At 68.3% G+C, this 50,034-nt stretch carries 43 protein-coding genes and 2 pseudogenes; 20 read left to right on the forward strand and 25 right to left on the reverse strand.

Features of this window, described 5'->3' with window-relative positions; genetic code table 11:
* Positions 1–15 precede the first annotated feature (15 nt).
* The 10 genes from ACFQS9_RS17000 to ACFQS9_RS17045 form a co-directional block, all read right to left on the reverse strand.
* A complete protein-coding gene (locus ACFQS9_RS17000; protein WP_378406757.1) occupies positions 16–996 on the reverse strand; it encodes an NAD(P)H-dependent flavin oxidoreductase in 981 nt (326 codons plus the stop codon).
* The gene (locus ACFQS9_RS17005) at positions 986–2,377 is read right to left on the reverse strand and encodes a flavin monoamine oxidase family protein (RefSeq protein WP_378406759.1); all 1,392 of its coding nucleotides are present in this window, start codon (positions 2,375–2,377) and stop codon (positions 986–988) included. The genes ACFQS9_RS17000 and ACFQS9_RS17005 overlap by 11 nt, the downstream gene beginning before the upstream one ends.
* A gap of 95 nt (positions 2,378–2,472) precedes the next feature.
* Entirely contained in the window at positions 2,473–3,168 is a 696-nt protein-coding gene (locus tag ACFQS9_RS17010; protein ID WP_378406761.1) for a transporter, read from the reverse strand.
* 75 nt (positions 3,169–3,243) lie between these two features.
* A complete protein-coding gene (locus ACFQS9_RS17015) occupies positions 3,244–4,542 on the reverse strand; it encodes an NAD(P)/FAD-dependent oxidoreductase (protein WP_378406763.1) in 1,299 nt (432 codons plus the stop codon).
* A 5-nt stretch (positions 4,543–4,547) separates the two neighbouring features.
* On the reverse strand, positions 4,548–4,916 hold the full coding sequence (locus ACFQS9_RS17020) for a hotdog fold domain-containing protein (protein WP_378406765.1): 369 nt from the start codon (positions 4,914–4,916) through the stop codon (positions 4,548–4,550).
* A complete protein-coding gene (locus ACFQS9_RS17025) occupies positions 4,913–6,577 on the reverse strand; it encodes a flavin-containing monooxygenase (RefSeq protein WP_378406767.1) in 1,665 nt (554 codons plus the stop codon). The genes ACFQS9_RS17020 and ACFQS9_RS17025 overlap by 4 nt, the downstream gene beginning before the upstream one ends.
* Positions 6,578–6,684: 107 nt before the next feature.
* Positions 6,685–8,142, reverse strand: coding sequence for an aldehyde dehydrogenase family protein (locus ACFQS9_RS17030; RefSeq protein ID WP_378406769.1), 1,458 nt, complete (start codon positions 8,140–8,142; stop codon positions 6,685–6,687).
* 57 nt (positions 8,143–8,199) lie between these two features.
* Positions 8,200–9,294 carry a Zn-dependent alcohol dehydrogenase gene (locus ACFQS9_RS17035; protein WP_378406771.1) on the reverse strand — a complete coding sequence of 365 codons (1,095 nt, stop codon included), beginning with the start codon at positions 9,292–9,294 and terminating at the stop codon, positions 8,200–8,202.
* Between the two features lie 14 nt (positions 9,295–9,308).
* The gene (locus ACFQS9_RS17040) at positions 9,309–10,088 is read right to left on the reverse strand and encodes an enoyl-CoA hydratase/isomerase family protein (RefSeq protein ID WP_378406773.1); all 780 of its coding nucleotides are present in this window, start codon (positions 10,086–10,088) and stop codon (positions 9,309–9,311) included.
* A complete protein-coding gene (locus tag ACFQS9_RS17045; RefSeq protein WP_378406775.1) occupies positions 10,085–11,722 on the reverse strand; it encodes a class I adenylate-forming enzyme family protein in 1,638 nt (545 codons plus the stop codon). Before ACFQS9_RS17045 ends, ACFQS9_RS17040 begins: the two co-directional genes overlap by 4 nt.
* A 243-nt stretch (positions 11,723–11,965) precedes the next feature.
* Here ACFQS9_RS17045 and ACFQS9_RS17050 point away from each other — a divergent pair, with 243 nt between their 5' ends.
* Positions 11,966–12,655 (forward strand): TetR/AcrR family transcriptional regulator, encoded by a 690-nt coding sequence (locus ACFQS9_RS17050; protein WP_378406777.1) that lies wholly within the window; start codon positions 11,966–11,968, stop codon positions 12,653–12,655.
* 68 nt (positions 12,656–12,723) lie between these two features.
* Here the strand turns inward: ACFQS9_RS17050 and ACFQS9_RS17055 are convergent, their stop codons facing one another.
* The 4 genes from ACFQS9_RS17055 to ACFQS9_RS17070 all read right to left on the reverse strand — a co-directional run bounded on the left by ACFQS9_RS17055 (position 12,724) and on the right by ACFQS9_RS17070 (position 17,480).
* Positions 12,724–14,529, reverse strand: coding sequence for an FAD-dependent oxidoreductase (locus tag ACFQS9_RS17055; protein ID WP_378406779.1), 1,806 nt, complete (start codon positions 14,527–14,529; stop codon positions 12,724–12,726).
* A gap of 170 nt (positions 14,530–14,699) precedes the next feature.
* Positions 14,700–15,473 carry a gamma-glutamyl-gamma-aminobutyrate hydrolase family protein gene (locus ACFQS9_RS17060; protein WP_378406781.1) on the reverse strand — a complete coding sequence of 258 codons (774 nt, stop codon included), beginning with the start codon at positions 15,471–15,473 and terminating at the stop codon, positions 14,700–14,702.
* Positions 15,470–16,825, reverse strand: coding sequence for a glutamine synthetase family protein (locus ACFQS9_RS17065; protein ID WP_378406783.1), 1,356 nt, complete (start codon positions 16,823–16,825; stop codon positions 15,470–15,472). The genes ACFQS9_RS17060 and ACFQS9_RS17065 overlap by 4 nt, the downstream gene beginning before the upstream one ends.
* Positions 16,818–17,480 (reverse strand): hypothetical protein, encoded by a 663-nt coding sequence (locus tag ACFQS9_RS17070; protein WP_378406785.1) that lies wholly within the window; start codon positions 17,478–17,480, stop codon positions 16,818–16,820. Before ACFQS9_RS17070 ends, ACFQS9_RS17065 begins: the two co-directional genes overlap by 8 nt.
* Positions 17,481–17,636: 156 nt before the next feature.
* Between ACFQS9_RS17070 and ACFQS9_RS17075 the strand changes: the two genes are divergently transcribed.
* The gene (locus ACFQS9_RS17075; RefSeq protein ID WP_378406787.1) at positions 17,637–18,602 is read left to right on the forward strand and encodes an alpha/beta hydrolase; all 966 of its coding nucleotides are present in this window, start codon (positions 17,637–17,639) and stop codon (positions 18,600–18,602) included.
* Between the two features lie 14 nt (positions 18,603–18,616).
* Here the strand turns inward: ACFQS9_RS17075 and ACFQS9_RS17080 are convergent, their stop codons facing one another.
* Positions 18,617–19,630 carry a glycerophosphodiester phosphodiesterase family protein gene (locus ACFQS9_RS17080; RefSeq protein WP_378406789.1) on the reverse strand — a complete coding sequence of 338 codons (1,014 nt, stop codon included), beginning with the start codon at positions 19,628–19,630 and terminating at the stop codon, positions 18,617–18,619.
* Positions 19,631–19,760: 130 nt separating this feature from the next.
* Here ACFQS9_RS17080 and ACFQS9_RS17085 point away from each other — a divergent pair, with 130 nt between their 5' ends.
* Positions 19,761–20,651, forward strand: coding sequence for a poly(ethylene terephthalate) hydrolase family protein (locus tag ACFQS9_RS17085; protein ID WP_378406791.1), 891 nt, complete (start codon positions 19,761–19,763; stop codon positions 20,649–20,651).
* A 1-nt stretch (position 20,652) separates the two neighbouring features.
* On the opposite strand, the gene ACFQS9_RS17090 is transcribed toward ACFQS9_RS17085, so the two are convergent.
* Complete coding sequence (locus ACFQS9_RS17090) at positions 20,653–22,026, reverse strand: flavin-containing monooxygenase (protein WP_378406793.1); 1,374 nt, start codon at positions 22,024–22,026, stop codon at positions 20,653–20,655.
* Between the two features lie 202 nt (positions 22,027–22,228).
* Between ACFQS9_RS17090 and ACFQS9_RS17095 the strand changes: the two genes are divergently transcribed.
* Together ACFQS9_RS17095 and ACFQS9_RS17100 are read left to right on the forward strand one after the other, a co-directional pair.
* On the forward strand, positions 22,229–23,620 hold the full coding sequence (locus ACFQS9_RS17095) for an NAD-dependent malic enzyme (protein WP_378406795.1): 1,392 nt from the start codon (positions 22,229–22,231) through the stop codon (positions 23,618–23,620).
* 30 nt (positions 23,621–23,650) lie between these two features.
* Entirely contained in the window at positions 23,651–24,661 is a 1,011-nt protein-coding gene (locus tag ACFQS9_RS17100) for a hypothetical protein (RefSeq protein ID WP_378406797.1), read from the forward strand.
* A gap of 10 nt (positions 24,662–24,671) precedes the next feature.
* Here ACFQS9_RS17100 and ACFQS9_RS17105 read toward each other — a convergent pair whose 3' ends face one another.
* Complete coding sequence (locus tag ACFQS9_RS17105; protein ID WP_378406799.1) at positions 24,672–25,580, reverse strand: hypothetical protein; 909 nt, start codon at positions 25,578–25,580, stop codon at positions 24,672–24,674.
* A gap of 147 nt (positions 25,581–25,727) precedes the next feature.
* Positions 25,728–26,483, reverse strand: a complete 756-nt coding sequence (locus tag ACFQS9_RS17110; RefSeq protein WP_378406801.1) for a GbsR/MarR family transcriptional regulator — start codon at positions 26,481–26,483, stop codon at positions 25,728–25,730.
* 223 nt (positions 26,484–26,706) lie between these two features.
* On the opposite strand from ACFQS9_RS17110, the gene ACFQS9_RS17115 reads away from it, so the two are divergent.
* Positions 26,707–27,375, forward strand: coding sequence for a DUF4097 family beta strand repeat-containing protein (locus tag ACFQS9_RS17115; protein WP_378406803.1), 669 nt, complete (start codon positions 26,707–26,709; stop codon positions 27,373–27,375).
* An 84-nt stretch (positions 27,376–27,459) separates the two neighbouring features.
* The gene (locus ACFQS9_RS17120) at positions 27,460–28,689 is read left to right on the forward strand and encodes a serine hydrolase domain-containing protein (RefSeq protein ID WP_378406805.1); all 1,230 of its coding nucleotides are present in this window, start codon (positions 27,460–27,462) and stop codon (positions 28,687–28,689) included.
* A 37-nt stretch (positions 28,690–28,726) separates the two neighbouring features.
* Here the strand turns inward: ACFQS9_RS17120 and ACFQS9_RS17125 are convergent, their stop codons facing one another.
* Together ACFQS9_RS17125 and ACFQS9_RS17130 are read right to left on the reverse strand one after the other, a co-directional pair.
* Positions 28,727–29,374 (reverse strand): vitamin K epoxide reductase family protein, encoded by a 648-nt coding sequence (locus ACFQS9_RS17125; protein ID WP_378406807.1) that lies wholly within the window; start codon positions 29,372–29,374, stop codon positions 28,727–28,729.
* Positions 29,349–30,002: a DsbA family protein gene (locus ACFQS9_RS17130; protein ID WP_378406809.1), complete on the reverse strand. Its 654-nt coding sequence runs from the start codon at positions 30,000–30,002 to the stop codon at positions 29,349–29,351. The genes ACFQS9_RS17125 and ACFQS9_RS17130 overlap by 26 nt, the downstream gene beginning before the upstream one ends.
* 132 nt (positions 30,003–30,134) lie before the next feature.
* On the opposite strand from ACFQS9_RS17130, the gene ACFQS9_RS17135 reads away from it, so the two are divergent.
* From ACFQS9_RS17135 to ACFQS9_RS17165, 7 genes are all read left to right on the forward strand, one after another.
* A complete protein-coding gene (locus ACFQS9_RS17135; protein ID WP_378406811.1) occupies positions 30,135–30,539 on the forward strand; it encodes an ArsR/SmtB family transcription factor in 405 nt (134 codons plus the stop codon).
* The gene (locus ACFQS9_RS17140) at positions 30,532–32,664 is read left to right on the forward strand and encodes a heavy metal translocating P-type ATPase (protein WP_378406813.1); all 2,133 of its coding nucleotides are present in this window, start codon (positions 30,532–30,534) and stop codon (positions 32,662–32,664) included. Before ACFQS9_RS17135 ends, ACFQS9_RS17140 begins: the two co-directional genes overlap by 8 nt.
* Before the next feature lie 17 nt (positions 32,665–32,681).
* Positions 32,682–33,305 carry a class I SAM-dependent methyltransferase gene (locus tag ACFQS9_RS17145; protein WP_378406816.1) on the forward strand — a complete coding sequence of 208 codons (624 nt, stop codon included), beginning with the start codon at positions 32,682–32,684 and terminating at the stop codon, positions 33,303–33,305.
* Between the two features lie 375 nt (positions 33,306–33,680).
* Positions 33,681–34,058, forward strand: a complete 378-nt coding sequence (locus tag ACFQS9_RS17150) for a BlaI/MecI/CopY family transcriptional regulator (protein WP_378406818.1) — start codon at positions 33,681–33,683, stop codon at positions 34,056–34,058.
* On the forward strand, positions 34,055–35,008 hold the full coding sequence (locus ACFQS9_RS17155) for a M56 family metallopeptidase (RefSeq protein ID WP_378406820.1): 954 nt from the start codon (positions 34,055–34,057) through the stop codon (positions 35,006–35,008). The genes ACFQS9_RS17150 and ACFQS9_RS17155 overlap by 4 nt, the downstream gene beginning before the upstream one ends.
* 85 nt (positions 35,009–35,093) lie before the next feature.
* Entirely contained in the window at positions 35,094–35,927 is an 834-nt protein-coding gene (locus ACFQS9_RS17160) for an alpha/beta fold hydrolase (protein WP_378406841.1), read from the forward strand.
* A 25-nt stretch (positions 35,928–35,952) separates the two neighbouring features.
* Positions 35,953–36,939 carry an NAD(P)-dependent alcohol dehydrogenase gene (locus tag ACFQS9_RS17165; RefSeq protein WP_378406822.1) on the forward strand — a complete coding sequence of 329 codons (987 nt, stop codon included), beginning with the start codon at positions 35,953–35,955 and terminating at the stop codon, positions 36,937–36,939.
* Here ACFQS9_RS17165 and ACFQS9_RS17170 read toward each other — a convergent pair.
* Both ACFQS9_RS17170 and ACFQS9_RS17175 read right to left on the reverse strand, forming a co-directional pair.
* Positions 36,910–37,734 carry a hypothetical protein gene (locus ACFQS9_RS17170; RefSeq protein WP_378406824.1) on the reverse strand — a complete coding sequence of 275 codons (825 nt, stop codon included), beginning with the start codon at positions 37,732–37,734 and terminating at the stop codon, positions 36,910–36,912. The genes ACFQS9_RS17165 and ACFQS9_RS17170 overlap by 30 nt on opposite strands.
* A 136-nt stretch (positions 37,735–37,870) precedes the next feature.
* Positions 37,871–38,755: an IclR family transcriptional regulator gene (locus tag ACFQS9_RS17175; protein ID WP_378406826.1), complete on the reverse strand. Its 885-nt coding sequence runs from the start codon at positions 38,753–38,755 to the stop codon at positions 37,871–37,873.
* A gap of 183 nt (positions 38,756–38,938) precedes the next feature.
* On the opposite strand from ACFQS9_RS17175, the gene ACFQS9_RS17180 reads away from it, so the two are divergent.
* The 5 genes and pseudogenes from ACFQS9_RS17180 to ACFQS9_RS17200 form a co-directional block, all read left to right on the forward strand.
* The gene (locus tag ACFQS9_RS17180) at positions 38,939–39,457 is read left to right on the forward strand and encodes a VOC family protein (RefSeq protein WP_378406828.1); all 519 of its coding nucleotides are present in this window, start codon (positions 38,939–38,941) and stop codon (positions 39,455–39,457) included.
* Between the two features lie 44 nt (positions 39,458–39,501).
* On the forward strand, positions 39,502–40,659 hold the full coding sequence (locus ACFQS9_RS17185; RefSeq protein WP_378406831.1) for a Rieske 2Fe-2S domain-containing protein: 1,158 nt from the start codon (positions 39,502–39,504) through the stop codon (positions 40,657–40,659).
* A gap of 102 nt (positions 40,660–40,761) precedes the next feature.
* Positions 40,762–41,679 carry an NADP-dependent oxidoreductase gene (locus tag ACFQS9_RS17190; RefSeq protein WP_378406833.1) on the forward strand — a complete coding sequence of 306 codons (918 nt, stop codon included), beginning with the start codon at positions 40,762–40,764 and terminating at the stop codon, positions 41,677–41,679.
* A 39-nt stretch (positions 41,680–41,718) separates the two neighbouring features.
* Positions 41,719–42,777: a 2,3-butanediol dehydrogenase gene (locus ACFQS9_RS17195; RefSeq protein WP_378406835.1), complete on the forward strand. Its 1,059-nt coding sequence runs from the start codon at positions 41,719–41,721 to the stop codon at positions 42,775–42,777.
* A gap of 83 nt (positions 42,778–42,860) precedes the next feature.
* Positions 42,861–43,154 (forward strand): annotated as a pseudogene (locus ACFQS9_RS17200) (LysR family transcriptional regulator); the annotation flags it as partial.
* A gap of 627 nt (positions 43,155–43,781) precedes the next feature.
* On the opposite strand, the gene ACFQS9_RS17205 reads toward ACFQS9_RS17200, so the two are convergent.
* Positions 43,782–47,063, reverse strand: coding sequence for a protein kinase domain-containing protein (locus ACFQS9_RS17205; protein WP_378406843.1), 3,282 nt, complete (start codon positions 47,061–47,063; stop codon positions 43,782–43,784).
* 175 nt (positions 47,064–47,238) lie between these two features.
* Here ACFQS9_RS17205 and ACFQS9_RS17210 point away from each other — a divergent pair.
* Positions 47,239–47,626, forward strand: a pseudogene (locus tag ACFQS9_RS17210) (DDE-type integrase/transposase/recombinase); the annotation flags it as partial.
* Positions 47,627–47,977: 351 nt separating this feature from the next.
* Here ACFQS9_RS17210 and ACFQS9_RS17215 read toward each other — a convergent pair.
* Together ACFQS9_RS17215 and ACFQS9_RS17220 are read right to left on the reverse strand one after the other, a co-directional pair.
* Entirely contained in the window at positions 47,978–49,564 is a 1,587-nt protein-coding gene (locus tag ACFQS9_RS17215; RefSeq protein ID WP_378406837.1) for an FUSC family protein, read from the reverse strand.
* Between the two features lie 73 nt (positions 49,565–49,637).
* The gene (locus ACFQS9_RS17220) at positions 49,638–49,883 is read right to left on the reverse strand and encodes an FAD-dependent oxidoreductase (RefSeq protein ID WP_378406839.1); all 246 of its coding nucleotides are present in this window, start codon (positions 49,881–49,883) and stop codon (positions 49,638–49,640) included.
* Positions 49,884–50,034: the final 151 nt, after the last annotated feature.

Below are 50,034 nucleotides of genomic sequence, written 5' to 3' on the forward strand. Positions count from 1 at the left end.
GGTTGCCGGGCTGATTCAGCCGCGGAGCTGATCGGGCAGTGCGCGGGAGATGATCTGCCGAGCTTCGGCGATGATCGAGCCGACCACTTCCTCGCAACTGCCGATGTCGTGAATCAGGCCTTGGGCCTGGCCGGCCCACCAGAGTCCGCCTTCGACGTCACCGTTGCCGTACACCTGCTCGCGGCCTCGGGCACCGCTGGCCAGGTGGGCGATGTCGTCGAATGTCGCACCCGGTCGGCGTGAGATGGTCACGATCTCTTCGGAGACCGAGTTTCGTGCCACGCGAGCGGTATTGCGAAACTCGCGGAAGACGATGACGCTGTCGCGTTCGGTGTTGTCGACGATCTGTTGTTTGACGTTGTCGTGAATGGGCGCCTCGGTGGTCGCCATGAAACGGGTGCCCATGTTGACCGCGGATGCCCCGAGCGCGAGGGCGGCGACAAGACCTGCGCCGGTGGCGATTCCGCCGCTGGCGATGATCGGGATGGACAGTGCCCGGGCCGCGGCGGGGATCAGCACGAGCCCGGGGACGTCGTCCTCGCCGGGGTGGCCGGCGCATTCGAAGCCGTCGATGCTGATGGCGTCGACGCCGAGTTGCTGGGCCTTGAGGGCGTGCCGGACCGAGACCGCCTTGTGGATGACCTTCACACCGGCGGCCTTGAACGCGGGCAGGTGCGGTTGCGGGTTGCCGCCGGCGGTTTCGACGATGGTGATGCCGCTGTCGACGATGGCGTCGCGGTATTCGTCGTAGGGCACCGGCTGGATGGTCGGCAGGATCGTCAGATTGACGCCGAACGGCTTATCGGTGAGATCGCGGCAGCGGGCGATCTCCTTGACCAGTGCCTCTGGGGTGGGTTGGGTGAGGGCGGTGAGGAATCCGAGTGCCCCGGCGTTGGCAACGGCGCTGATCAGATCCGCGGTGCCGACGGCGGTCATGCCGCCGCACACGATGGGGTGCTCGATCCCGAAGGTCTCGGTGAAGGTGTTAGTGAACATGTGCTTCCTTGTTCTGGGTGGTTATCGCGGCCTCGCTCAGGCTCGCCAGTACGTCCTTCGCCGCTCGCTCCCCCGACGTGGCTGCGTCGGCGAGCGACGGCATGTCGAGCTGATAGTCGCCGGCGAGGTAGATGGTTCCGAGCGGATCACGCAGCGTCGGAAGCGAGTTCCTTCCCCCGGGCCCCCAGAAGGGCACGACCCGACGGTGCCGCCGCACGATGCCCTCGCCCAGCTTCCCCTCCAGCTCGGGGTACACGGCGAGCAGGTCCTTGGCGAACCGCGACACGATCTCCTCGTCGGACAGGTCGAACAACGCGTCGGCCCGAGCGCCGCCGGCGAAACAGGCCAGTGCCCCACCCGGCCTGCGCTCGTCGCCGCCCCGCATCGCCGCGGCGTGGTTGAACATCGCCTGGAACGACAGCTGCGGCGTCGAGACGGCGAAGTAGTCGTCCCAGCGCTGCGGCCCGACCTCGTCGGTGAAGAACCCGACCACCACGTACCGGCCGTATGCGATGTCGTCGAAGGCGTTCCGGTGCTGCTCGGGGAGGTCCGGGATGATTCGCTCGGCGACATCGCCGGGCGCGGTCACGATCGCGCGCTTGGCCCGCAGCCGCACCGGGCGGTCACCGTCGCGGTAGTCGACGACCACGCCGTCACCGTCCTGCCGCACCGAGTGCACCGCCGAGTTCAGCCGGATCCGGCCGCCGAGATCCTTCGCCAGGACGTCGGTCAACGTCTGGTTGCCGCCCACGGGCAGCGAGAAGTTCGGGATCTTCTCCGGGTCGGCCAGCGCGAGGCCCACCGACGTGACGAACTGGGTGGCGGCCGTCTCCTCCACCTCACATCCCATCCACTGCGCCGACCACGACCGGACGACGGCCTCGGCCAGCTCCGATCGGACGCCCTTGAGCAGATACGCAGCGAGCTTGGTGTCGAGCTTGGCGCGCACCCGTTGCGCGATACGGCTCTGCGACTCCAGAAACGGCATGACCGCGAGGATGCGCGCACCGACGATGGCCATGCCGATACGGTCCATCATCGTCATCCGCGTGCGGAACATGAGCGCGACGGGGTTCGAGGTGTCGACCAGCCCGCCGTTCAGGTACAGCGCGACGCTCTTGCCCGCGAGCGAGCCCATCTCGATGCCGTGCCGGTCGAGGGCGTCGATCAGCGTGCCGGTGCCCTCGGTGAACTGCGTGCCGACGTTGATCCAGTAGTCGCCCTGCCGGACGGTCTCGACTCGTCCGCCCGCGCGATCGGTGGACTCGAGCACCACCACGTCGGTCTCCGGCGCCAGCGTGGTCGCCGCCATCAACCCCGCCATTCCGGCGCCGACGACGACCACCTCGATGGTCTCTTCCTGTACTTCATGCGTTGCCATTTTCGGTTCCTGACTCTGGATCGATCGGGGAAAGGCCGGTGAATCGCCTATGCCCCTTGAGGTTTCGGTGGATGCCGCGCGGGTTGCGGCACGGCTCACACCGCGACTGTGGCGCCGCCGCTGACCGCCTGGGCGTCGATGCGCCTGTTGTGGGCGTCGAACGCCCGGTAGGCGCGGTAGTACACGAACATCTGCAGGCCCCACGAGGACAGCGCGAGGATGTAGAAGATCGTGTGCTCCGCGTCGTCGCCCGGGATGCGGACGAAGTCGTAGATCGAGGCGATGACGAATCCGCAGGCGGTGGCCACGGCGGCCCACACGGCGTGCCCGCGCTCGCCGATCCCCCACAGGCGCTTGACGAAGTAGAGCAGGAAGATCGTGGTGAGCACGTTGACCACGATGAAGAAGACCTTGGCGGGGTTACCGATCGTCTCGGTGTACCCGACGAGGGCGAAACCCACCACCGCCGCGAGGGCGAACGCGCCGATGTCCACCACCGCAGACGGCTTGTACCGGTGGGTGACCTTCATCAGCCCGAGAACCAGGATCAGCGTGATACCGACGGACCGGGAAAAGGCATCCAGGAAGGACGCGGCAGCGTACAGCGGGCTGTCGTGACCAGCCTTCAAGATTCCGTAGAACAGGAAGTTCGTACCCGACGTCGCGACGATGATCCACTCGATGCCGAGCAGGTAGTTCTTGTAGTTCCGGATGAACTTGATCCCGTAGGTGAATCCGACGGCGATCATCCAGATGTCCGCGACCGCGAAGAGCAGTTCTCGTATGGACATGATTTTCTCCTTGGAGGTGACATCAGCCGATCGGATGGGCGGCGAAGAAGCCGGGCTGCCGGTCGGAGGCGATTGTTAATTCGTGAGGGCTGCCAGGCGGTCTGAGGCGCGGTCGGCGAGCCAGGCCGCGTACAGCGCGGGGCCGCTGACGAGGCTGGGCCAGAAGCGCTTTCGGCCGTGCCAGATCGCCGCCAGGTCGTCGTGCAGCGGCGCGCCGCCGATCCGGTCCGCCAGCAGATGACCCACGTACTGCGCCTGGGCGAAGCCGTGGCCGTTGCAGGCGAGCGAGTAGAGCACGTTGTCGGAGGCCTCGCCGGCGACGGGGAGCCACGTGGAGCTCATGCCGATCCAGCCGCCCCAGGCCCGCTGCGGCTTGACGTCGTGCAGGCCCGGGAAGCGCTCGCGGAATCCGCGGACGAGGTCGTCGGCGACGTTCTGCGCGGGAGTGCGGCCCGGTAGTGGGTTCCGCCCGGTCTGTACGCGGCGAGTGCCGAACACGATGGTGCCCCGTGGGGTCACGCGGTAGCTCTCGATGATCATGTGCAGCGTGACCATCGGGGCACGGCTGGTCCAGCCGATCTCGTCGAGTCGCTCGGGTGCGATGGGTTCGGTCTCGACCAGGGAGGTCCACACCGGGGTGGCGAGGTTCTTCGGCGCGATGGAAAGACCCGCGCTGTGCGCGTTGGTGGTCAGCAGTGCCTTGCGAGCCCGGACCGTTCCGTCCGTTGTTTCGACGGTGACCCCGTCGCCGGTGTCGGTGACGTCGCGGGCGGGGGTGTGTTCGTAGGCGCGCACGCCGGCGGCGATCGTCGCGGCCCGCAGGCCGAGGGCGAACTCACCCGGGTTGAGCGTGCCGCCGACGCCCTCGCGCATTCCGCCGAGGAAGCCTTCCGGCAGGCCCGCCGCAGGCCCCTCGACGAATTCGGCCGACGATCCGGCCTCGGCCATGACCTTCGCGTTGCGGCGCGCGTGCCGCAGCTGTCCCTTGGACACGGCGGCCATCACGATGCCGGCCCGCTGGTAGCCGCAGTCGATGCCGTGGCGGGCGATCGCGTCCTCGGCGAAGTGCACCGCGTTCTCGGCATACCGATACAGGTCGCGCAGCCGATCGTGCTTCAGCAGCTTTCCGAGCAGCTCCGGATCGGCGGCGATCGAGTTCGTGATGTATCCGGCGTTGCGGGAGGTGGCGCCCCAGCCGAGGGTCTGCGCCTCGAGGAGCACAACGTCGACACCATTCTCTGCGAGGCGGAGGGCGGCCGACATGCCTCCCCCACCGCCGCCGATCACGACCACGTCGCAGTCGATGTCACCGGTCAGGGGCGGATCGATGGCGGCGGGCGGCTCGGCCCAACCGGTTTCGTGGATCAATTGCATGGCGATCACTCCCCTGCAGGTATCACCGCGGTGCCGCGAGCGCGCACCGCGACCAAGGGACGCTCCAGGACCTGCGATCGTCCGGTGTCATCGGAGCCGCGGCAGATCACGCGGAGCTCGAAGTCGACCGTGCGGCTGCGGTTGCCCTTCTTCACCAGCGTGGCCTCCGCCTCGACGACATCGCCGCCGCGGACGGGGGCGAGGAACTCGACGGACGAGTAGCCGGCGAACAGGCCCTCGTGTCCGTCCAACTCGATCGCCAGGTTCGTGCCGACGTCACCGAAGAGCTTCAGGGCGTACGCGCCGTCGACCAGATTGCCCGCGTAGTGCGCGTCGGAGAAGGCGACATAGCGCCGGTGGACTGCCTTGTTCATGAGATCTCCAGGTGGATCGGGCCCACAATGCGCGACCGTGCATCGCCGTCGACCGCGACGCCGGGGTAGCCCCGCTTGGCGATCTCGGTGCACATGCGGCGGTACTTGCCCACGCCGCCCACGTAACCCATGAAGGTGTTCGGTTTGCCCTCGATGTTGGAGCCGCGGTACCAGGAGTCGGTCGTGGCGAACAGCGTGGGGGCGACGGTGGTCTCGGTGATATCCACCCACTCGTTCTCGGCCTCGGCGGTGGCCTCGACCACCGTGGCGCCGGTGTCGCGGGCGTGCTCGAGCAGATCGGCGATCCAGTCGACGGCCTGCTCGATCGTCACCACCACGTTGCTCACCAGCGCGGGGCTCAGCGGGCCGCCGACCATGAAGAAGTTGGGGAAGTCCGCGGCCATGATCCCCAGGTAGGACCGGATGCCGTCACTCCAGGCCTCCTGCAGCTTCGCGCCGGACGCGCCGGTGAGGCCCAGCCCGAACAACGGGCCGGTGAAGGCGTCGAACCCGATCGCAAGCACCACGGCGTCCACCTCGTAGGTGCCCTTCGAGGTGACGATCGCGTTCTCGGTCATCGTCTCGATCGGCTCGTCGCGCAGCGACACCAGCGACACGTTCGACCGGTTGTAGGTCTCGTAGTAGTCGGTGCCGAAGACGCTGCGCTTGGCGCCGAGCGGGTGATACTTGGGCACCAACAGCTCTGCGGTGGCCGGGTTCTCGACGATCTCGCGGATCTTGTCGTGGATGAATTCGGACGCGGTCCGGTTCGCCTCGGCGTCGATGAGCAGGTCGGCGAACTCGGAGCCGACGCCCTGGAAGCCACTGCGCGCATAGGCCTCTTCGTAGCGCCGTCGGCGCTCCTCGTCCGAGACGTCGAAGGCGTTGTCGGTGACGGGGCGATCGGGGATGCCACCGGGCGAGTGCCTGCACTCCTCACGGATCGCCAGGTAGTCCTCCTTCACAGCGCCGACCCCTTCCGGGGAGAGTTCGGCATTCCGCGCGGGCATCACGTAGTTCGGGGTGCGCTGGAACACCGTGACGTGCTCGGCGACCTGCGCGATCAGCGGGATGGCCTGCACACCGGAGGATCCGGTGCCGATCACGGCGACGCGCTTGCCCGCGAGGTCGTCGAGCGAGATGTTCCACCGGCTGGTCGACACCTGGAGGCCGGTGAAGTTCTCGAGGCCCGGCACGTCGAAGTCCTTGGGGGTGGACAGCCCGCCGGCGCCCGAGATCAGGTAGCGGCTGCGGCGCGTCTCGCCGTTGTCCAGCCGCACCTCCCACAGCCGGTCGGCCGCGTTCCACGTCGCGCCGACCACGCGGGCATTGAAGGTGAAGTGCCTGCGCAGGTCGAAGCGGTCGGCGACGTGTTCGATGTAGCTGAGGATCTCGGGCTGCGGCGCGAACCGCTGGCTCCACGTCCACTCCTGCTGGAGCGCCTCGTCGAACGAGTACGAGTAGTAGATGCTCTCGACGTCGCAGCGGGCGCCCGGATAGGTGTTCCAGAACCAGGTGCCGCCGACGCTCGGGCCGGCCTCGAAGCCCGCGAAGGTCCACCCGGCGGTGGTGAGCCGGTGCGAGAGGTAGAGGCCGGTGAAGCCGGCGCCGACGCCGATGACATCGACGACCGCGGGATCCGAGGTGGAGGGGAAGTTCATCGTTGGTCGCTTTCTTTGTGATCATCCGACTGGATCAAATGACTATGTTTGAGTAGACCAGTGGTCCCGGTCACAGTCAAGGGGTGACGCGAAACTGGTCGCGATTGCTACATGGGAAGGTCGGGCGAATCGACGCCGACCACGCGGTCGCCGCAGAACACCCGGACGGACTCACCGGGGGCGTGACCGCCGATGCCGGAAGCGCCCCAGAAGCTCTGTGCCGAACCGTCGGCGAGATCGGCGACCTTGGCACCGTTCACACGCACCTCGCCCGACAGCACCCGGGAGCCGACCTCGATGGCGCGGTCCAGATCGCCGCCGAACACGTATGCGTCGAGACCCGACGGGTTGGCGTTGGCGACGCGCAGTGCGTCCTCGTCGGACTCCACGGCGTGCAGGCTGACGAGCGGCCCGAACAGCTCGGCGGTCGCCACCGATGCGTCGACTCCCGAAGCGACAGTGGGCGAAAGGAAGAACCCGTCGAGTGCGGGCAGCGTCGCGGGCTGATGGATCGTCGCGCCGTGGGCTCGCAGCCCATCGATGCGGCTCTGCAGCGTGGCGAAATGCGGGGCGTTCGAGATCGGGCCGAGCTCTGTGTTCTCGTCGAGCGAGTGCCCGATCTCGATGCGGGAGATGCGATCGAGCAGCGCGTCCAGGAGCGGCTCGACGAGACTCTTGTGTGCCAACACCTTTCCGGGACCCTCACACCACTGACCGTTGAGCTTGGTCATCCCGTCGAGGATCCCGTCGGCAGCCACGTCGATGTCGGCGTCGTCCAGCACGAGGGCCGGGTTGTTGCCGCCGAGCTCGAGCTGGAGCACCTTGAAATCCTCCGCGGCGGCGCGGGCGATCGCGCGGCCCGCGTTCGGGCCCCCGGTGAACGAGACGATCTTCACGCGGTGGTCGCCGGTGATCGCCGCGCCCACGTCGCCGGCACCGTGGACGAGCTGCAGCGCACCGTCTGGCAGCCCCGCCTTGACGAAGCACTCCACGATGATCTGGGCGCTGCTCGGCGCGTGCTCCGACGGTTTGAGGATGACGGGGCAACCGGCGGCGAGGGCGCTCACCATCTTCGCTGCGGGGATGAAGCTGGGGCCGTTCCACGGGGTGAGGATGGCCGCGGGGCCCCACGGGACCTTGTACAGCCGCACGTCGCGGCCTCCGGCCTCCAGTGCCGTGCGACGCGGGATGGCGCGCAGATCCGCGGCGGACGCGCGGATCCGGTGCGGGAGGAACTGCGCGACCATCCGAGCCTTCGCGATCGGGACGCCGCTGGTGAGGGCATCGGTCAGGGCGATGTCCTCGATCCGGGTCTCGACGATGTCGGCCGCACGCTCGATGACAGCGGCGCGTTCCTCGCTCGCCGCGTCATCCCAGCGTTCGAGGCCGTAGGACCGCTCGGCGTGCCGCAGGGCGCGCTCCACGTCGTCCGGGCTGGTGGTGACGGCGCGGTGGACGGGTTGTCCCGTGTTGGGGTCGAGATTCCACGCGTCCGAGATCGTCCGGCACTCGGACCACTCGTCGGCGATGTAGTTGATCGGCTGGGGCAGTTGCGGATTCGACATCTGCGGAGTCTTTCGGTGCGTAGGTGCGGATGGGGTCGGTGCGGATGGGGTCGGTGCTCACACGGTGAGGTCGGCGACGATGCGAGTCACCTCGCCCGACTTCATCGCCTCGAAGCCCTTGTTGATCTCGCGGAACGGGATAACGTCGCTGACCATCTCGTCGAGCAACAGGTGGCCCTGGAGGTACAGGCGCGCGAACTGGGTGATGTCCTCGTGCGCTTGGCCCGAGCCCATGTATGAGCCGATGAGGCGCTTCTCGCCGAAGAAGAAGTCCGACGCGGGGAGGGTGAGGTCGGTGCCGTCGGGTGCGATGCCGACCAGGCATGCGGTTCCCGTGGCCCGCAGGACCGACAGCGCGGTAGCCGCGGTCCGCGCGGAGCCGACGGCCTCGAACGAGTAGTCCACGCCGTCTCCGAGCACCTTCCGGATCTCGGTCGCGACATCGGCCGCGCCGTTCACGACGTGCGTGGCGCCGTACGTCCGCGCCGCCGCGAGCCGGGCATCGTCGAGATCCACGGCGACGATCGCCGAGGCACCGGCGAGCCGCGCCCCCTGGATGATGGCCGATCCGACACCGCCGCAGCCGATCACGGCAACGGTGGCGCCGGGGCGTACCCGCGCGCCGCGGAACACAGCCCCGACGCCGGTGATGATGCAGCACGAGAGCAGGCACCCGACGTGCAGCCCCACCTCGTCGGGCACCTTCACCAGCGAGTTCTCCCGCATCAGGGTGTGGCGGGAGAACGCGCCCAGGTCTCCGAGCCGCTCGACGACCTGGCCGCCCGGCAGCTGGAAAGCGGGGCGGGGCCGCTGCCGGATCTGCGAGACGCGCTGGCACTGCGTCGAGTGCCCGGCCTGACAGTTGCGGCACAACCCGCACGAGGGCGTGAGGGCACCGACGACGCGGTCGCCCGGGCGCAACGAGGTCACCGCGGAGCCGACCGCCTCGACGATGCCCGCCACCTCGTGCCCGACGACCACGGGCAGGTCGGCCTGCACGGTGCCGGTCATGTAGTGCAGGTCGCTGTGGCACAGGCCGACGTTCGAGACCGCGACGCGGACCTCGTTGGGCTCCGGGTCGTCGACCTGGATCTCGGTGAATTCCAGCGGTTGGTTCAGCGCGGTGAGAAGTGCTGCTTCGGTGGTGATCATCATGGTCTCCGATCTCAATTGCTCTGCGCGGGCGCCGACGGCGCCGCGTTCTTCGATGTCCAGAAGCCCCCGATGCCCTCGGTGAAGGCGCCGGACTCCCACGACTGGCGGGCGGCGTCGTCTTCGCGGGCGAACGCGGCCTCGATGTCTTCTGGGCGCGGACGCAGCAGACCCAGGTGCAGTGCGGTGGTACGGGGATCCGAGTTCCACTGGTGGACCACCTCGACCGCGCGGTCCACCAGTGTCTGCTGGGCCACGATCTCGTCGAGAAGCCCGATCCGCAGGGCCTCGTCCGCGCCGATCCGGTTTGAGCCCAGGATGATTCGCATCGCGTGGTTACGTACCAGGCGTCCCATGAGGAAGCTCGAGGCGTTCGAGATGATGATCCCGCGGTGGTTCTCCGGCTGGAAGTACTCGGCCTCGCGTGTACCGATCCGGGAGTCGCAGCACAGCGTGATCTCCGAGGCGCCGCCGACCGCGATCCCGTTGACGGCCGCGATCACCGGGATCTTCGTCTCGAGAATCGCCCGGGTGATGTCGTGGAAGGTCGCGAAGGCCTCGCGAATCTCGTCGTAGCTGGTCGGCACCGTCCGCAGGTCCTCACCGGCGGAGAAGGCCCGCCCGGTGCCCGTGAGTACGATCCCGCGGACGAGATCACCCGTCCCGAACCGGCGGATCGTCTGCGCGAGCAGCACCCGCGTGGCGACGTCCATCACGTTCAGCTTCGCCGGTCGATTCAGCGTGAGCACCGCGACGTCGTCGTCGATGCGCATGTCCAGGTAGCGGTCGGTCATGCCTGGCTCCTGTCGTTGTCGTTGCCGGCGGTGCGCGGCGGCTGCAAGTCGTAGGTGGTGCCGGGCCGCTCGGCGGAGCGCGCCTTGAGGGCCGGCTTCGACACCCGCTCAGACGGGGTGCGCGGGAAATCGGCGACGAACTCGACGTATCTCGGAACCTTGAAGCGCGCCAGCTGGTTTCGCGCGGCGGCGCTGATCCGTTCCGCGGTCGCGCGGCTCTCCTCGACGCCGGGGGCGAGCTGCACGAAGGCCTTGACCTCCTCGCCGAACAGCTCGTCCGGGACGCCGACCACCGCGGCCGCGACGACGGTGTCGTCACGCTCGAGGACGCGTTCGACCTCGGCGCTCGCGATGTTCTCCCCGCCGCGGCGGACCATGTCCTTGATCCGGCCGACCAGGCGGTAGCTCTCCGCCTCGCGGACCGCGACATCGCCGGTGTGCAGCCAGCCGTCGCGCAGGACCTGCGCGGTGTCTTCGGGCCGGTTCCAGTAGCCGAGCATCATCGGTCTGCCCGACGTGATCAGCTCGCCGGATTCTCCCTCGGCGACATCTCGGCCCTCCGGATCGACCACCCGGACCTGCTTCGTGGGAACCGGCTGCCCCAGCCGTCCGCTGCCGACGTCGGCCGTGCTCTCGGGGAGGCTGACCAGGTCGGTCCCGCTTTCGGTCATCCCGAAGATCTCCCGCCACGGCGCGCCCCAACGCTGTTCGAGCTGCGCGTGCAGCGCGACGGGGATTGCCGAGCACAGCACGAGGCGCAGGTCGTTGTCCCGGTCCCGCGGGCTCGGCGCCTGCTTGAACAGCAGCGTGGGCATCGAGCCGAGCACGTAGCAGAACGTGGCCCGGTGCCGGCGGACATCCGCCATGAAACCCGAGGCAGAGAACCGGGGTAGCACCACCAGCGGCGCGCCGATCGTGAGGCACAGCGAGGTGTTCCACTGCGGGTCCATGTAGGAGAACGGCTGCGAGGTGAGTGCCACGTCGTCGGCCCCGAGGCCCGCCGTGCTCGCGCAGATCCACCCCAGCCGGACCCAATAGTCGTGGGTCAACATGCACGCCTTCGGGAATCCGGTGGTCCCCGAGGTGTACTGGAGGTTGGCAAGCGTCTCGCCGGAGATGGTTACCTCCGGCCGGTCCCCCGGATACTGCGCGAGCGCGCTGCGCGACGCGGCTTCGACGATCCGGACATCCCCCAGATCGCCGTTCGCGGCGCGCACCTCTTCGACGAGCGGGATGTGATCGGCGTCGGTGAACATCACCCGAGCGCCGGAGTCCCGGAGCACGAATTCCAGGTCCGCGCGCTGGTATGACGAGTTCACCGGCACCGCGACGCCGCCCGCCTTGAGGATCGCGAGCCAGGCGATCGGCCACTGCACCACGTTGGGCAGCATGATCGCGACCCGGTCACCGGCGCGGACCCTGTCCTCGGAGACCAGGCGCTGCGCCAGGCGCGAGGTCCAGTCGTCGATTTCGCCGAAGGTCCACGACCCCTCCGCGAATCGGAGGAACTCGCGATCGGGAGAGCTGAGGGCCTGGTTTGCGAGCAGGCCGACGACGGTGTCGATCGGCGGGTCCATGGCCATGCGATCGAGAGCGATCGCGCGTTCCCGGTGTACTGATTCGACTTCGGTCATGTCGTCCTCTTCGAGGTGTCTCGGATGGTGATGGGGAGGCCGTCGTCGCGGGAGCGCTGCCACAAACGCGAGCCGGCATGTGATGCCAGTCATAACGGTAGCGATAGTTGGTCAGATGATCAAGGCAAATGACTAAGAACCCGCAAGGTGGTCGAACGTCGTGCGCTATCGCCTCCAGGTCCGGCTGGTAGCGTGGGAGTTGACTTGATCAGTCGTCCATATCCGATTCGACAGGAGGAACGCATGGCACGCATTCCCGCCGCTGAACGTCGCGCTGAACTGGTGGCGGCGGCCGTGCGCATGATCGCCGCCCACGGGGTGGACGGCGCAACCACACGCCGCATCGCGCAGGAGGCGAACGCTCCGCTGGCCACGCTGCACTACTGCTTCGCCACGAAGGAAGTGCTGTTCGCGGCGGTCTTCGAGCATGTCGCCGGAGTGCATCGAGAAGTGTTGACGCGCAACGATGTCCACGGCGACGTGGAGACCAGCGCGCGCGCTCTGTTGCGCGGCGCGATGGAGTGGTACATGGCGAATCCGGACTTCGCCGCGGCGATCATCGAGCTGATCAGCTGGGCCCAGCGACAGGAGGGCAAGCAGGCCGAGATGGTGTACGACGAGGCATTCGCGACCATGCGGACGATTCTCGAGACCGCCGCAACCGCTGACGGCCAGACGATGGACCCGGACACCGTCGACGAGCTGACCTACATCGTGTCCGCACTGTCCGACGGATTCGCACTCAACAACCTGGTGTTCACCGACCGCACAGCGGCGGAGCGACAGATCGAGACCACCCTCGGCGTGCTCGACGCTTGGATGGCGGCACACCTCGGCGATGCCGCCGAGCCAGCGGCCCAGGCCTCGAAGGCCCCCAAGGCCTCGCCCGAGGAAACCCTGCGTTCGCTCGTGTCCTGGGTGAGCGTGGATTGATACCGCGCTGACACGAAAGGCCACTGTCGGCCGCCACCGTTCGGTGGCGGCCGACAGTTGTCCTGGGGTCAGGCCGTCTCGGCCTGGAGGTTTTTGCCTGTGAGGCTTCCTGCGGTGGCCCTGAGCTCCTCGAGGTGGGCTGCGTAGATTCCGTGGGGTGTGGTGCCGTACTTCTTGCACAGTGCGGCGGCGGCTGCGGTGGCAATTGCGTGCTGTCCGCCGTTGCCCATGAATTTGGTGGTGGAGCCTGCGATGTGGGTCACGCTGATGTGTTTGCCGGCCATCATCAGGTTGTCGACATTCGTGGAGTACAGGCAGCGGAAGGGAATCGAGAACGGTTTCCCGTCTCGGGTGTCCCATTTCCAGTCTTTGAGCCGGAAGTCGTACTTTTCGTTGCCCGGGTAGTGCAGGCAGAACGGTCCCGAGTTCTGCACCACGGCGTCGGGGAAGTGTTTGTCGGTGCGGATGTCGGTTTCGGTGAGGATGTAGTCGCCCCGGTAGCGTCGGAACTCGCCCTGCGCGGGCACGTATGCAACCCAGTCCAGCTGCAGGTTGGCGTAGGTGTCGGGTTCGAGGTTCTTGACGTTGGAGAAGGTCCCGTAAATCGCGCGGAGGAGATGATCGCGGATGTGCTCTGCCTCGGTGTAGGGGTCGAGCCATTGGCCGTACTCCCAGAAGTGACTTGCGGGGACCAGCATTCTGCGCCTGATGGTTGGGTCGGGCACCTTGTCGGGGCCCGCGACAGGGCCGGGCGCATTGTCGACACCCGGCCTTTCCAACTGTCCGCCCAGGTTGGCGTAGTCCTTTGCGACGTCCACGGCCCACGGCACTTCCGGGAAGGGAACGGGCGCATCCGCCATCCGGGTGCGAAAGAAGACCGTATTTCCGTGATGCATGTCGACGCGGTCCGCGGGGGCCAGGCTTTCGCCGAACTCCGCGTGGGACTCGTGGCCGAACAGCGTCTCGGCACCGGCGAGCAGACCAAGGATGGCTGTGCCGGAACAGTCGATGAATACGGGTGCACGAAACCGGCTCTCCCGCCCGCTGCGGGCGTCGCGTGCATCGACCGAGACGATCCTCGATCCCTCGGTGACCACGTCGTAGACGTGGTGCTCCAGGTAGACAGCCGCGTTCGGCTCCGCCGCGAGAACTCTCGCTGCGTGCAGGTCACCCTCGGGGGTTCGCTCGCTGAGCTCCTTGACCAGATCGCCGGTTTCGCCCCTGGGGGTGATACCGATCTCGACGCTTGCGTTGCCGCCGAGGTACGGCCGGTTCTGGATCAATGCCACCGTGCACCCCAGGCGGGCCGCCGATAGGGCGGCGGCCGATCCGGTGACGCCGCCCCCCACGATCACGACGTCGTAATCGCCGGCCGGCACCGGTGCGTCCGGCAGGCCGCGAAGGTTCTTGCGCCAGGACCGAGCGGTGGGGCCGGCTCCCTCGGGTGGCGTCTCGTCGCCGCGGGTGAGGAAGATGGCGTCGCAGCGGCCGTCGAAGCCGGTCAGGTCGTGCAGCACGAGTTCTGTGTCGCCCGAGGGGAGGTCCACAGCACCTGCGGGTTGCCAGGACCAGTCCCGGCCGTTGGCGCCGAACTCGGTGGCCAGTGTCGTCCCGTTGACGGAGAGGGTGAACCGGCCGGGGTGATGCGAGGGAACCCAGTCCTTGGCGCGAACCCACACGCGATATCGGCCTGCCTCGGGCACCTCGATCACAGTTTTGGCATCTGCGACGGGGTTACCCAATCCATGGGCGAGAAGGTACGGCGAACCCATCTGCGATTCGAACTGTGAATCCAGGACCCAACCGCCGTAGTCGTCGAACTCCTCGGCCTCGACCAAGATCCTCGTACTGGCCGGTGACGCCGTCGCACTCATGTGATCCTCCTACATTGATGACTTTCGATGTGGCGACGTGGGCGATGTTTCGATCCGTGCGCGGCCGAGGTCGTCGCGGGATTCAGCCCACGTTCGCCGTTGGGGTCACGACTGATCGGAGAGTGATTGCGACCGCCGAACTGCCAACGGCCGCAATCACTCTGTCGGTGTCAGAGTCGCTTGCCGGCCTCGGCGACGACCCAGCCCAGCGCCGGATCGTCGCGCTCCATCCACTCGGGATGCCACTGGACACCGAGCACCGGCGACCCCGGCAGCTCGACCGCTTCGACGACGCCGTCACCCGCGCGCCCCGTGACCACAAGGCCGGTACCGCAGCGGTCGACCGCCTGGTGGTGCCACGAGTTTGTCACCGCGCTGGCGCCGAACAGTCGTTCCGCGGTCGAGCCGGGCTCGAATGTAACCTTGTGGTCGCCGTCTCCGTCGGTGAGCGGCGGCGCCGCCGACAGATGCCCGACGGAGCTCGGCGGCAGGTCGGCGATCAGCGTGCCGCCCAGGGCGATGTTCAGGACCTGCATGCCTCGGCACACACCGAGAACGGGGATGTTCCTGGCGAGCGCGGCACGCACGAGCGCGATCTCGAACTCGTCCCGACCGGTGTCGTGCACCGTCGGATCATCCCGCGGGTCCACGTCACGGACCACCGACAGATCGCCACCCCAGTAGGCGGGATGAACATCCTGGCCGCCGGTGATGACCACGCCCGACAGCCAGTGGCAGAGCGCCTCCGGGTCGGCGTCGTAGGGCAGGTTCACCGGAATCCCACCGGCCCTGTCGATCCGGTCCGAGAAGTCGGACATGAAGGAGTCGGCGAACAGGTGGCCGTAGCGCTTGTCCAGACCATCGACCAGTCCCAGCCGGAACCGTCGGCCGGTGAGGCCGATCAATGGCCGAATGGCGCCCGGCGCCGCTTTCCCCGCGGTCACGGGAACTCGAAGTATCGGGCGGACTCCCATTCGGAGAGCTCGGCGAACGGATCGCCGCCCGCGGTGTGGAACTGCATCCACTCCCAGCGCCGCGTACCGACCCAGTAGTCGACGAACTCGTCGCCGAGCTGCTCGCGCAGGATCAGGTCCGTCTCGAGCTCGGCGGCCGCCTTGGTGATGGTGTCCGGCAGCCGTTCGAGGTCGGGCACACACCACGCCAGGTCGCTGACCGGCTCGGGTGGCTCGATCTCGCCGTCGAGGCCGGCGATCACACCGGCGAGAATGGCCGCGACCGCGAGGTACAGGTTCGCGTCGGCGCCGGGCACGCGGTACTCGAGGCGGGAGTACGCCGGGTGCCCGCACACCGCGCGCACCGCGGTGCTCTTGTTCGCGATGCCCCACGTGACCGTCGTCGGCGGGCCGCTCAGGTCGACCAGGCGGCGGTAGGAGGTGATCTGCGGGAGCATGACCGACGCCGCCCCCCGCATCGTCGCGAGCAGCCCGCCGACCGCGTGCCGCATCGTGTCCGACGGCCCATCGGGGGCGTAGAACGCGTTGACACCGTCGCGCTGCAGGGACAGGTTGACGTGCGAGGCCTGGCCGTACCCGGCGGTCGGCTTGGCCATGAAGGTCACGGTGTGCCCGAGCTCGAAAGCCACCTCACGCATCACCTGCCGGGCACGAGCCCAGTTGTCGCACACCGAGATCGGATCGCCCGGAACCAGATTGAGTTCGACCTGGCCCGCCGCATCCTCGTCGCTCCACGCCTCCCACTCGATGCCGATCTCGTCGAGACGGCGAGCGACCGCCGACATGTAGTCGACCCAGTCCTTCGACTTCGCGAGGTGGTACGCGGTGCCCGCGGAACCACCGAGCGGAGTCAGGTCGCGGTATCCCTTGGCCCGGGCCTCGTGGATGGATTCCTGGAACAGGGTGGCCTCGATCTCGACCGCCACGGTGGCCGTGAAACCGCGCGTTCCGAGTCGATCGACCAGCTTGCGGGCCAGGTTGCGCGGACAGGTCCCGATCGGGGTGCCGTCGGCCTGCCAGTAATCACCGATCACGGACTGCAGGCCCGGCTCCCACTGCACCAGCGTCGACATGTCGGGCCGGAACTGCACGTCCGACACATGCCCACGCCACTCGGGGAAGGCGAAGCCGAAGGTCGGGGCGTTGCCCAGGTCGAGGCCGAACAGGAGATCAGCCATCGCGAAGCCCGAGCCCGCACCCGCGGTGAACTTCTTGGGCGCCAGATTCTTGCCGAGGAAGCTGCCGTCGTGGTTGGTGGACTCGAGCCGGACCGTGTGCACGGGGGTTTCGAGATCCCTTACGGTGGTAGTGATTTCAGACATCGTAACGAACCTTCCAGGATGCGGCGACCAGCACCGACAGCTGAGAGAATGTGCCGCGCACGCCGATCAGACCGGTGGACAGGGCGGCGATCAGATCGACCGCGCCGGTGAAGATGGCAGCCAGCAGTTCCGGCGGGCCTGCGATGACGTAGTAGGTCTCCCCCTCGCCCGCGACGACCTGGTCCGGGCCTTCGGGGCCCTCCGTGATGGCGATCAGCATGTCGGGAATACCGGGGATCGACCGGGCCGCGGCCCAGAAGGTCACCGCGGCGGTCTTCCAGTCCGGCAGCGGCGGCGACAGCAGAGCGATGGCCACGGCCACGAACTCGCCCGAGCCGACGGGCTCGCCGACCGGGGCGAAGAACTGGTTCAGGTCGACAGTCACGTCGAGGTCGGGCTCGACGAACACGCCGCCCGACACCGCGATGGCGCCGTTGGCGATGCTGATCGTGGCGGCCTGCGGGGTGTCGTGGGAACGGATTGCGATCGCGCCTTCCAGCCCGGCGGGCAGGAGGGAGCTGTCGGCGCGGACGGAATCGGCGATGGTCCGACCGATCAGCCGGACGATCGGGCTCGCATCGTCCTCGATCCGAATGTCGACCCCGCCGACCGCGTCGTCCCCGCGGGTCGCGGGGCCGATCGTCGTTTCGGTCATCCTTCTGTCCTTTCGATTCGACGAGATCGTGTGCGCGGTACACCGTCAGCAGTGGATCTCAAATGGGACGCGACTTTCTAGTCAAACGTCTGGGTCATATGACTAAGATAGTGAGGCACAGATCACTCCCTGTCAACGACTGCGAGGTTTCTTCAGATGAACGACGACGCCCCCGCCTGGTGGAATCTGCTCGACGACAATGCCAAGGCCGTGGCCCGGATGATCGCCCATGTCCTGCAGAAACCCATCCGTGAGCTGGGACCGGAGCAGACCCGGGCGCTCCTGAACACGGCACCACCCGCGGAGCCGATCACGCCGCTGGACCATGTCGAACAACTGACCGTGCCGACCCGCGCGGGTGCGATCCGGGCTCGCCTGTATCGCGCGGACAGTGCCGGCCAGGACGGCGACCGTCCCGCCCTCGTCTACCTGCATGGCGGAGGATTCGTCCTGGGAACCCTGGACGGAGCCGACGAGCTGTGCCGCGCGATCGCCGCCGGATCCGGATGGACGGTCGTGTCCCTGGACTACCGCCTGGCTCCCGAAAACCCTTACCCGGCAGCACTGGAAGACTGCCTCGACGCCTACGCGTGGCTGACCCGGACAGCACCGGAGCTCGGCATCGATCCGGGACGGATCGCGATCGGGGGTGACTCCGCCGGCGGCAATCTCGCCGCCGCCCTCTGCCTGTTCCGACGCGACGAGCACAGCCCCCTCCCCGTGGCGCAGGTGCTCGCCTACCCCGCCGTCGACGGGACATTCACCGCGCCGTCGTGGTCGGAGTTCGCCGACGCACCGATGTTGAGCGCCGCGGACGCGCGCTGGTTCTGGGACCAATACGTCGGCCCAGGACACCGGGCGGACGACCACCTCGCGGCACCCATGCGCGCCGAGTCGCTGCGCGGCCTGCCGCCCGCCCTGATCCTGACCGCTGAGGTCGACCCGATCCGGGACGACGCCGAGGCGTACGCGGCACGGCTCCGGCGCGACGGCGTCCCCGTCTCGCTGACCAGGTACGCCGGCGTCTTCCACGGCTTCGTCACCGAGATCGGTGCGTTCGCGCAGACGAAACAGGCGATCGACGAGGTGTGCCTGCACCTGCGCGAGATCGCGCGGGCATAGCTTGGGGTTCGGACCTACCCGACCGGATACCGCGGCGGCAGCGGCAGACCACGCTCGCGCATGACTTCGCGCAGGTGATCGGGGTAGTCGGTGATGATGCCGTCCACGCCCTGATCCAGCAGCGAGCGCATGGCGGCGGTATCGTTGGCGGTCCACGGCACGATCAGCATGCCGTTGTCATGGGCCTCGTCGACCATGGCGCGCGTGACCAGCGGCAGGCTCACCGAACCGTCGGGCGGCAGGGCGTACATGGGCGACAAAGCCGTGGCGCCGAAGGATTTCGCCGTGCGGACGAGGCTGCCGCCGAACTGGATCGGATGCAGTCCGCCCAGCCACGGGGAAAACGGGTAGACCTTGGTGGGATCGGTCAGGGCGTAGAGACGCAGGCCGGGATCGGTCTGGTGCATCAGGATGAGCGTGCCCCAGTCGAAGCTCTGGATGGCCGCGCGCTCCCGCATTCCGGCTCGGGCGATCTCCTGGACGGCTCGCTGGACGAACGCCTCCCGCGATGCGGTCTCCCTGCCGTTCGCGTCGGTCTTCAACTCGATGCTGAAGCGGACATCGTCGGCGGAGTGGGTGCGGGCGAGAGCGAAGACCTCGTCCAGGGTGGGCATTTTCGCGCCGGGTGCGGTGCGCTGACCGGGGTAGTCGGACTGCGCCCTGGAACCGCAATCCACCGTCCGCACCTGGTCGAAGGTCAGGTCCTTGATGAACTTGCCGACATACGGGAACTGCGGGTCACCGGGTGTCGCGGGTTGCGTGTCCGCGCACTTGCCGCTGTCGATGGCGGCATCGTGGGTAATGACGTCGCGCCCGTCCCTGGTGATCGCGAGATCGAGTTCCAGCGTGGACACCCCGAGATCGAGCGCATTCGCGAATGCGGGCAGCGTGTTCTCCACCACGAGCCCCCGCCCACCGCGATGCGCTTGCAGATCGAAGGCGCTCGGGGGCGCGGCGGCGGCGCCGGGCGTACCGAGAACGGCGGCGGCGCTCGTCGCGAGGGCAAGGGTGAGCAGTGCGGCCTTCACTATCGGAAACTCCTGCCCTCGAGGTGAAATCGGACCACGGTCACACTAGAGGGCGGCCCGCAACGAAATCCTGAGAACCGGCCGCGCGGTACCGCCGGAATAGGGTGGGTTCGTGACGTTGCGACGGCCTATGCTGCCCACCACCCGACCCACCCGGACACTGCTCCTCGCCGCGATGATCGCGCTGCCGATGGCGTCCGGATTCGCTGCCCCGGCCCTCGCATCGGCCCCCGCGGCCCCGGCGGCTCCCGCTGTTCCGGAACGGCAATCCGTCAGCGAGCGCTACGCGGCCACCGGCATCCACGCCGTCACATCGGTTGCGGTGCCCGGATACCAGGTGTTCCACCCCGCCGACATCGCCGCCAGCACCGACCGCCATCCGGTGGTCACCTTCGGTAACGGAAGCCACGCGACGTACGAGCAGTACGAGGAGCTGCTACGCCACCTGGCCTCCTGGGGCTTCGTCGTCGTGGTCGCCGACAGCAGCGTCACCGGCGACGGGACCGAGATCCTGGCGGCAGCGCGCTACGTCCTGGCGCAGAACGACAACCCGGAGAGCGTCTTTCACGATCGCATCGACGTCGCTCACGTCGCCGCCGTCGGACATTCGCAGGGCGCCGGGGGCTCGATCAATGCCAGCACCGACTCCGACGGACTCATCACCTCCACCGCGGTGCTCGACCTGCCCGATCCCTGGTGGGCCACTCGGCCCGTCGACGTGATCGACGTGGCTCGACTGACAGGTCCGGTGTTCTACCTGACCGGGGCCGAGGATCCGGTCTCGACGGCCATCCCGCAGGCCGCCTATCACGCCGAGAGCCCGGGACCCGCGGCCCGCGGCCGCCTGCTGGGGGTGGGGCACAACTGGCCCACCGACGGGGGTGGATTCCGCGGGTACCTCACCGCGTGGCTGCGCTTCACCCTCACCGGCGACACCGACGCCGCGCGCGCCTTCGTCGGTCCGGCGCCGGAACTGCTGGCCGATCCACGGTGGGACGGGACTGCGGTCAAGGGTTGGTGAATCAGCGCGCGGCGCGGGCGCGGCGTGCTCCGCGCCTGCGCTCCCGCTCGAGACTCCAGAGGTAGTGGTCGAAGTCGACCTCCATGGTGTGCCGCGGCGAGTTGTAGAACCGCCGCTTGGCGCGATCGTGCTCGGCCGTCATCTGAGTCCGGATCTCGGCGTCGGGCGGCGGTAGGTACCGGCCCGCGAGGGCCTCCGCGATCCACGCGCTCTGCGCCTCGGCGAGCGGCATCACCGCGCCGAGCGGCTGCAGAAGCCCGACGAAGTACAGGCCGGGAAGGTCCGGGTGCACGGTTCGCTTCCACAGCGGCAGGTCGTTCTCGGGGGCGGCGACGAGCTCCGGGTCGAAGAACGGAAAGCTCACCCGGTATCCGGTGGCCCACACGATCAGGTCGGCGCGGGACCGGGTCCCATCCGCGAAAACGACCGTGTCGCCTTCGAACCGGTCGATCTGCGGGCGTGGGCTGATCGCGCCGGCCCGCAGGCGCGCACGGATCTGCTCGGACTGCACCGGGTGCGCCTGACCGGGCCGATGCGTCGGCCGCGGCAGCCCGTAGCGGGTCAGGTCACCGGCCGTGAGGGCGCTGACCCGGAGCCCGGCGGAGATCACCCAGCCAGGCAGCCAGCCCGGCATCACGAACCGGTCGGCGGGCTTGCCGAGCAGCATCTTGCGCATCACCCAGTGGCTGCGCCGCACCGACAGCGTGGTGCTGCGCGCGACCTTGGACGCCTCGACCGCGATGTCGAGACCCGAGTTCCCCATGCCGACGACCACCACGTCGCGGCCGGCGAGCTGGTCGGCGGTGCGGTAGTCGTGGGAGTGGATCTGCTCGCCGGTGAAGCTCCCCGGAGCGGGGTCCGGCCAGCGGGGGTCCCAGTGGTGTCCGTTCGCGACCAGCACGGCGTCGTAGCTCGCCACGCGCTCGCCGGCGGGGCCGGTCGTACGGACCGACCACGTGCCATCCGCGGCCCGCTCGACCTGCTCGACGGTGGTGCCGAAGGTGATGGTGTGCCGGAACCCGAAATGCTCTACGTAGGACTCGAAGTAGGCTCGGACCTGGTCGTGCCGCGCGTAGGGCGGGTAGTCGGCGGGCATCGGGAAGTCCGAGAACGCCATCCGCGGGCAGGACGTGTTGATCTCCAACGTCTCGTAGCAGGCGGACACCCCGTTCGGGTTGTCGTAGACCCAGTTGCCGCCGATCACGCTTCCCTGCTCGAAGCAGTCGAACGGGATTCCGGCGACGTGGAGCGCCTTGGCCGCGGCGATGCCCGATGATCCCGCACCGATCACGCACACGCGGGGCAGGGGCTCGACCGTCGGAGCCGGGGCGGTGGCGGCGGGGGCGCTCCGCCGGGGTTTGACAAGATTGGGCATGGCGGCCATGTTCGCACGACCCCGCAGCCGACACGGGGTGTTCTTGTCCTGCCGGGCCGGTCAACGGGGTTGATCCACCAGATCGCCCCTTGTCTGGTGCCGAGCTTGCCACGCAGACTGTAAACGTTCGCGCAGAGCAACCAGGGCCCTGCTCGTCGACCCGGGAACCCTGCTGACAGCCAGTAATCAGGAGGGACCTCCGATGCCCACTCCCAGTCCCGGCTATTCGATCACTCTCCGCGTGCAGGCGCCGGTGGGCACCGGCACCACGTCGACACTCGCCACGGCGATCGCGTCCGTCCAGGGTGCGATGACCGCGCTCGATGTCGTCGAGAGCCACCCGAACTACATGGTCATCGACATCACCTGCGACGCGTCGGACGTCCAGCACGCCGACCAGATCTCCACCGCCATCGCCGAGGTGCCAGGGGTGACCGTCGGAAAGGTCAGTGACCGCACCTTCCTGCTGCACCTGGGCGGCAAGCTCGAGGTGGTCCCCACCGTGCCGCTCAAACACCGCGACGACCTCTCCCGCGCCTACACCCCGGGCGTCGCCCGGGTGTGTACCGCGATCGCGGACAACCCCGAGGACGTGCGCCGCCTGACGATCAAACGCAACACCGTCGCCGTCGTCACGGACGGATCCGCGGTGCTCGGGCTCGGCAACATCGGCGCCGCGGCGTCGATACCGGTGATGGAGGGCAAGGCGGCGCTGTTCAAGCAGTTCGCCGGCGTCGACGCGTGGCCGGTCTGCCTCGACACCCAGGACCCGGACGCGATCGTCGAGATCGTCCGGGCACTCGCACCGGTATACGGCGGCATCAACCTCGAAGACATTTCCGCGCCACGCTGCTTCGAGATCGAGGCCCGGCTGCGTGCAATTCTCGACATTCCGGTGTTCCACGACGATCAGCACGGCACCGCGATCGTCGTGCTCGCCGCCCTGACAAACGCGCTGCGCGTGGTCGACAAGTCGCTGGCGGATGCCCGGATCGTGGTCTCCGGGGTCGGCGCGGCCGGGCACGCGATCATCCGGCTGCTCACCGCGCAGGGCGCCACGAACATCATCGGGTGCGGCCGCAAGGGGATCCTGTCCCCCGATGACACCGCCGACCAGTTCCGCGCCTGGATCGCCGAGAACACCAATCCCGGGGCCCGGACCGGAACCCTGCGGGACGCGCTGGTCGGGGCCGATGTGTTCGTCGGCGTCTCCGCACCGAACATCCTCACCGGCGACGACATCGCCACGATGGCCGACAAGTCCATCGTGTTCGCCATGGCCAACCCGGTCCCGGAGGTCGACCCCGTCGCGGCCGGCCGACACGCCACCATCGTCGCCACCGGCCGGTCCGACTTCCCGAACCAGATCAACAACGTGCTCGCCTTCCCCGGGGTGTTCCGCGGCCTGCTCGACGCACACGCCGTCGACATCACCGACGACATGCTCATCGCCGCCGCCCGCGCGATCGCCGACACGGTGAAGCCATCCGAGCTCAACGCCACCTACATCGTGCCGAGCGTGTTCGACGCGGCGGTGGCGCCGGCGGTCGCGGCGGCAGTGCGAGACGCGGCGGGGCGGGGCTCAGCGCGCTGAGCCGGGGCGATGCCCGCGATCCTCCCAGACGTGTCGGCGCTCCTGTGCAATGAGTTCCTTCGCATGGCGGCTGTCCACGCGGAACCGCTCAACCGCGTCGCGAGCCGCCAGCGCGGCGAGCTGGAACGCATGGCGTGCCTCCATCCACGCATGCTGCGCGGCGTGGCGGCTGCTGAGCGCCGCCTTGCGCCCGAGGCCGGCGTCAGCCGCCTCCTCGTGCTCGGCAACGTGCCGGTCGGCCAGAAGGGCGTGGTCGTTGCCTTGCCGGCTGTAAAGATCCTCGTGTGCCGCCAGGTGATCCCGCGACACCTGGGCATGGTCGGCGACGTGTCGACGTTCGACCTCTGCGTGTTCGGTTGCGTGCCGGTGGCCAAGTGTTTCGCTGTCCGGCTGGTCTTGCTGCACCATGATGGCCTCCTCGCCCGGTTGGACGACGTCGGTGCTGAGCTAATTCCACTCCCACAGGCGGCCTTCGGATTTACCGTCGGTCACCTGGTACTCGAACACAACCGCGATACCGTTGAGACTGCGCAACTCCTCGGAGGCAGTCTCGTAAAACACTGCACCACGCCAGTCGAGTTGGCCTGGCCCGGTGAATCTGCCTACACCCTTTCCGGTGAAGGTCGCCGTCTGCCCGCTCGCGGTGACGACGAAGCCATCTCCGAGCCCGGTCATCGTTCCGTTGGGACGCATCGTCCCGACATAGGTGACGGTGACGGTGACTTGAACACCACAGAGCGTGCCTACCTGTTGGTCGGTCACCTCGGTGCGTGGACCCAAGCCGGCATCTGGCAGAACTCGCTGGCTGATGGTTTGTCCGGCCAGTTCCCCGACCTGCTCTCCGAGCATGATGATCTCCTTTGCCGAGTATTGACGCGTGTGCATCGTCCTGATGGCTGGAGTGACACCACGACGCTGCGCGGCGAATCAATCGTAAGACTGGGCGCCGACGCGGCCAATCGAACAAAGGTGCAGCGCCAGCGCGACAATCTCGGCCTGATCCGAAAGAGTCAGTCGTACAACACGATCAACTTCCGTTAGACCACGGGAATCACTGGAAGTAGGACGCATAGTCGCGGAAAGGAACCTGGCCGGTTGGGCTCGACCTCACGGCGTCGGCAACCGCCGAAGGAATGGGAGCCCAGTGGGCTGGCATCGCGGCCGCCAGGGAAGGCTTCAGAATGTAGAGCAGGGCGAAGTTCACGATCCAGAGCGGCGGCGCCATCGACATGCCCACCTCCGAACTCACACCCCCCTTGGTGTTGGTCACCAACTGAGCCTCGCCCGAAATCTGTTGCGATGCGAAGCCATAGACCGCTTGCACCGTGTATGCCGACCGGTAGAGCGCGATCAGGGTTTGTGTCGCACCGTTGTTCCTCAACCATGTGCCGACAAACCCGCCGGGAGCGATCAACGAGTTCACCTGCCTCGTCGGTGCGGCCGCGTTCGCCGGGCTCTCCAGCTGTCCGCTGGTGTTCACGTAGAGCCCGTAGCTGGCCAGAACCGACGGCGTGGAGCGGCCGTCGACGTCGGAATAGAGGGGACGGCCGTTCGTATTGGTGAGGATCCGGGCGCATGCATCGATCACCTCGGCAGCCTCGCGGCTGCCACCGACCCCGCCGCCGGTGCTGAGGTCGCGATACTGCTGCTCGGATAGAGCGTCGGCCCTGTTGAGCCCAATCTGGCCGGCGATCTCGTCCGCCGCTTGCTGACCGAGTGGCTGGTTGAGCTGCCCCGGACTGGTCATCTGCGTCGGCGCCAGGCGCTCGTAGCCGGGTGCCCCGGCGAAGGGGATCGCGAACCCGGTATCGACGGTGTCAGCCGCTGGTTCGGCGCCGGCTGTCTGGGTAGCTGCCGGGGAGAGGAGGCACACTCCAACCAGTGCCAGTACCGAGATGGTCCTGCGGTGGGGGGTTGCTCCGCGTCGATGCCCCGGACCCGCTAACCCTATGCCGCGCATACGTCGTCAACCTCCCAGCACACCGTCGGGCGATCAAACACAAGCTTGTTCCCCGGCCAAACGCCGTGTCAAGACCGCGTCGACCCGTGTGAGCGAGACGGTGTGCGGAACCCGTTACATGTCAACCACTTACGCCATATCCGCCGCCTATCCGCGATCTGAACTCGGCGGCGCGGTGCCGACCGGGGTCGCTTCGAGCTCGGCGTGGAGGATCTCGCGGGCCTGCTCCGCCGCGCGGGCGATGCTCTCGGAGACGAAGTCGACGAAGCGGGCGATGTTCTCGAGGCGGGCGGCGGCCGGGGTGCCGGAACCGAGGACGCCGACGCCCTGCCGTGCGACCTCGACGAGGTGAGCGGTGGAGCGGGCGCTGGCCATCATCGATTGGTACCAGACATCGTCGTCGACGACGTAGCGCTCACGGCGGCGTTCGTCGCGTTCCCGGCGGACGTGGCTCTGACTCTCCAGGAACGTGATCGCTTTGGAGACGGACGCCGGGCTGACCTGGAGGCGCTGAACGAGCTCGGAGGCGGTGAGACTGCCCGCGTCGGTGGTGTAGAGGCAGGCCAGCACCCGGGACGTCATCTTGGGCAGGCCTGATTGCATGAAGACGGCGGCGAACATCTCCTCGTACTCGCGTACGGCCTCGGCGTCGCGCCCGTCGGCCTGCGGGGGCGCCTCAGGCAACCGGGACGTGGCCTTCCTGCGCCGGTGGGTGCGGCGCTGGGTGGCTTGGTGGGCCAGGCCGGCACGGTAGGCGGTCGGGCCGCCGTTGCGCATCACCTCACGCGTGATCGTCGAGGTCGGACGATCGAGGCGCCTGGCGATCTCCGCGTAGGCCAGGCCGTCGGCCAACCCCAGCGCGATCTGCTGACGGTCCTGCTGAGTGAGCCTGCCTCCCGGCATCGCGACCTCCTTCGTGCTCCCTGAAGCCCCACCATAGCGTTCACTCCAGATTCATTGCAATGATCGAGGCGGGCAGACGTTGCATTGATTCTCAAAACACTGCAACGATTGATGGGTATTTACCTGCAACAATGCCGGAGTTGCGCAACGAATGTGTTGAAGCATCTTGGAAAGCAACGTAGCGTTTCCAGTGTTCGCAAACAACGAGTCACAGGAGAGCACGATGCTGAAGTTCGATACCCCCACCCCGATCTCCGTCGTCTTGGACATCCCCGCGGGGCGCGTCCAGTTCATCGCCGCCGATCGGACCGACACCGCCGTCGAGGTCCTGCCCGCGGACGCCTCGAAGCGCCGCGACGTGCAGGTGGCGGAGCAGACCAAGGTCGAATACGGCGACGGCGTCCTGCGGATCGAGGCCTCGGCGAAGAACCAATCCCTCAGCCCCTCCGGATCCATCGAGGTGACGGTCCAGCTGCCCGCCGGTTCCCGGGTCGAGGCGAAGGCGACCACGGCCGAACTCCGGGCCGTCGGACGATTCGGCGACGTCGCCTTCGAGGGCGCGCACGGCGCGATCAAGATCGACGAGGCCGCGAGCGTCCGCCTCACCACCGACGCCGGTGACGTCTCGGTCGGCCGCCTGGGCGGCCCCGCACAGATCAGCACCAGCAAGGGCAACATCGACATCGCCGAGGCGGTGCGCGGCACGGTCGTGCTGCGCACACAGGCCGGCGAGGTGTCGATCGGCGCCGCCGCCGGAGTCTCGGCCTCCCTGGACGCCGGCACCACCTACGGCCGGATCCGCAACGCGCTCAACAACACCGAAGGCGCCGCCGCCCAGCTCGACATCCACGCGACCACCGCCCACGGCGACATCAACGCCCGCAGCCTCTGACCCGCAGCCTCCGGGGAGCACCGCCGAGGCGTCGGCGCCGAAACGGGTCCCGCAGATCGAACACCACGAGCAAGGAGATCAATGATGGAACACAACAACAGCGGCTTCTCCGAAGCAGGGCTGCGCAGAGTACGCGACGTGCTGGACCGGCATGTCGAGTCCGGAAAGATCCCCGGGCTCGTCGCCCTGGTCAGCCGGGGCGGTGAGACACACGTCGAAGCGATCGGGACGATGCGCGCCGACGGTGGCGCGCCGATGCGCCGGGACACGATCTTCCGGATGGCGTCCACATCCAAGCCGGTCACGACGGCGGCGGCGATGATCCTGCTCGACGAATGCCGGCTGCGGCTGGACGACCCGGTAGATCCGTGGCTGCCCGAACTCGCCGACCGTCAGGTGCTGAGGCGGCCCGACGGACCGCTGGACGACACCGTGCCTGCGCAGCGGCCGATCACCGTGCGGGACCTGCTGACCTCCACATTCGGGCTCGGAGTGGATCTCACGTTGATGGGCTCCCCGATCATGGCCGCCGTTCTCGACCGCGCCAACTACAGCCCCGAAGCGGGGGCTGCGCCCGAGCCGGACGAGTGGATGCGCCGCCTTGGCGAGCTGCCGCTTTCGTACCAGCCCGGAGAGCAGTGGCAGTACGAACTCAGCAACGATGTCCTCGGCGTGCTCGTCGCCAGGGTCTCGGGTCAGCCGTTCGAAACGTTTCTCCGCGAACGCCTCTTCGATCCGCTGGGGATGAAGGACACCGGCTTCCACTTGCCCGCCGGCAAGATCGACCGGCTGCCGCCCAGCTATGTGCCCGACCCGGAGACCGGGGAGTTCATCGTGTGGGACGAGGCGGCAGGTGGAAAGTTCAGCCGGCCCCCGGCGTTCCAGCATGGCGGCGGCGGACTGGTCTCCACCGTCGACGACTACCACGCCTACTTCCAGATGCTGCTGAACCACGGGATGCACGGGACCGAACGGATCCTGTCCCGGCCCGCCGTCCAGCTGATGACCACCAACTGCCTCACACCCGGACAACAAGCCGCCCGAGATATCTTGGCCAAGAACAACGTCCACATGTCATTCGGCCAGGGGCAGCAGGGCGGCTGGGGCTTCGGGATGGCGGTGCGCACCTACCGTGGCGACTACGCCCCCATCGGCCAGTTCGGCTGGGACGGCGGAACCGGAACCACGGCCTACGCCGACCCGGACAACCAGCTCACCGGAATCCTGTTCACCCAGGTCGGGTTGTCAACCCCGGATCCGGCGCGGCTCATCCACGACTTCTGGACCACGCTCTACCAGGCACTCGACGACTGAAGAGGTCGGTCTCGACCGTTTGGCTCGGTCGGGCCGGCTACAGCAGGCTGGACCAGTACGAGTAGAAGCGGTGGACCACCAGCGCGGCCACGGCGAGGAACCAGAAGGTCACCGGGATCAGGTGGTTCCCGGCCGCGGTCACGACTTCCGCGCGGACGGGCCGGGTGAAGGCGCCGTGGTGCAGGTTCCGGAGGGTGACGTACCAGAAGATCGGGACGGTCGCGGCCCACACGACCATGCAGTACGGGCACAGGGCACCGATGACGTAGAGGCTCTGCGCGATCAGCCAGTGCACGAACACCACCGCGGCGGTGACACCGAGTTGCAGGCTCAACCAGTACCAGCGGGCGAAGCGGGCACCGGCGAGGAGCCCGGCGCCGGTGGCCGCCACGACCGCGAACCCGGCGATACCGAGCAGTGAGTTGGGGAACCCGAACACCGACGCCTGCGCCGTGGACATCACCGAGCCACAGTTGAGGACCGGATTCAGGCTGCAGGACGGGATGTAGTTCGAATCCGCCGCAAGGGAGAACTTCTCCACGGTGAGCACGAAAGCGGCCGCCAGTCCCACGAGCCCGCCGATCAACAGCAGCAAGGGCAGCGACCGATCGAACGGGGCAGCTCCACGGGACTGCTCCACCGCCGGGGTGGCAGCGGCGTCAGCCGAGGGCGGCGTCGAGCGCATCGGTCAGGTCCTGGAGGGTGTTGGGTTCCAACCGCTGGCCGTCGAGGAAGAACGACGGCGTGCCCTGCACTCCGAGGGCCTTGCCGTCGGCGACATCCGCCGCGACTCGTGCCGCGGTCGCGGGGTCGGCATATGCGGCGTCGAACGCCGCCATGTCGAGTCCGAGGTCGGCGGCGAACCCGCGAAAGACGTCGTCCTTGGGCACCCGCTGCTCACCCCACTCGGTCTGCGTCTCGTACATCTTCTGATACATCTGCTCGAACTTGCCCTGCTGCGCAGCGGCTTCCACCGCCCGGGCCGCGCGTTCCGCGTTGAAGTGTCCGGGCAGCGGGAAGTAGCGCACCACGAAGCCGACCCGGTCGCCGTACTCGGCGCGCAGGTCCTCGATCGCGGGATACACCCCCCGGCAGGCCTCGCACTCGAAGTCGAGAAACTCCACGAACGTCGGGCTGCCCTCCGGGGCCGACGAGATCCGGTGACTGTCCGGCCGCACCACCACTTCAGCGGCACGATCGTCCGAGACAGACGCATCGGAATCGCCGCCCGATCGACTGACCAGCAGAATCGCCGCCACCGCGACGACGAACACGGCCACGAGAGCCAGCGAGATCTTCACTCCCCGACTCATGCGACGACCGCCGTCCACCAGGCGGGAAACTCGGACAAACTGGGCGAGGGTTGCATGGCGACACGCTAACGGATGTTGATATGGCCACCCCGACCCGGTCCCCTTCATATCAATGACCGTTAGTATGTTGATATGGCCGACGAACCGATGGACACCTGCGACCTGCTCTGCCTGGATCTCCCGCACGCGGAGCGGATACGGGCCGGGCTCCCGTCGCCGGCGCTCGTCGAGCCGGCCGCTGCCGCCGCCCGCGCGCTCGGCGACCCCACACGCCTGACGATCGCCACCGCGCTGCGCTCCGGCGACGAGTTGTGCGTGTGCGACATGGCGTGGGTCGTCGGGCAGGCGCAGAACCTCGTCTCGCATCACCTGCGGCAGCTCAAGATCGCCGGCCTGGTGACCTCCCGTCGCCAGGGCCGGCTGGTCATGTACACGCTGACCGCCCGCGGGCGCGCGCTCGTCGACGCCGTCGTCGGCGAGCGCGCCACCCCAACCGACACCGACACGGACACCAAGGAGGCAGAGCAGCATGTCTGACGCCTGCTGCGAGCCGACACCCGCCGACACCGCAACCGACGCCGCCGAACCCGACCACGGGCCCGACCGCTGGTGGCAGGTGCGTGAACTACAACTGGCGGCCGCGGCCGCCGTGCTGCTCGGTTTCGGATGGCTGCTCGGGCGGTCCGGCGCCGAGACGGCCGGAACCGTGGTGGAGCTGGTCGCCGTCGTGGTCGCCGCGTCCACCTTCGTTCCCGGTGCGCTGAGGAATCTCCGCCACCGCCGGGTCGGGGTCGGGACCTTGATGACCATCGCCGCGATCGGCGCGGTCGCGCTCGGCCAGTATCCCGAGGCGGCGATGCTCGGCATCCTCTTCTCCATCGCCGAGGGCCTCGAGCACTACGCCGTCACCCGCACCCGCCGCGGACTGCGGGCACTGCTGTCCCTGGTCCCCCCGACCGCGACCGTTCTGCGCGACGGCGCGGAAGCAACCGTGGCGCCGGACGAACTCGCGCTCGGCGATCGGATGCTGCTGCGCCCGGGCGAGCGCGCCGCCACCGACGGCGTGATCCGTGTCGGTCGAACCAGCCTCGACCTGTCCGCGATCACCGGTGAGTCGGTGCCGGTGGAGGCCGGGCCGGGTGACGAGCTGCACGCCGGGGCGATCAACGGCGGCGGTGCGATCGAGGTCGAGGTCACCGCCCGCGCCGCCGACAGCTCCCTCGCCCGGATCGTGCACATCGTCGAGGAGGCCCAGGAACGCAAGGGCGCCGGGCAGCGCCTCGCCGACACCATCGCCAAGCCACTGGTCCCGGCGATCATGATCCTCGCGGCACTCGTCGCCGGCATCGGTTCCCTGTTCGGGGATCCGATGCTGTGGATCGAACGCGCCCTCGTCGTCCTCGTCGCCGCCTCCCCCTGCGCGCTGGCGATCGCCGTCCCGCTCACCGTGGTCGCCGCGATCGGCGCGTCCAGCCGGCACGGCGCCCTGATCAAGGGCGGCGCCGCACTCGAGGAACTCGGCCGCATCCGCGTCGTCGCCCTCGACAAGACCGGCACCCTCACCCGCAACACGCCGCAGGTCGTCGCCACCGTCACCGCGCCCGGCATCGCCGACGCCGAGGTCCTCGCCGCCGCGGCTGCGCTCGAGGCGCGCAGCGAGCACCCGCTCGCTGCCGCGATCCTCGCCGCCACCGCCCAGCCCGCGACCCCCGCCGCCGATGTCACCGCGGTGCCCGGCCACGGACTGACCGGAACCCTCGACGGCCGTGCGCTGCGCCTGGGCAAGCCCGGCTGGATCGACCCCGGTCCGCTGTCGGCCGACGTCACGCGCCTGCAGGAGGCGGGCGCCACGGTGGTGATCGTCGAACGGGACGGATCGGTGGTCGGGGCGATCGCGGTCCGCGACGAACTACGCCCCGAAGCCCCCGAGGCCGTCGACCGGCTGCGCCGACTCGGCGTCGACGTCGCCATGCTCACCGGCGACAACGAACGCACCGCCCGTGCCCTGGCCGCCGACGCCGGCATCACCACCGTCCACGCCGAACTGCTCCCCGAGGACAAGGCGAACCTGCTACCGACCCTCGCGGATGGTCGCCGGGTCGCGATGGTCGGCGATGGGATCAACGACGCGCCTGCCCTGGCCACCGCCGACGTCGGCATCGCGATGGGCGCGATGGGCACCGACGTCGCGATCGAAACCGCCGACGTCGCCCTGATGGGCGAGGACCTGCGCCACCTGCCCCAGGTCCTCTCACACGCCCGCCGCGCCCGCCGAATCATGGTGCAGAACATCGGATTCTCGCTCGCGATCATCACGGTGCTGATTCCACTGGCCGCCACCGGTGTGCTCGGTCTCGCCACGGTGGTGTTCATCCACGAGTTCGCCGAGGTCCTCGTCATCGCCAACGCCATTCGCGCCGCCAAGGCCACCGCCCTACCCGGTCTGACGTCGGCACCCACCACCGGCGGGCCGGTACACGTGACCGTCGCACCCGCGGTGCATGTTCTGGGGGATGCTTGCTGCCCACCCTCGGGTCCGGTGACCACCACCAGCACAGGCAGCGCGCCAGTCGGCGACCTACCCCTGCTGCCACTCGCCGCGCCGGGCACGGCCGGGCAATCCGATCTCGATCCGTGCGATGCTGGACGACAGGAGCCGTGAGGGGTAGAGAGGCTGTCATGGGGTTCTATGGGGATCAGATCGTTCCACGGCTGGTGAACATCTCGTGTGGGATGTCGCTGACCGAACCGTCACGGGAACGGGCATGCGCCGGACTGCGCGGCCGCGTCGTCGAGATCGGGTTCGGCTCGGGGCTCAATGTCCCGTTCTATCCGGCCACCGTGGATTCCGTCAGCGCCGTCGAACCCGCGGACCTCGGCTGGAAGCTGGCCGCCACACGACTCGCGGCCTCCCGTGTGCCCGTCGAGCGTTCCGGCCTGGACGGACAGTCACTCCCCTTCCCCGACAACACCTTCGACAGCGCGCTTTCCACCTGGACGATGTGCACGATCCCCGATGTGGACACCGCGCTGCGCGAGGTGCGGCGGGTCCTCAAGCCCGGCGGCACCCTGCATTTCGTCGAACACGGCCTCGCCCCGCACGAGAAGGTCCGGCGCTGGCAGTACCGCTTCGAGCCGATCCAGAAGGCCGTCGCGGGCGGCTGCCACCTCACCCGTGAGATCCCGGCGCTCGTGCGGGCCGCGGGGTTCGAGATCCGCGACCTGGACACGTACTACGAGAAGGGCGTCCCGAAGATCATGGGCGCTCTCTCCCTCGGGGTCACCGAACCCCTCGAGGACTAACCACGTCGGGCGCTGAGCGCACTTCGCCGACGGCGTCGTTCCTGCCGTCAGTGAATGTCGCCGCCGCCGCTCACTTCATAGGCATGTCCTTGCACATCTCGCACATGCCGCACATCTGACCGTTCAGCATCATCATCTGGCAGTTCCACCAGGCCTGAAGGTTCGCCAGCAGATCCATCGTGACTCCTCATGCTCTTGCCCCGGACGCAGGCCACCGAGGCTCATCTACTACCTGCGTACGTAGATAGTATCTATCGCTTCCGGAGCCCAGCGCCCGGCACCGGAATCCGTGGTCGCGGGCCTTTCGGGCATTACGCGGCGTCCGGCGTCGCGTCCATGAGACGTACTCTTGTAGCGCGGAAGTGGAGGCATCTGGTGCGCGTGCGTGGATTCGGGGAGCTCGAGGCGGTCGTGATGGATCGGCTCTGGGATCGAGAGGGAGCAACGGCGGTCCGGGAGGTGTTCGACGAGCTCGCCGCACATCGGGAGATCGCCTACACAACGGTGATGTCGACGATGGACAACCTGCACCGCAAGGGCTGGCTTGACCGCGAGCGCGTGGGTAAGGCCTTTCGCTATTGGCCCACCCTTACCCGTGAGGAACACAGCGCCCGCCTGATGCGGGAGGCGTTCGACGGTGGCGGCAACTCCGACCTTGTACTGACCCACTTCCTCGAGCAGCTGAGCGACACGGAATCAGCCAATGTCCGTGCCGCACTACAGCGCCTGGCCGCACCGGAGGACGCGGGATGAGCGTCGCGGCCTGCCTGCTGCTCTACAGCGTTGCCATCGCGGCGGCAGCCCCTCCGCTGCTGACACGAATGACCCGCGACGGCATCGCGCCGCACCTGGGAGTTGCGGCCTGGGTGGCCGCGATCGGCAGCGTGGTGCTCTCATGGGTGACAGTCGCCGTGCTTCTGCTCACCCAACTGATCCAAGGTTGGCCCAGCCCCGGCCTGTCGGTCATCTCGTCGTGCCTGGCGAATCTGCGTGAGGTGATCAGCGGCCGCGCTGGGGTGGCCCTGCAGGTAGGGGTGGTCGCGGTAGCGGTCATGGCCGTGTCGACCGCGCTGGGGCGTCTGGGTTTCCGCCTGCGACGAATGCGCGCACAAACCCACGGGCATGCACGGATGGCGCGCATCATCGGCCGCCGCATCGACGGCCTCGACGCCGTGATTCTCGACGCTCCCGAGCGGGCCGCATACTGCGTCGCTGGTAAGCCTCACGCCATCGTGCTCACCAGCGCCGCCCTCGCCGCACTCGATGAGCGGCAACTCTCCGCCGTACTCGCACACGAACGCGCCCACCTGACCGGCCGCCACCCCCAACTACTCGCCATCCTGCGTGGACTCTCCACCACCCTCCCCCGGGTTGCCCTGCTGACCATCGGCGCCGCCGAGGTCGCCCGACTGCTGGAGATGTGCGCCGACGACCGGGCAGCCCGCACCCACGGATCCCGCACTCTGCTGGGCGGACTACTCGCCCTTTCCGGACCGGGACCGATCCCCGCCGGCACCCTGGGCGCCACCAGCATCGCCGTCCTCGACCGCGCCGGGCGACTTGCCGCGCCGCCTGCACCGGCCCAGCGAATACGGATGCGCGTCCTGCTGACCTCCGTGACCACGATCATCACCGCAGGACCCCTCGTCACCACGGCCCTGGCCGCGGCCGGTGTGATGCTGTGCGGTCCCATGGCCCTCTGAGCGACGACAGCGCCGGAACCCGGCGAACGTGGGTCGGTTCCTTCATGGCCGTCGAGATTTCGGTGATTGAATCACGACCATGGAGATGATCGATACCGGACGAATCCGGCTCGGGGTGGATCGACGTGGGGAGGGTCCGCCGGTCATCCTGGTCGGCGGGACGGGAATGCCGCCCATCGCCTGGGACGTTGCCGGGCTGACACCTGCCCTTGTCGACAGTGGCTTCGAAGTCATCGCCTATGCCTCTCGCGGCGTCGTACCCAGCGATGCTCCGTCACCGAACAGCACCGTCGCGGACCTGGGCGAGGACCTCACGTCCCTCGTCGACACCCTGAGCCTCGACCGACCACCAGCACTGGTCGGCTACTCCCTCGGCAGCTTCACCATCGAGCACCTGCTGTCGACATACCCCAACCACTTCTCGGCCGGAGTGCTCATCGCGGGCCCCGGACCGACGACGCCTCTCCTTCACTCCGTCGTGAACAGCGAAGCCGCGCTGATAGATCGGTTGGGCATCCTGCCCGCCGAGGTGATGACGATGCAGACGCTGCTCACCGCGCTGCCCCCAACAGCCTTGGCAACGGCAGATCCACTGGTCGAGCAGTGGGCGAGCATGTCCGCCTACCAGAGTGACCAGTGGACATCGAGTGACGGCGAGGTGGCTCAAGCTCGTGCATCCCATGCCTGGCTGCGCGATGAGGAGCGGATGGATCGACTACACCGGATTGCGGTGCCGGTCCTGGCCGTCGCCTTCGAGTTCGATCCGCTCCTCGGGCCGACGCAAGCGCAATCGGCAGTGGATCAGATCCCAGGCGGCGAGCTCTGCGTGGTCCCCGGTGCCGGGCATGGTGGAGTGATGACGCATGCACAGCAGGTCGTCCCCCGGGTAATCGACTTCCTCGTCAAGCACCACAGCTGACCAGCCGTCGCAAAGGGAGGCCGCGATGAAGGCGATCGTCCACACCCGGTTCGGCGGACCCGACGTGCTCGAGCTCGAACAGATTCGGAAGCCGACGCCCAGGGACGGGGAAGTCCTGGTGAGAGTCCACGCGACGACGGTGACGACAGCCGAATGCAAGATGCGCCGGGGCGAGCCGCTCTGGGGCCGGGTCATCCTCGGGTTGCGAAGGCCGCGAAGGAAACTGCGAACCCTGGGCCTGGAGCTTGCCGGTGAGATCGAGGCGGTCGGCAGGGCCGTGCACCGGTTCCGGCCGGGTGACCAGGTATTCGGGTTCACCGGGTTCAACATCGGCGCCTACGCCGAGTACAAGTGCCTGCCGGAATCCGCCTCCCTCGCGCTCAAGCCGGTGAACACGACCTACGAAGAGGCCGCCGCCGCCGTCGACGGAGCCACCACCGCACTGTTCTTCCTTCGGGACAAGGCGAAGGTGCGACCGGGGCAGAGGGTCCTCGTCAACGGCGCCTCCGGCAGCATCGGCACCTACGCCGTGCAACTGGCCAAGTCCTTCGGCGCAGAGGTCACCGGCGTGTGCGGCCCGCGAAACCTCGACCTGGTGAAATCCCTGGGCGCCGACAAGGTGATCGACTACACCACGGCGGATTTCACCGAGAACGCCGGGGCGTACGACGTCGTCTTCGATGCGGTGGGCAGGAGCTCGTTCGCGCGGTGCAAGGGCTCGCTCACCGAGAACGGCTGCTATCTGCCCACATCCGGGTTGAACAACATCGTGCTGTCGCTCTGGACGTCGCTCCGGGGCGGCAGGAAGGTCGTCACCGGGATGTCCGTCCGCAAGAACGACGCGCTCGCGGACGTCAAGAACCTCATCGAGGAGGATCAACTGCGGATCGTCATCGACCGTACGTATCCCCTGGAACAAATCGTCGAGGCGCACCGGTATGTCGACACCGGGCACAAACGCGGCAACGTCGTGATATCGATCTCAAGGGGAAATCTCGGCTACGCCAACTGATTCGGTGGCGCTTGCTGATGCCGGCGTCCGCACCGGGAGCAGCGGCGGCCACGGCCAGTGCTGGCCGAGCCGCCCCCGCGCACGCAGGAAGCCGAGGCCGAGCACGAGCCCGAAGATCAGGTGCCCGATCAGCGACAGCGTGATCGTCGTCGGCGTGAGCGGAAACATGTCGTGCTGACCGCGCGGCGACAGGGCAACCGTTCCGATGAGCCCGGACCATACGGGGAACACCGCGAAGGTGACGAACGCGAGCAGGACGGTGCGGCGCGACCGATGTTGGAGGCCGAGCGCGAGGGCGATGAGGAAGAAGGCGATCCCGATTCCGCCGCCATCGCCGAGGTAGCGCCACAGGTAGCCGACGATCGCGCCGGTCCGGGTGTCGGTTCCCGAGTGGAGCCACGTACCCATTTTCGGAATGAAGTCGCCCCAGAGGCCGAGCAGATACACGGTGTCGAGGCGGAAGACGTCATAGACCAGGCACGCGAACATCCCCCAGCCGAGGCCGTGGCCGACGATGCGGTCGATCGGGTGCGGAGCGAACACGCACAGCACGGCGAGGGTGGCCGCGAGCGGAATGATCACCAGCGCACCGGTGGTACTCATCGGCACGACGCCGAACACCTGCGCCGAGATCGCGAGCAGCGGAAGGGAAGCGAGCAGCAGGTACATGCCGATCCGGGCGAAGGCCCAGTGGTGCCGGACCGACTTCCGGACGGATTCGACGGCGGGCGGGGCTGCGCCCGGCGGCCCGTGTTCGTGCACGTCGGGGACGGTGGTGCCGAGGATGCGGGGCATGGGGCGGGTTCCTTTCGGTCGGGGGGCCTCGCTAACCGAGTGGTCGGTTTCCGAGATCTCCAGCGTCCGTCGAACACCCGGCACGCGAATAGTCCCCCGAGGGGTGGCGATAGGCCCCCTTCCGTAGAGGCGCCGCTCAGGTCGTGCCGCCGAGCGCGGCGCTCGCGGCTCTGGCCGCGTGGACGACGCCTGCGGCCCAGTCCCGGCACTGCGCGACGGTCGCGTCCGCTTCCTCGGGCACCAGGGTCACGGTGTACTGCTGGGCGCCGTGACGGTCGAAGATCGGTGCGCTGATGTTGGCCACCGGAATGAGCGCGGCGGCGTCGACCGGCATGTCCGCCACGAACTCGGACCAGTCCACGGGCGGCAGGTGCGAACGAAGCTCGTCGATGATCCGCTGCGACATCCCGGACACCAGCAGGTTGGCGAGCACGACACTCGATGCCGTTGACGTGCTGAGACATTCGACGATGTAGCCGCGCTTGCGTCCCCCCTCGACAACCGCGCGGACCGCGGCGTCGCTGTGCGGCAAGGGCGCCAACGGCGCACTGTTCAGCCACGCGTCGACCACGCTGTCGTGCTCCCAGGCGACGTTCACCAGGCCGAGCGGAGGAGCGAGCGGGAATCGCTCTCCGACGAGATCGCGGCGGTCGCCCGGCATCGCGGGCCCGCGCCGGTCGAGAATCACGATGTGGCCATCGTGCACGACGGTGAGGATGCAACTCACACCGAGGCTGTCGTGCAGTTCCGCCAGGAAAGGCCGAACGAGGTCGAGGTTGGCGAGCCCGGATTCGGCCGCCGATCCCAGCCGGATGAGGGCGGGCCCGAGGCCGTACGTCTTCGCCTCGTCCCGGGTGACGAAGTCGGCATCGGCCAGGGCGGTGAGGATGCCCAGGCACGTCGGCTTGTTCAGGTCGAGGGCGACCGCCACCTGCGTCAACGTCAGGCGATCGCGTGGAGCGTCGGCCAACAGGGTGAGGATCTGGACCACCCGGTCGGTCGGTGGCGACTTCCGCTCCACCGGCGGGCGCCGACCACCAACACCGGAATCCACCCTTGAGAGGTCCCGAGAAGTGTGCTTAGAATCACTCGCCCCGTCAGAATTTGCCATTCATATTTTGTAACACGCCGCGGTTCGAGTGGACAAGCGATCCCGAAGACCGGTGCGGCGCAACCCATTCACGACCAGAATCGAGGAGGGCCAATGACGCACCCCACCGCCGAACCCGTCATGCAGGTCGGATACGTCGTCGCGGACCTGGACACCGGCATACGGCAGTGGCTCGAGCGCGCCGGGGTGGGGCCGTGGACGGTCTTCCGCGGCGTGACCCTCGACGGCCGCTACCGGGACCAGGACACCACGGTGACGATGGACGTGGCGATGGGCTACTCCGGCGAGCTCCAGATCGAGCTCATGCAGATCACGTCGACGACCCCCTCTCCCTACGCGACCGAGAACGGCGCGCCCCTGGTGGGACCGCATCACGTCGCGTGGATCACCGACGACCTCGCTGCGTCCGTGGAGGCGGCCCGAAGCCGGGGCCTCGAGGTGCTTTTCCGGGCCGGAAACCCGTCGACCCAGGTCGCCTACCTCCACTCCGCCGACCAGCCGGGCGTTGTCTTCGAGTACATCCAGGGCGAGGGCCTGCGGGAAATGGTCGCGCACGGCATCGAGCAGGCCCGCACCTGGGACGGCACCGACCCCATCCGCACCATCGCGTGACCCACCGAGCATTCCATCCGTATCGACGAGAACAGGAACCTCACATGACCACCACCGACGACCTCGACGAGGTCCGGCAGATCGAGTCCGGAGCCAACCCCACCCGGTTCGCGAGGGGCTGGCACTGCCTGGGCCTGCTCGCGGACTTCCAGGACGGCAAGCCGCACCAGATCGACGCCTTCGGAACCTCGCTTGTGGTGTTCCAGTCCGAGTCCGACGGCAAGATCAATGTCCTCGACGCGTTCTGCCGGCACATGGGCGGCAACCTCGCGCACGGCACCGTCAAGGGCGACTCCATCGCATGCCCGTTCCACGACTGGCGCTGGGGCGGCAACGGCAAATGCACCGACATCCCCTACGCCCGCCGCGTTCCCCCACTCGCGCGCACCCGCGCCTGGACCACTCTCGAGCGCAACGGCCAGCTGTTCGTCTGGCACGACCCGCAGGGCAGCAAGCCGACGGATGCGGTCACGATCCCCGAGATCGAGGGTGTCGGCTCGGACGAGTGGACCGACTGGACCTGGAACTCGGTGCTGATCGAGGGCTCGCACTGCCGCGAGATCGTCGACAACAACGTGGACATGGCGCACTTCTTCTACGTGCACTACGCCTTCCCAAGGTTCTTCAAAAATGTCTTCGAGGGACACGTCGCCACCCAGATCATGCACTCCACCCCGCGTCAGGACATGGTGGTCGGCACCAGCTACGACGATCCGAACTCGGCGCTGCGATCGGAAGCCTCGTACTACGGGCCGTCCTACATGATCGACCGCCTGTGGAGCGACGCCAACGGAATGACGATCGAGACCGTGCTGATCAATTGCCACTATCCGGTAAGCCCGGATTCCTTCGTCCTGATGTACGGCGCGATGGTCAAGAAGCCGGAGGGCATGTCCGACGAGCAGGCGAACGCGATGGCCAAGCAATTCGCCGAGGGTGTCGAGATGGGCTTCGAGCAGGACGTCGAGATCTGGAAGAACAAGGCCCGCATCGACAATCCGCTGCTGTCCGAGGAGGACGGCCCGGTCTACCAGCAGCGCCGCTGGTACCAGCAGTTCTACGTCGACGTCGAGGACGTCACCGACGACATGGTCCGCCGATTCGAGTTCGAGATCGACACCACCCGCGCCGTGCAGAGCTGGGAGGCCGAGGTCGCCGAGAACATCGAGCACGCCTCCCGCGTAGGGGCATCCGACTCCTAGCCCTCCCCAGGCATCACCGCGCTCACTTCCGGGCGCAGTCAGATCCGCCGAAAACCGCTGAGCCATGTCACATTCCCGCGATCTCGTTTCAGGAGAAGCCCTGTGAAAGCCATCACCTACGCCGGGTACGGCGATCCCTCCGTCCTCGACGTGTCCGACATCGCCGACCGCACGGTCGGCCCGGGCGAGGTGCTGGTGCGCCTCGTCGCCGCCTCGGTCAACCCGGTCGATTGGAAGACGACGGCCGGATACCTGGCCGACTACGCGCCGGTCGAGTTCCCTGCAGTCGCCGGCTCGGACCTGTCGGGCACCGTCGTCGCGATCGGTGACGGTGTCACCGGCTTCCGCATCGGGGACGACGTCGTCGGGTCGGTCGCCCCCTTCGTCGGCGCCTTCTCGGAGCTGGTCCCCGTCTCGGCAGCCGTTGTCGCGCCGAAGCCGCGTGGGCTGGCGTTCACCGAGGCCGCCTGCCTCCCGACCGCGGGGCTCACAGCGGTGACCTGCATCCGAGCCGTTGCGCCCCAACCGGGCGACACGGTCGTGATCAACGGGGCGGCGGGAGGCATCGGCGGCTTCGCCACCCAGCTGGCTCGATCGGCAGGGGCGCGTGTCATCGGGATCTGCTCGCCGAACAGCACCGAGTACGTCCAGCGACTCGGCGCCGAACCCGTCGCGTACGGGAGCGGTGTCACCTCGCGCCTGCCCGACCTCGACCCGGCGACGACATCGATCGTCGACACCCATGGCGGCGAGCAGTTGGCGGATCTCGTTGCACTGGCAGGAGATCCAGCGCGCGCTGTCTCGGTCGCGGCACCGGAGATCCAGAATCTCGGCGGGCGCTACCTCGTCGTGGCGCCGAACGGTGGTGACCTCGGGGAACTGACCGAGGCCGTGGCCAGCGGACGGGTCGAGGTCGCCGTTGCACAGACGTTCCCCATCCGCGACGCCCGTCAGGCCTACGAGTACCTCCGAGCGGGTGGGGTGCACGGCAAGGTCGTGCTCGACGCATCCAGCTGGTGACAGCGCCACTCCGACGACCCCTGAGACAGGACGACCATAATGCTCGGTTTACGGCTGCACGGCGCGACTGATGCGCGCCTCGACGACCTCCCGGAGCCGGAGGTCCGCCCCGGCACGGTCAAGATACGAATCGCGTGCGCCGGAATCTGCGGATCCGACCTCTCCCTCTACGAGACGGCGCCGATCCCCGTCGACTGGCCCCACCCCCTCGTGGGCGAGACCGGGCCGCACGTGCTCGGGCACGAGTTCTCCGGCTACGTGACCGAGGTCGGCGACGGGGTCGACGACGTACCGGTCGGGGCGCTCGTCGCCGTCCAGCCGAGCCTGGCGGACGGCACCTGCCCCGCGTGTCGACGCGGGCAGACCAACCTCTGCGAACAGAGCGGTTTCCTCGGTGTCAACGGCGGCGGAGGCGGATTCGCCGAGTACGTCGTGGTGTCCGAACACTCGGTGTTCGTCCTGCCGGCCGGCTTCACTCCGGAGTTGGGCGCGTTGATCGAGCCCCTGAGCGTGGCCCTGCACGCGGTGCGTCGGAGTGGGATCTCGGCGGGCGAGACCGCGCTGGTGGTCGGCGGCGGACCCATCGGACTCGGTCTGCTGCTGTGCCTTCGGACGCACGGCGTTGCTCGCGTCATCGTCAGCGAGGTGAGCCCGAGTCGGCGCGAGCTGGCGGCGGCGCTCGGCGCCGATGCCATCGACCCGCGCGATGTGGATCCCGTCGCGTACGCGCGGGAGGTCACCGCCGGCCAGGGCGCCGACGCGTCGTTCGACGCGGCCGGCGTCGGGACGGCGACCTTCGGTCCCTGCCTCGAGGGCCTACGCAAGGGCGGGACGACCGTCGCGGTCGCGATGTACCACGAGGCGGTGGACATCGATCCGGGAACCCTCATGCTCACCGAGAAGACGTGCACCGGCAGCTTCGCCTACACCCGAGACGACTTCCAGTCGGTCATCGACGCGATCGCCGATGGACGAATCGATCCGATGCCGTTGGTCACCAGCCGCATTCGGCTCGGCGAGGTGCTCGAGCAGGGAATCGACCTGCTCCGCGGCGAGGGCAGGGACACCGAGGTCAAGATCCTGGTCACCCCGCACTGAGCGGCTGCCTCGACGTCATGGATCCAATTGAGTCCAAGACTTACTGTCCATCATTGCAACAGCGCACATCTATAGTGCTGGTCATGGAGCTGCGCCATATCCGGTACCTGTTGGCGGTGGCCGACCACGGCAACTTCACCCGCGCGGCCGAGTCGTTGCACGTTTCCCAGCCCACCTTGTCGCAGCAGGTCAGACAGCTCGAGCGCGCACTGGACGTGCAGCTGCTCGACCGGTCCGGTCGAACCGTGCGTCTCACCGAAGCCGGCGAGGCCTACGCGCACCACGCGCGACTCGCGCTGCGCGACCTCGACGCCGGTGAGCGCGCGGTTCATGACGTGCAGGCATCACGGTTCCGGTTGATGTGGGCTCTGCCCCCGGCGGCCAGGAACAGGACGGCGCGGGTCACCTCCGCCGGCTCCAGAAGCGGCACCGGATGGGCGTGGAGGCTCATGAGGACCGGGGCGACGTCTTCGCGCGTCGGTGCCTCGAGATCGGGCGCACCATCCGACAGAGGGCGTCGTTGTGCACCATCGGAGTCGAAATATTCTACGGAGCAACGACATTGACGGTGCCTCCGACTGGCCAGCTCGAGCGCCACGCACTTCGTCATTCCAATGACGCCCCATTTCGAGGCGCGAGCTGCGCCGGTCACCAGCGCCACCCTGCTCGTAAAGTCGTCCATCTCATCCTCCGCATCTCATGGGGACCACTCGTCAATGCCTCGAAAGGCCTGGTACACCGCGAGCTCGGTGAATCTGGCGGTGCGCGTGCGGATATTCAGTCTCAGAAGACGACCACTGACGCCCGCGCAGGGCGCCCGCCTTGAGATCGCAGTACGCCTCGTTCACCCGGTCGAATGTGTACTTCTGTACCGGATGGGGGTAGTTCAGTGCAGTGCGGTTCGTACGAACCGCACGTCAGAAATTCTCTGAGCCGACGCTACGACCCGCATGTCGATCCGCTCAGTTTGTCGACGTATTGAGGCTGATGCACCCCGAACTCGGTCAGTGCCTTCTGTGGTCCATGACCCAGGCCGCGATCTGCGCGCGGGAAGTGAAGCCGAGCTTCGTCAGGATGTGCTCGACGTGTCCATCGGCGGTGCGTTGGGAGATGACCAGGCGCGCGGCGATCGCCCTGTTGGTCAGCCCCTCGGTGACGAGGTCTGCGACCTGTCGCTCTCGCTTGGTCAGCTCCGTCGACGGGCCCGTGGTCGGCGATGCGGTAGCGGGTTCCTCGCCGAGGGCGTAGGCGACGGCGGCGTCGAGATCGAGCGCGCTGCCTTCGCGGTGTGCGGCCTCGAACACCCTATCGCCGAGCGCCCGGCGCGTGTTCCGCACGCACTCGTCGTGATCGACGAGCAGATTCGGGAACACCACGGTGGAGCTGCCCGCCACCGTGCCCTGGGTCTCCGCCGCGCCCATCAGCACGACGGCGCGCCGGGCGTTGCCCTCGGCGGAGACGATCCAGGCCAGTGCATCCAGACACGTCGCGGCCAGGTATGGGTCCTTCCGCCGCCGGACCAGTGCAAGTCCCTGCCGCAGCAGTCGCAGTGCACGTTCGCGGTCGCCCTGGTGCCACGCGGCGACCGCGGTGGCCCACAGCGTGTGTGATCGATACACCGATTCGCCGTGGGATTCGGTGATCGCGAGAACCCCCTCGTAGCACAGGAGCGCCCCCGTGGCGTCCTGCTGCAATTCGCAGGCCCATCCGAGTGTGAGGAGAACCGTGACCTGCGCGAAGAGATCACCCTGTGCGACGAATACGTCGTGAGTTTCCTTCAATCGTGCCCGGGCGTGGGCAAGGTCGCCGATCAGGAGGTCCTGGAGGCCCTCGGTGAAGTCCACGAACGCGTGTGCGACCGGGTCCGTGGTGCGTTCGGAGAGGGTCCGGGCCTCAGTGACCAGCCTTGTTGCCGCGGCGAGGTCTCCCTGAACCTCGGCCAGCTGGCAGTTGCGGCACAAGGCCTTGGCACGCACCGCGGACGCGCTCTCGGGCCGGACGCCGATGGCGCGGTCGAGCCAGTGACGTCCCTCGGCGAACCGGCCGAGCGCGAACCAGAACGGTTGCAGGGCCGATGCGAAGGCCACCACGGAGTCGGAGTCCGCGTAGTCGGTGAGTGAGTATTCCAGCGCCTCCCGGAGATTGGGTTGTTCGCGGCCCAGGCGGGCGATCCAATCGAGCTGCCGGGCACTGATCCACCCGGCCTCCGCGCCCCGCGCCAGTTGCCGGTACCAGTCCAGGTGCCGCCGCCGCAGGTCGGTCAATTCGCCGGCCTCCCGCAGCTTCTCGTGGCCGTAGTCGCGCAGGGTGTCGAGCATCCGCAGCCGCACCGTGGTGCCCGACTCCTCCCGGATGAGGATGGACTTGTCGACCAGGGAGGTCAGCACGTCGAGCAGGCCATCGGGCTCGAGATCGCACCGGCAGACCTGTTCGGCGGCGTCGAGTTCGACGCTGCCGGCGAACACCGACAGCTGTGCCCAGAGCTGCTGTTCGGCCGGGGTGCACAACTCGTGACTCCAGTCGACGCACAGGCGCAGGGTCTGCTGGCGGGTCGGTGCGCCGCGGCCGCCGCGCGCGAGCAGCGTGTAGCGGTCGGTCAGCCTCTGCAGGATCTGCTCCGGGGACAGCGCCCGTAGCCGCGCCGCCGCGAGCTCGATCGCCAGCGGCAGCCCGTCCAGCCGCGCGCAGATCCCCGCCACGCTGACCACGTTGTCCTCGGTGAGCTCGAACCCCGGCAGCGCGGCGGCGGCACGTTCGACGAACAACCGGACCCCGTCGTAACTAGGCAGGCCCTGCAGCGACGAATCCTTCGGATCCGGAACCGTCAGCGGAGGCACCCGCAGCACCGCCTCACCCCCAATGCCCAAGGCCTCGCGGCTGGTGGTCACGACCCGCAGCCTCGGGCAGGCCGACAGCAGCGTCTCGGCCAGCTGCGCCGCCGCCCCGACCACCTGTTCGCAGTTGTCGAGCACCAGCAGCAGCTCCCGCGCCGCCAGGAAATCCACCAGGACCTCGCGCGGCGGCCGCGTCGACTGCGGACGCAGCCCCAGCGCGGCGGCGATCACGTCCTCCACCAGCGCCCCGTCGCGCAACTCACCCAACTCGACCAGCCACACCCCGTCCGCGAACACCCGGCGCGAGTTCGCCGCGACCCGCAACCCCAGTCGCGTCTTGCCCACGCCGCCGATCCCGGTCAACGTCACCAACCTGGACGACCCCAGCAGCTGCTTCGCCTCGGCCAGCTCGGTGCGGCGGCCGACGAACGTGGACAGCTCCTCCGGGAGATTCCCCTTGCCGCTCGCCGAGCCCACACCGGTCGAAGGCGCGCGGCCCGTGATCAGCGGCACCGGCGCCGCCGCGTCACCCGTCTGGCGGGCGGTGCCCGGTTCGGCGCGCAGTGCCATCTCGTCGACCGGGAACCCTCTGCGGGCCTGCAATTGTTGGAGCCGTTCGCCGAGGGCGACCGCCGAGGACCGGTCCTCCGGTGCGCGGGTCATGGCGCGCTCGATCACCTCGGACACGTCGTCGTCGACACCGTGCTCGCGCGGGTCGGGCACGGGCGCGCTGGTGATCCGCAGGAACTGCGCCACCACCTGCTCGCCGCTGCGGCGCTCGAACGCGACGTGCCCGGTCAGCGCCGCGAACAGGGTGGCGCCGAGCCCGTAAACATCCGCGGCGGTCGTCGGCGGATTCCCGCCCAACACCTCCGGGGCGGTGAACGCCGGCGACCCGGCGATCGTGCCGGTCGCGGTCGTGAACCCGCCGGTGATGTGCGCGATACCGAAATCCGCCAACACCGGTTCGCCGTAGTCGGTGATCAGGATGTTCGCCGGCTTCACGTCCCGGTGCAGGATCCCGGCCCGATGCGCGGCCGCGAGCGCCCCGGCCATCTTCACCCCCAGCCGAAGCACCTCCGGCACGGTAAGCGGACCGTGCCGCCGGGTCCGGGAGTCGAGCGACCCCTGCGGGTAGTACGGCATCACCAGATACGGCCGACCCGAATCGGTGGCCCCGACCTGCAGCACCCCCGCGATGTTCGGATGTCCGGTCAGCCTGCCCATCGCCCGCTGCTCCCGCAGGAACCGCTCCAGGTTCTGATCGTCCAACTCGGCGGTGAGCACCTTCACCGCGACCGTCCGCTCCAGGGCGGGCTGGGTGCACCGGTACACCACGCCGAAACCGCCGCGCCCGATCTCCTCGGCCTCGCCGAACCCGACCGCACCCAACTCGTCCGCGACCGCGGCGGCCACGTCACGCTGTGTTCGGAGGGGATCGCTGTCAGTCATCGGGTACTTACCCTTCGCCACCGCGGCGACCCCCGACAGCCGGGCGGACATGCTCACCACTCTGGCGATGCCCGTTCAGGATATCGCCGCTCGCGTGTCTGATCGACTGCCGGTTCCCGCACCGGCGGGTCCGCCCGAATGCGACCCGTCGGCCCTGCATGGACGCACTCGCGGAGCCGGTCACGAGATGGGCGGCGATCAGGTGGCCTGTCTGATGGCGATCGTCGGCATCGCGGGGGCGGTCCGCGACCGGCACCGCACGGTCACCACAGCGTGACGACCGCGCCCCACGGCACCCGGACCTGATCGCGCGGAAATGGGATCTGCGGCAGCGCCCGGACCAGTGGTGGGTCGCCGATTTCGTCTACGTGTGGACACTCGCCGGGTTCGTCTACGCCGCGTTCTGCGTCGACGTCTTCTCCCGCCGGATCCTCTGGTGGCGGGTGAAGACGACGAAGACAACACCGCTGGTCAGCGGCTTGCTCGAACAGGCGTTGTTCACGCGTTGGAGAATCGATTCCTGTTTCACCGCAACAGGTTTGGTCCATCACTCCGATGCGGGACCAGTCACCGCGGCGCCCTCACCGGCTCCGCTGCCGTGTCAGGGTCCCGTACGGGTGACCCGGGGCTGTCCCCAGAAGTCCTTGCTCTTCGCGTGCTGGTGGAGTCGCCCGCGGACATTGCCGGTCTGGCGATGTATACCTGGGCGGTCTCGTCACCGTCCGACCCGAACAAGAAGTAGACGCCAACCTGTCCCGACTCGGCCGCTTGAGGAACTCGCCGAGCAGTGAGCGCGGGACCTCGAAGACCCGGACTGTGAGGGTGGTGAATGCTGTCGGGTGTCAGGCAGGGCGCGAGGGGTGGACCGTGACTTCGGCTGGTACAACGGCGGTCTCCACTCGACGTAGCACCGCTCAGGTATCCACGGGTACCCGCTGTGAGGTGAGGATCCGGTAGCCGAGCTCGTGCAGGCGGCGATGGTCGGGCCAGCGTTCACGGGTCCAGGCGGGGTCGGTGTGGGCGGCGGTGATCGCGGCCGCCGTCGATGCGTGCAGGTCGAACTCGAGGTCGCGACGCAATTCGGCGAGGGAATGGCCGTCGACGGTGTCGGCGATCCGGTTCAGGATCCCTGCGACCTGACCGTCCGCGTCGAGCAGGATCCGGCGGTACGCGCGGGGCAGGACACCCCACAACACTGCCACGGCGACGGTGACTCCGACGACCGTCTCGAAGAACCTGTCCCGGGAGATTCCGACCAGGTCGGCAGGGGCACCGAGCCCGCCGAGAATCATCGCGAGCGGGGTGATGAACACCATCGCGAGACCGTAGTTGCGGACCAGGTACGCCTCGGTCCCGGCCATCATCAGCGCCAACACGACGACAAGCGCGGCACCCCGCAGGTCGAGCTGCGACAGACCGGCAAGCACCGCGAGCCCGAGCACGGTGCCGGCGAATCGGTGCGCGGCCCGGTACGTTCCGAGGATCCGATCGGGCCCCTGGTGCAGGATCATCGCAGCGGTGATCACGGCCCAGTCGGGCCGGCCCACGCCCAGCCCGACCGCGATCAGACCCGCCAGGGGGCAGGCGACGAGCAGTCGCACGACAACAGTGACCGAGCGACCCCGAGGGTGTGCGGCCCGCACGAGGCGGTAACGAATCGAGGGACGCCGCAACGGAACCGGAGGCTGCAGGTCGTCCTCCGGAACGGCCTCATCGTGGTCCACCACGTGCAGGGCGTTCGCGCACCGCAAGTGGGAGGCTCGCAACGTGCTGGTCAGCGAGTGCTGCGTCGCAACGAGGTTCGCGTCGTACAGACACTGCCACGCGGCATGCAGGGACCGCACCGCCTCCCGGCGTCGGGAAGGTGAGTTCCGGTCCAGGACCGCGTCCACCGCGGCCACCGCGGACGCGACCGCGGCGCGTTCTGGGGTGCGCGGACGGACCAGGGCACCGCACATCGACACGGTCAGTGCCGCGCCCGCGCCGACCGCCGTCCACCCGACGACGGTGGGCACCGACATACCCGTGGCGGGCAGGACCGACGCGATCTCCAGGGTCAACAGCATCAGGAAGGCGCCGGGTGCACCGAGTCGCAGGGCGTCGACCACGAACGCGCACAGCGCCACCACGACCGTCATGGTCAGCACGACCACCATCGGCCACAGCGCGGATCCGCCTGCAGCGACGGCCCCGTTCACGCTCGACCCGACGACGGCGCCGATGCCGGCCAGAGCGACCAGCACAGCGCCGACGATCCCGACCGCACGCCAGCGCACCCGATAGGGGCGGCCCTCGCCGTAGACGACGGCGAACGCACCCAGCGTCGCGATCGCGGACGCCGAACCGAAGCCCGACGCGATGCCGACGAGGCCTGGCAGCGCGACCGTCACCCCGGCCCGCACGACCCCCGGCCACCGACGGCCCAGGCGCGGCACCGCCAGCAGCGCAGGCCACACGGGCGCTGGAGCGGGGATCGGCAACGCTGCCTCGCGAACACTCACGTCCTGATTCCGCGCTGCTGCCGACACGGCCGTCCAGCCTAGGGGAACACCACCTCCCCGACGGACGTCGAGGTCACAGAATGAGGCACAGCTCACGGGTTCTCCGACCTTGTCGACGGGCGAGGGCGGCGTCCGCCTCCTCCTGCGTGACCGCGCCCTTCACGAAGCCACGCGAGATCGACGACGCGATCCGCTTGGTGGCCGCGTCCGCGAACTCCTGCTTGGTCTCCAGCACCAGAACCGAGCTCCCGGCCTTGGCGCACACCTCGGCGATGCCGGCACCCATGGTGCCGGCGCCGATGACTCCGATCAGCTCCACCGTCCTCTCTCCAAACCTGAAATCGTTTACTGCTGTGGGACATTCGTCCCATCTCGTAACTAGAGGGCTTTGAGCTCCTCGGTGACCGCGGAGACCATCTTCTTGGCGTCGCCGAACAGCATCGAGGTGGTGTCCGCGAAGAACAGCGGGT

Source organism: Rhodococcus daqingensis (assembly GCF_042665615.1).
In the GTDB taxonomy this organism is placed as follows: Bacteria; Actinomycetota; Actinomycetes; order Mycobacteriales; family Mycobacteriaceae; genus Rhodococcus_G; species Rhodococcus_G daqingensis.

Excerpts from the sequence above, each read along its gene's own strand:
- ACFQS9_RS17005 (WP_378406759.1), bottom strand. The coding sequence starts at position 2,377 with ATGGCAACGCATGAAGTACAGGAAGAGACCATCGAGGTGGTCGTCGTC.
- ACFQS9_RS17185 (WP_378406831.1), top strand. The coding sequence starts at position 39,502 with ATGACCACCACCGACGACCTCGACGAGGTCCGGCAGATCGAGTCCGGA.
- ACFQS9_RS17205 (WP_378406843.1), bottom strand. The coding sequence starts at position 47,063 with ATGACTGACAGCGATCCCCTCCGAACACAGCGTGACGTGGCCGCCGCG.
- ACFQS9_RS17015 (WP_378406763.1), bottom strand. The coding sequence starts at position 4,542 with ATGCAATTGATCCACGAAACCGGTTGGGCCGAGCCGCCCGCCGCCATC.
- ACFQS9_RS17085 (WP_378406791.1), top strand. The coding sequence starts at position 19,761 with ATGCTGCCCACCACCCGACCCACCCGGACACTGCTCCTCGCCGCGATG.
- ACFQS9_RS17010 (WP_378406761.1), bottom strand. The coding sequence starts at position 3,168 with ATGTCCATACGAGAACTGCTCTTCGCGGTCGCGGACATCTGGATGATC.
- ACFQS9_RS17045 (WP_378406775.1), bottom strand. The coding sequence starts at position 11,722 with ATGACCGAAGTCGAATCAGTACACCGGGAACGCGCGATCGCTCTCGAT.
- ACFQS9_RS17120 (WP_378406805.1), top strand. The coding sequence starts at position 27,460 with ATGGAACACAACAACAGCGGCTTCTCCGAAGCAGGGCTGCGCAGAGTA.
- ACFQS9_RS17035 (WP_378406771.1), bottom strand. The coding sequence starts at position 9,294 with ATGATCACCACCGAAGCAGCACTTCTCACCGCGCTGAACCAACCGCTG.
- ACFQS9_RS17125 (WP_378406807.1), bottom strand. The coding sequence starts at position 29,374 with ATGCGCTCGACGCCGCCCTCGGCTGACGCCGCTGCCACCCCGGCGGTG.
- ACFQS9_RS17025 (WP_378406767.1), bottom strand. The coding sequence starts at position 6,577 with ATGAACTTCCCCTCCACCTCGGATCCCGCGGTCGTCGATGTCATCGGC.
- ACFQS9_RS17115 (WP_378406803.1), top strand. The coding sequence starts at position 26,707 with ATGCTGAAGTTCGATACCCCCACCCCGATCTCCGTCGTCTTGGACATC.
- ACFQS9_RS17090 (WP_378406793.1), bottom strand. The coding sequence starts at position 22,026 with ATGCCCAATCTTGTCAAACCCCGGCGGAGCGCCCCCGCCGCCACCGCC.
- ACFQS9_RS17145 (WP_378406816.1), top strand. The coding sequence starts at position 32,682 with ATGGGGTTCTATGGGGATCAGATCGTTCCACGGCTGGTGAACATCTCG.
- ACFQS9_RS17135 (WP_378406811.1), top strand. The coding sequence starts at position 30,135 with ATGGCCGACGAACCGATGGACACCTGCGACCTGCTCTGCCTGGATCTC.
- ACFQS9_RS17110 (WP_378406801.1), bottom strand. The coding sequence starts at position 26,483 with ATGCCGGGAGGCAGGCTCACTCAGCAGGACCGTCAGCAGATCGCGCTG.
- ACFQS9_RS17095 (WP_378406795.1), top strand. The coding sequence starts at position 22,229 with ATGCCCACTCCCAGTCCCGGCTATTCGATCACTCTCCGCGTGCAGGCG.
- ACFQS9_RS17180 (WP_378406828.1), top strand. The coding sequence starts at position 38,939 with ATGACGCACCCCACCGCCGAACCCGTCATGCAGGTCGGATACGTCGTC.
- ACFQS9_RS17040 (WP_378406773.1), bottom strand. The coding sequence starts at position 10,088 with ATGACCGACCGCTACCTGGACATGCGCATCGACGACGACGTCGCGGTG.
- ACFQS9_RS17160 (WP_378406841.1), top strand. The coding sequence starts at position 35,094 with ATGATCGATACCGGACGAATCCGGCTCGGGGTGGATCGACGTGGGGAG.
- ACFQS9_RS17020 (WP_378406765.1), bottom strand. The coding sequence starts at position 4,916 with ATGAACAAGGCAGTCCACCGGCGCTATGTCGCCTTCTCCGACGCGCAC.
- ACFQS9_RS17065 (WP_378406783.1), bottom strand. The coding sequence starts at position 16,825 with ATGTCTGAAATCACTACCACCGTAAGGGATCTCGAAACCCCCGTGCAC.
- ACFQS9_RS17170 (WP_378406824.1), bottom strand. The coding sequence starts at position 37,734 with ATGCCCCGCATCCTCGGCACCACCGTCCCCGACGTGCACGAACACGGG.
- ACFQS9_RS17050 (WP_378406777.1), top strand. The coding sequence starts at position 11,966 with ATGGCACGCATTCCCGCCGCTGAACGTCGCGCTGAACTGGTGGCGGCG.
- ACFQS9_RS17195 (WP_378406835.1), top strand. The coding sequence starts at position 41,719 with ATGCTCGGTTTACGGCTGCACGGCGCGACTGATGCGCGCCTCGACGAC.
- ACFQS9_RS17075 (WP_378406787.1), top strand. The coding sequence starts at position 17,637 with ATGAACGACGACGCCCCCGCCTGGTGGAATCTGCTCGACGACAATGCC.
- ACFQS9_RS17140 (WP_378406813.1), top strand. The coding sequence starts at position 30,532 with ATGTCTGACGCCTGCTGCGAGCCGACACCCGCCGACACCGCAACCGAC.
- ACFQS9_RS17155 (WP_378406820.1), top strand. The coding sequence starts at position 34,055 with ATGAGCGTCGCGGCCTGCCTGCTGCTCTACAGCGTTGCCATCGCGGCG.
- ACFQS9_RS17165 (WP_378406822.1), top strand. The coding sequence starts at position 35,953 with ATGAAGGCGATCGTCCACACCCGGTTCGGCGGACCCGACGTGCTCGAG.
- ACFQS9_RS17130 (WP_378406809.1), bottom strand. The coding sequence starts at position 30,002 with ATGAGTCGGGGAGTGAAGATCTCGCTGGCTCTCGTGGCCGTGTTCGTC.
- ACFQS9_RS17105 (WP_378406799.1), bottom strand. The coding sequence starts at position 25,580 with ATGCGCGGCATAGGGTTAGCGGGTCCGGGGCATCGACGCGGAGCAACC.
- ACFQS9_RS17030 (WP_378406769.1), bottom strand. The coding sequence starts at position 8,142 with ATGTCGAATCCGCAACTGCCCCAGCCGATCAACTACATCGCCGACGAG.
- ACFQS9_RS17055 (WP_378406779.1), bottom strand. The coding sequence starts at position 14,529 with ATGAGTGCGACGGCGTCACCGGCCAGTACGAGGATCTTGGTCGAGGCC.
- ACFQS9_RS17070 (WP_378406785.1), bottom strand. The coding sequence starts at position 17,480 with ATGACCGAAACGACGATCGGCCCCGCGACCCGCGGGGACGACGCGGTC.
- ACFQS9_RS17000 (WP_378406757.1), bottom strand. The coding sequence starts at position 996 with ATGTTCACTAACACCTTCACCGAGACCTTCGGGATCGAGCACCCCATC.